This is a genomic window from Bacteroides mediterraneensis (assembly GCF_016900355.1).
Taxonomy (GTDB): Bacteria; Bacteroidota; Bacteroidia; order Bacteroidales; family Bacteroidaceae; genus Phocaeicola.
The window spans coordinates 1-49,273 of record NZ_JACJKA010000027.1; the positions used below are offsets into that span (position 1 = coordinate 1).

The 49,273-nt window shown below is 44.0% G+C and carries 33 protein-coding genes, 1 rRNA gene and 1 pseudogene; 7 read left to right on the forward strand and 28 right to left on the reverse strand.

Annotated features, from left to right (window positions below):
* On the forward strand, positions 1 to 261 hold a 261-nt coding region (locus tag H6A28_RS12650), incomplete at its 5' end, for a hypothetical protein (RefSeq protein ID WP_204480665.1).
* A 31-nt stretch (positions 262 to 292) separates the two neighbouring features.
* Here H6A28_RS12650 and H6A28_RS12655 read toward each other — a convergent pair.
* From H6A28_RS12655 to ruvA, 10 genes are all read right to left on the reverse strand, one after another.
* A complete protein-coding gene (locus tag H6A28_RS12655) occupies positions 293 to 1,177 on the reverse strand; it encodes a carbohydrate kinase family protein (RefSeq protein ID WP_204475697.1) in 885 nt (294 codons plus the stop codon).
* 12 nt (positions 1,178 to 1,189) lie between these two features.
* Positions 1,190 to 2,350, reverse strand: coding sequence for an MFS transporter (locus H6A28_RS12660; protein WP_204480666.1), 1,161 nt, complete (start codon positions 2,348 to 2,350; stop codon positions 1,190 to 1,192).
* 53 nt (positions 2,351 to 2,403) lie between these two features.
* Positions 2,404 to 4,596, reverse strand: coding sequence for an alpha-galactosidase (locus tag H6A28_RS12665; RefSeq protein WP_204480668.1), 2,193 nt, complete (start codon positions 4,594 to 4,596; stop codon positions 2,404 to 2,406).
* Between the two features lie 29 nt (positions 4,597 to 4,625).
* A complete protein-coding gene (locus H6A28_RS12670; RefSeq protein WP_204480670.1) occupies positions 4,626 to 6,503 on the reverse strand; it encodes a DUF4980 domain-containing protein in 1,878 nt (625 codons plus the stop codon).
* Positions 6,504 to 6,633: 130 nt separating this feature from the next.
* Positions 6,634 to 8,979, reverse strand: coding sequence for a TonB-dependent receptor (locus tag H6A28_RS12675; RefSeq protein ID WP_204480672.1), 2,346 nt, complete (start codon positions 8,977 to 8,979; stop codon positions 6,634 to 6,636).
* A 201-nt stretch (positions 8,980 to 9,180) separates the two neighbouring features.
* A complete protein-coding gene (locus H6A28_RS12680) occupies positions 9,181 to 10,986 on the reverse strand; it encodes a DUF4980 domain-containing protein (RefSeq protein WP_204480673.1) in 1,806 nt (601 codons plus the stop codon).
* Between the two features lie 85 nt (positions 10,987 to 11,071).
* Positions 11,072 to 12,811: a RagB/SusD family nutrient uptake outer membrane protein gene (locus H6A28_RS12685; protein WP_204480674.1), complete on the reverse strand. Its 1,740-nt coding sequence runs from the start codon at positions 12,809 to 12,811 to the stop codon at positions 11,072 to 11,074.
* Between the two features lie 15 nt (positions 12,812 to 12,826).
* A complete protein-coding gene (locus H6A28_RS12690; RefSeq protein WP_430622428.1) occupies positions 12,827 to 15,895 on the reverse strand; it encodes a SusC/RagA family TonB-linked outer membrane protein in 3,069 nt (1,022 codons plus the stop codon).
* A gap of 266 nt (positions 15,896 to 16,161) precedes the next feature.
* Positions 16,162 to 16,989: a prolipoprotein diacylglyceryl transferase gene (gene lgt / locus H6A28_RS12695; RefSeq protein ID WP_204475689.1), complete on the reverse strand. Its 828-nt coding sequence runs from the start codon at positions 16,987 to 16,989 to the stop codon at positions 16,162 to 16,164.
* Positions 16,990 to 17,062: 73 nt separating this feature from the next.
* Positions 17,063 to 17,659: a Holliday junction branch migration protein RuvA gene (gene ruvA, locus H6A28_RS12700; protein ID WP_204475688.1), complete on the reverse strand. Its 597-nt coding sequence runs from the start codon at positions 17,657 to 17,659 to the stop codon at positions 17,063 to 17,065.
* A 160-nt stretch (positions 17,660 to 17,819) separates the two neighbouring features.
* Between ruvA and H6A28_RS12705 the strand changes: the two genes are divergently transcribed.
* Positions 17,820 to 18,719 carry a diaminopimelate dehydrogenase gene (locus H6A28_RS12705; protein ID WP_204480675.1) on the forward strand — a complete coding sequence of 300 codons (900 nt, stop codon included), beginning with the start codon at positions 17,820 to 17,822 and terminating at the stop codon, positions 18,717 to 18,719.
* A gap of 72 nt (positions 18,720 to 18,791) precedes the next feature.
* On the opposite strand, the pseudogene H6A28_RS12710 reads toward H6A28_RS12705, so the two are convergent.
* The 9 genes and pseudogenes from H6A28_RS12710 to H6A28_RS12750 form a co-directional block, all read right to left on the reverse strand.
* A pseudogene (locus tag H6A28_RS12710) lies at positions 18,792 to 19,637 on the reverse strand (SDR family oxidoreductase).
* Positions 19,638 to 19,639: 2 nt separating this feature from the next.
* On the reverse strand, positions 19,640 to 20,863 hold the full coding sequence (locus tag H6A28_RS12715; RefSeq protein WP_204480676.1) for an NADH:flavin oxidoreductase: 1,224 nt from the start codon (positions 20,861 to 20,863) through the stop codon (positions 19,640 to 19,642).
* Between the two features lie 14 nt (positions 20,864 to 20,877).
* Complete coding sequence (locus H6A28_RS12720) at positions 20,878 to 21,645, reverse strand: DUF1295 domain-containing protein (protein ID WP_204480677.1); 768 nt, start codon at positions 21,643 to 21,645, stop codon at positions 20,878 to 20,880.
* Between the two features lie 85 nt (positions 21,646 to 21,730).
* Positions 21,731 to 23,287: an ATP-binding protein gene (locus tag H6A28_RS12725; RefSeq protein ID WP_204480678.1), complete on the reverse strand. Its 1,557-nt coding sequence runs from the start codon at positions 23,285 to 23,287 to the stop codon at positions 21,731 to 21,733.
* 175 nt (positions 23,288 to 23,462) lie between these two features.
* Positions 23,463 to 26,066 carry a glycoside hydrolase family 31 protein gene (locus H6A28_RS12730; RefSeq protein ID WP_239465357.1) on the reverse strand — a complete coding sequence of 868 codons (2,604 nt, stop codon included), beginning with the start codon at positions 26,064 to 26,066 and terminating at the stop codon, positions 23,463 to 23,465.
* 102 nt (positions 26,067 to 26,168) lie between these two features.
* Positions 26,169 to 27,920, reverse strand: a complete 1,752-nt coding sequence (locus H6A28_RS12735) for a RagB/SusD family nutrient uptake outer membrane protein (RefSeq protein ID WP_204480680.1) — start codon at positions 27,918 to 27,920, stop codon at positions 26,169 to 26,171.
* Between the two features lie 20 nt (positions 27,921 to 27,940).
* The gene (locus H6A28_RS12740) at positions 27,941 to 31,237 is read right to left on the reverse strand and encodes a SusC/RagA family TonB-linked outer membrane protein (RefSeq protein ID WP_345944567.1); all 3,297 of its coding nucleotides are present in this window, start codon (positions 31,235 to 31,237) and stop codon (positions 27,941 to 27,943) included.
* Between the two features lie 158 nt (positions 31,238 to 31,395).
* Positions 31,396 to 32,400, reverse strand: coding sequence for a FecR family protein (locus H6A28_RS12745; RefSeq protein WP_204480682.1), 1,005 nt, complete (start codon positions 32,398 to 32,400; stop codon positions 31,396 to 31,398).
* Between the two features lie 89 nt (positions 32,401 to 32,489).
* Positions 32,490 to 33,056: an RNA polymerase sigma factor gene (locus H6A28_RS12750; protein WP_204480684.1), complete on the reverse strand. Its 567-nt coding sequence runs from the start codon at positions 33,054 to 33,056 to the stop codon at positions 32,490 to 32,492.
* Between the two features lie 161 nt (positions 33,057 to 33,217).
* Here H6A28_RS12750 and H6A28_RS12755 point away from each other — a divergent pair, with 161 nt between their 5' ends.
* Positions 33,218 to 33,532, forward strand: coding sequence for a hypothetical protein (locus H6A28_RS12755; RefSeq protein WP_204475678.1), 315 nt, complete (start codon positions 33,218 to 33,220; stop codon positions 33,530 to 33,532).
* 1 nt (position 33,533) lies between these two features.
* Entirely contained in the window at positions 33,534 to 33,809 is a 276-nt protein-coding gene (locus H6A28_RS12760; RefSeq protein ID WP_204480685.1) for a Txe/YoeB family addiction module toxin, read from the forward strand.
* 226 nt (positions 33,810 to 34,035) lie between these two features.
* Here H6A28_RS12760 and glmS read toward each other — a convergent pair whose 3' ends face one another.
* Positions 34,036 to 35,880, reverse strand: coding sequence for a glutamine--fructose-6-phosphate transaminase (isomerizing) (gene glmS, locus H6A28_RS12765; protein WP_204480687.1), 1,845 nt, complete (start codon positions 35,878 to 35,880; stop codon positions 34,036 to 34,038).
* Between the two features lie 163 nt (positions 35,881 to 36,043).
* Here glmS and H6A28_RS12770 point away from each other — a divergent pair, with 163 nt between their 5' ends.
* Complete coding sequence (locus H6A28_RS12770; protein ID WP_204480689.1) at positions 36,044 to 36,616, forward strand: superoxide dismutase; 573 nt, start codon at positions 36,044 to 36,046, stop codon at positions 36,614 to 36,616.
* 69 nt (positions 36,617 to 36,685) lie between these two features.
* Here the strand turns inward: H6A28_RS12770 and H6A28_RS12775 are convergent, their stop codons facing one another.
* The 5 genes from H6A28_RS12775 to H6A28_RS12795 are packed head-to-tail and all read right to left on the reverse strand — an operon-like array spanning position 36,686 to position 44,750.
* On the reverse strand, positions 36,686 to 39,046 hold the full coding sequence (locus H6A28_RS12775; protein ID WP_239465358.1) for an ABC transporter permease: 2,361 nt from the start codon (positions 39,044 to 39,046) through the stop codon (positions 36,686 to 36,688).
* A 22-nt stretch (positions 39,047 to 39,068) separates the two neighbouring features.
* Positions 39,069 to 41,429, reverse strand: a complete 2,361-nt coding sequence (locus H6A28_RS12780) for an ABC transporter permease (protein WP_204480691.1) — start codon at positions 41,427 to 41,429, stop codon at positions 39,069 to 39,071.
* A gap of 35 nt (positions 41,430 to 41,464) precedes the next feature.
* Positions 41,465 to 42,091, reverse strand: a complete 627-nt coding sequence (locus H6A28_RS12785; RefSeq protein WP_204480693.1) for a GIN domain-containing protein — start codon at positions 42,089 to 42,091, stop codon at positions 41,465 to 41,467.
* 14 nt (positions 42,092 to 42,105) lie between these two features.
* Complete coding sequence (locus tag H6A28_RS12790) at positions 42,106 to 43,356, reverse strand: efflux RND transporter periplasmic adaptor subunit (RefSeq protein ID WP_204480694.1); 1,251 nt, start codon at positions 43,354 to 43,356, stop codon at positions 42,106 to 42,108.
* 17 nt (positions 43,357 to 43,373) lie between these two features.
* The gene (locus H6A28_RS12795) at positions 43,374 to 44,750 is read right to left on the reverse strand and encodes a TolC family protein (protein ID WP_204475672.1); all 1,377 of its coding nucleotides are present in this window, start codon (positions 44,748 to 44,750) and stop codon (positions 43,374 to 43,376) included.
* Between the two features lie 212 nt (positions 44,751 to 44,962).
* Here H6A28_RS12795 and H6A28_RS12800 point away from each other — a divergent pair, with 212 nt between their 5' ends.
* Both H6A28_RS12800 and H6A28_RS12805 read left to right on the forward strand, forming a co-directional pair.
* Positions 44,963 to 46,336 carry a sigma-54-dependent transcriptional regulator gene (locus H6A28_RS12800; protein WP_204480696.1) on the forward strand — a complete coding sequence of 458 codons (1,374 nt, stop codon included), beginning with the start codon at positions 44,963 to 44,965 and terminating at the stop codon, positions 46,334 to 46,336.
* Positions 46,326 to 47,630 (forward strand): sensor histidine kinase, encoded by a 1,305-nt coding sequence (locus H6A28_RS12805; protein ID WP_204480698.1) that lies wholly within the window; start codon positions 46,326 to 46,328, stop codon positions 47,628 to 47,630. The genes H6A28_RS12800 and H6A28_RS12805 overlap by 11 nt, the downstream gene beginning before the upstream one ends.
* Positions 47,631 to 47,696: 66 nt before the next feature.
* Here H6A28_RS12805 and H6A28_RS12810 read toward each other — a convergent pair whose 3' ends face one another.
* The 3 genes from H6A28_RS12810 to rrf form a co-directional block, all read right to left on the reverse strand.
* Positions 47,697 to 48,143 (reverse strand): hypothetical protein, encoded by a 447-nt coding sequence (locus H6A28_RS12810; RefSeq protein WP_204475669.1) that lies wholly within the window; start codon positions 48,141 to 48,143, stop codon positions 47,697 to 47,699.
* 166 nt (positions 48,144 to 48,309) lie between these two features.
* Positions 48,310 to 48,954 (reverse strand): MarC family protein, encoded by a 645-nt coding sequence (locus H6A28_RS12815; protein WP_204475668.1) that lies wholly within the window; start codon positions 48,952 to 48,954, stop codon positions 48,310 to 48,312.
* 207 nt (positions 48,955 to 49,161) lie between these two features.
* Positions 49,162 to 49,272: ribosomal RNA gene (gene rrf / locus H6A28_RS12820) — 5S ribosomal RNA — on the reverse strand.
* Position 49,273: the final 1 nt, after the last annotated feature.

Here is a 49,273-nt window from a genome sequence, read left to right on the forward strand (position 1 = left end):
TTTAGACTCTGGAAACATAGTGGTAATCGTTTAAATCTTATAATTCAGCACTATAAATTTAATACTTTTATCGCTATGTTTCTAATTATCACTGAAATATATTTATTACTATTTCGAACTCACGTTAAGTTAACTTTGCAAAGATATATCAAAGCAAGGAAAGCCTTTCAATCAAAAAGATTTTTTTCTTTATTATTAAGCAATAAAAATGCGGTTTCAGCTGTCACAGCCAAAACCGCATGCTTTTCAAATCTAACCTAAACTAAAAATACAAACTTATAAACCTTATTCTTTACATCTTGTCTCTCAGATATAATGGGAATTCAGGCATAGCTCCATTTTGAGTGCACACAAATGCTGAAACCTCTACGGCCAGCTCATGCGCTTCACGCACGGTCTTCCCTTTCAAGATAGAAGCGACAAATGTAGCGGTAAATGAATCGCCTGCTCCAACCGTATCTGCAACCTCCACTTTCGGAGTTTCTACAAAGGATACATTTCCTGGAGTAAATACGTAACTTCCGTTCACCCCACAAGTCAGAATCAACATCTTCAAGTTATATTTAGCCAGCAAAATCCAGCACTTATCCTGCAAATCAATACCCGGATAACCGAACATACGGCTCACTGTGACCAACTCTTCATCGTTAATTTTCAACACATTACATTTTCTAAAAGAGTTGCAAAGCACTTCTTTAGAATAGAATCCCTGACGAAGGTTGATGTCAAACACTTTCAGTGTGCCTTCCTTCGGCATAGCATCCAAGAACTTGTTGATAGTTTCACGAGAAACGACACTCCGTTGAGCCAAAGAACCAAAACAAACAGCTGTAGTCTGCTTTGCCAGTCCTTCCAATGCCACTGTATATGGAATATTATCCCAAGCCACACCTTCTTTAATATCGTAACAAGGAACTCCTTCTGCATCAAGTTCCACTTGTACCGTTCCTGTTGGATAAGGCACACGTTCAATCATACAATGCAGATTTTTCTCATAAAAGTTTTCCAGGATTTCAGTTCCCAACTTGTCCTCTCCTACTGCACTTACCGCACGTCCGTCAAGTCCGAACTGTGATACATGATACGCAAAATTTGCTGGAGCTCCACCAATTTTCTTTCCTTCAGGCAATACATCCCATAATGCTTCGCCAATGCCTACTACAATTGTATTATTCATAGTCTTGCTATTTTAATGTTTAATTTTCAATGTATAAAAAAGTAAATAAATCACACCGGCAGCCATCACTGCTACGGCTCCGTTCTGTCCGATTGTATCACTAGCAATTCCCATAAACAGCGGGAACACAGTACCACCGAAAAGTCCCATAATCATCAATCCTGACACCTCATTTTTCTTATTCGGCATCGCCAGCAAAGCCTGTGAAAAGACGATAGAGAACACATTGGAGTTACCAAAACCAATCAACGCAATGCAGATATAGATAATCGTACGTGAATCGAAAGCAAAGAGTCCGATCATGGCTAGAACCATACAAATCACACTGATCAGGAAAAAGGCCTTAGAAGAAACAACCCGTAAGATAAATGCTCCAGAAAAACAACCTAACGTACGGAAAATAAAATACAGACTCGTTGCAAATCCAGCTTCCGTCAATGTCATCCCAATGCGTTCCATCAGAATCTTCGGAGCCGTAGTGTTCGTACCCACATCAATTCCCACATGACACATAATGCCCAAGAAAGACAGCAGGATAAACGGCTTACCCAACAGTTTCAGACAATCAGCAAAGCTGGAAGCTTTATCCGGCTGTTCCTCAGTTATTGGTGTAGCCGAAAGCAAAAGAATTGCAAAGATAGCCACAATCATATAAATAGGGAACAACACTCTCCACCCTAAGCCAAACGTCGGAATGGTTTGCAAAGCTCCCCACATGGCCAGATAAGGCGCCAGGAAAGAAGCTATTGCTTTCACAAACTGACCGAAAGTCAATGTACTGGCCAATCGGTCACCAGAAATAATATTACTCAGCAACGGATTCAGAGAGGTCTGCATCAACGCATTACCAATTCCCAGCAAAGAAAAAGCACAAAGCATCAAACCGTAGCTGTCACCAAACATAGGCAGCACCAGTGACAAGAATGTCACTACCAAACTTAACAATACGGTTTTTTTACGTCCGATACGATTCATCAACATTCCTGTCGGAACAGAGAATATCAGGAACCAAAAGAACACCAAAGAAGGAAATATATTCGCCTCTGAATCACTCAGGCCTAAATCCTCCTTTACATAGTTGGATGCAATTCCAACCAAATCCACAAATCCCATGGCGAAGAAGCAAAGCATCACCGGGAAAAGTTTCGCATATTTCAATTGCGTATTAGTCATTTTCGTTTATTTTTAAACTATTTGTTTTATTTCTCTATTTCAGAGAATTTCATCTATTCGGCGGTTAACTCGATTACACGGCTCTGTCCAGGCTGAAAACGGAATACATCCAACCCCACTTTCATCAGATAGTCTCCAGAAAAAACCTTTTCGTTTTCTTTCAATGTGGAGTTAGTTCCAGGCATCAGATTGATCTCTTCTACCTTATACATCTTATTCGGATCCAGTCCTTGTAGTTTCAGTCGCATGAGTTTCTCTTGGAAACGAGGATAAATGTCATAAGCAAATACCACAGCTTTTCCACCGTCTTGACTCACATAATTCACAGCCATGTGATTGGATTCATAAGGTGAGACCAGACGGTATTGCACCCCATCCAATATCACCGGCTGCAAACGTTTCCAGTTAGCCACGGCAAGCTGGCAATATTGCAGTTCCTCCGCCTTCAGTTCTTTCAATCCAATATCAAATCCCAACTTACACATGGAAGCCATATCCGTACGGAACTTGATAGAAGCATTCTTGTTCCAGCTGGTAACATGCGCACACATTGCCTTTGCCGGGAAGAATTGAGAGAATCCCCACTGAATATAAGCTCTTTCCACCGGATCAGTATTGTCACTGCACCAGAACTCCGTGAAATATTTCAAGGCTTCATAGTCACAGCGGGCACCGCCACCGGAACAAAGCATCATCGGCACATCAGGATAATTCTCCTTTACCCGTTTCATGACATTGTAGACGCCTCTCACATGGTCAATATAAAGACGTCCCTGTCTTGTTTTCAAGTAAGAAGAATAAATATTCGTAATCGGACTGTTGCAATCCCACTTAAAGTAAGCGATACCCGGATTCTCTTTCAACAGTTTGTCTATGACACCATACACATAATCCTGTACCTGCGGATTACTCAAATCCAGCACCAGCTGATTACGGTAATAATAAGTGTCACGATTCGGATAATGAATTGCCCAATCAGGATGCTTCTCAAACAACTCGCTTTGAGGATTGACCATTTCCGGTTCAATCCAAAGGCCGAACTTCACACCTTCTTTCTGAGCAGCCTGTACCAAGGCATTGATACCACCAGGAAGCTTGTCAACCGTAGTTTCCCAGTCTCCCAGTCCTGCGGTATCCCCGCTACGCTTGTATTTGTTTCCAAACCATCCATCATCCAGCAGAAACATATCTACGCCGAGTTCTTTCGTTTCCCGAATCAAATCGACCAAGATATCCTCATTAAAATCAAATCCGGTATTTTCCCAGTTGTTCAACAAACTCAGGCGAGAACCTTTTCCGTCTTTCAACTGGTAATTACGTGCCCATTCCTGGAAATTACGGCTTCCTTCACCCGTACCTTTATAACTTAATGTAAAGATGAACTCAGGAGTGGTGAATACCTCTCCTTTTTCCAGTTCATAATTCGACGCATAAGGATTGATAGCAGGAATGACGCGCAAGTTGCCGACATTATCCACCTCGAATGTAAAACGGAAGTTACCAATCCACCCCAGTGTTCCCATCAGTACCTTACCATGGTTCTCTGAGGCAGGAGCATTCAGGCCGACCATAAAAAATGGCTGAGTATGCATAGCTGCACGACTTCCCAGCTTGGTATCTATCACTTTCTTTCCAAACTCCAGTTTCTGCGTACTCATTTGTACCTCTTTCGCCCAGTCCCCACTGAATTGAGTCAGGTAATAAGAAGGACAATTGAAATACAGCATGGCCGAAGCATAACGGAAAAGCTGTATCGGTTTTTTCTCCTGATGAGTGATTTCACTCCAGGTCTTGATGATATTCTCCTTTTCGTAAGCCACATAATGCAAGGTTACATCTACCGGATATTTGTCATCACGCAACAGAATATCGGTCTGTGTTCCTCCATCCACTTCTTTTGAAGAAGAGGACACATAATACAGCCACGTAGACGAATTCCCATCGGCATGTGTAATACCCACAGCCGGCTCAAAGAAGTCTTCATTTCCTGAGCCCGAATACACCTCCCATCCGCGAGTGGAGACACTCGCATCCGAAGCAGGATGTATCCGCCAGTCAAGGTTTTCCAATTCAGCCTCATGCAGTAATTTCTCACCCAAATAAGTTTGGTAAAGCCGTCCGTTTTCAGCTACCTGAAGCACCAAATCAGTCTGATCCGTAGAAATACGGATTATTTTCTTTTCGGCAGCTTCTGCATGCTGAAATACCAACAGCGCACCCAAAGCCGTCACAAAAAAGTTTTTCATGGTCATGTCTGTCTCTCGTTTATCGTTTATTACAACCCCAATTTATATATGTTCATATTATCCACCTTATAGTCAGCACCTTCACCATAGAAACGCAGTGTGTTGTATGGCTTGGTAGGGAATACCAGATTTGTCATGGCAATACGTCCGCCGTCTACAAAAATTTCAACAGAACATTTATCTACAAAGATATTCAAATGATAAGTTTTACCTTCACACAAGGAAAGCGGAGCCCATGTGCCCAAAGCAAAGTCATTCTTATAGTTGATTGACATGGTCTTGCGGTGGTCATCTGTTTCTTTTTCATGTACGTTTACCTCTCCGTAACGTGTCAAATCCACAATACCGCTTTCCGTACGGTCAGCCACCAACTTACCTGCCTTCATGTCTAGGTAAACTTTCATCTTCTCACCTTTGTCATTCAGCAACTCAAAGCCTGCCACCTGTGCTTTACCCGGAGTCACGTCCATTTCCAGTTCGTAAGCGCCATCCGTCTGCGGCACAATTTCGTCAATCTTATATTCACCCTTTACCGCAAAGTTATCCACCTTGCGAGTATCCTTACGCAAAGCTTCTGTTTCCTTCACCGCATTGGCAGCCATGTAAATCTGACCGTCTTTTGTGTAAAGAGACAATTCACGCGGCAATGCATTAGCACCACGATACTGGCGGATAGGAGTGGCATTGGCATACTGCCAGTTACTCATCCAAGGCACAGCAATCACGCGGTCGCCTGTATTAGAGAAGCAAACAGTAGCATAATGGTCTTTTCCATAATCCAACCATTTTGTTACTTCAGGCTTTGTGTCACATTTGAATTCCTTACCGTCAAAATCACCTACGAAATATTCTGTGGCACTACCTCCGAACATACATCCCGGGTTAATATTGACAATCATCACCCACTTCATCTTGTTCTTGTCACCATCTACCGGCAACTGAATAAAGTCAGGACATTCAAACTGATTAGGCTGTACGCCATATCCCTTTCCAAATCCACTCTGATATTCCCAGTCTTTCAAATTAGAAGAAGAATAGAAACGCATTTCCTTATCAGCAGAAACAATCATATACCATTTCTGAGCAGGTTCATACCAGAACACTTTCGGATCACGGAAATCTTTCAATCCGTCAAACGGAGTCAAAATCGGGTTTTTCTCGTATTTTGTATAAGTACGACCATTGTCATTGCTGTAAGCCATGCACTGAATCTGTCCGTGTTCATCACTGGCTGAGGTATAGAAAGCAATGATAGCGTCCTTTCCGTAGCCTGCGCTGTTATTTTTATCCACCACTGTACTTCCAGAGAAAATATGTCCCAAAGTATCACGGGCAATCGCCGGTTTCAAGTGATCCCAATGAATCAAGTCCTTGCTGACTGAGTGTCCCCAGTGCATATTTCCCCATTTAGAACCATAAGGATTGTACTGGAAGTACAAATGATACTCTCCATCTTTATATACCAAACCATTAGCATCGTTCATCCAACCATAAAGCGGGGTGTGATGATATACTGGACGGTAATAATCCGTATTAGTTGTATTAAATGTATCCGACAACTGAATATGATCCCAACAAACTGCATTGGCTGCAACCTTTCCAATTGTTACCGTAGCTTCTTTCACACCTGCAGGCAATTCGAACGGCACATAATATTCCACGCTGTCTACTGCCAGACGAATATCCATCGGTGTGTCAGCAGGACTACCTGTATCCAATTTCACCTTCCCTTCATTGGAAGATTCTTGAATAGGAAGCAACAAATATTTTGAAGGATTCTTTATATGTACAATAGTCAGAGTGTCTCCCTGATGCTCAAATACAAGGTCAGTCTTTTGTGATTGGCATGACCACATACCAGTCAAGAAAAGCGCACCCAATGTGAGGTTAACAAAATTCTTTTTCATGATACGTTGTTTTTTATTGAGATTAAAAATACAAATCATTCTTATTATTGAAATACCTAAACTGAAAACTTTTCAGACTCCGGCAGCCCGAAGGTCTGCCGGAGATATTTATTATCTAGAAAAATGAATGTCAGAATTTTACCTGTGCGGAGAATTCCACCGTGAACGGGCGGATATAACTTCCTGCCATAACCGTATTTGCATACTTTCCAGCGTCCTCTTTTGTCACCAGTTCTGCTCCGGCGATACTTCCTTTCGCACCTGTCTGGTTCAGGAAGTTAACTACCGAACATCCCAATGACAGCTTCTTATTTACTTGCCAGTTTAACCCACCGAAAGTTTCCCAACGGCCATTGAAGTAATAGGCATCGTTGATATTGGCATAAGTCTTGCTGAAGTAACGGAAACTTGTCCAGATTTTCAAGTCTTTCGTAATCATGTAGCTCGGGTCGATTTCCACAATCACCTGCGGAATTTCCGCTACGATATTACCCGTAGCATTAATCTGGCCTACATAATCGTCAGAGAATGTCACTGAAGTTTCGTATTTCTTATAAGTCGGCTTCTGATAAGTGAACAGGAAGTGCAGATCGAATCCTTTGAACGGATGTGTCACCACGTCAGTAGTCCACCCCAAGGTCTTAATGTCATAAGTCAACGGGGCAGCCAAGATTTCATTCACTCCATCCACACTGTGCTGCAGGTTCAATGTAGAGTTATTGTTGGTCTTCGAAATGTAAGAGAACAAAGAAGTCAAGCTCAACCATTCATTGTTGTAATAAATACCCACACGTCCCAGAGGCACTGAAATCTTGTCGACATTCGGAGATACAGCCGGTGCGAAATTCTCCAGTTTCGGATGCTGTGTAATATAAGTGAAGTCACCGGTAAATCCGAATTCTTTCGTCAGCTTATAGGTAGCAGCTGCACTCAACGCATAGTTGAACCAGTCATAGTCCATCGGAGTCGGTGCGATGACTGTTCCGTTAGGAGCTGTAGCCCCCAAATGATAGTCGGCGAAACGTCCTACGAAGTTACCTTCGGCATCTTTTACGGCTGCATTGTTTCCACGAAGTGCCTGATACTCCAGACGTGCACCATAGTAAAGGTTGAACTTGTCTGTCACATCCCAGTCGTGAGTGAAATATACTGCCAGTTTGTTTTCATGACCTTTATAATATTCCGATGCGTTCTTGTTAAAGTCGTAATAGTATCCGTTACCATCATACGAACGAGAAGTAGAAGTCGCATAATTCGGATTATACAGACGAACCGGATAACTTCCGTCAGTCGGTACTGACTGGTCATACATAGTGGTATTAGATGCATAATCTATGTCATAATACCATTCGTTCAATCCCAGACGCCAGGTTCCGTTCGACAACTTACGGGAAAGTTCCGTTGTAAACATAAATTCATCAATGAGTCCGCGATTCAGACATGACATACGGCTCTGCACATATTCTCCGTTGTATGCCTGCATACGGCCATCTTCCCCTTCATACTGATAATTGATGCTACTGTTCGCACGCTGTGAAAGTTCCATCGGAGTCTGGTACACACAAGAACCGGTCGCATGATCATATTTCATAATCACCTTCCATGACAGGCCGTTGTCCCAGTTATAGTTATTCATCAAGGTCACTTCACTACCCTTGTTCTGCACCGCATCATACAAGCTGGTTTTCTTCAGTTCACCTGTCCGCATGTCACGGTACACCATTTCATTGTCAACCGGCAGGTAAGAAGTTGTACCCAAAGCAAAAGCGCCCAATTCTCTCACACTACCATCACCTACATAAACAAACGGAGCCGACTGAGTGGCATACATATATACCGGATGGCTGTTGCTGTAATGATACATGGCCGTAAACTCACCGCGGTTCTGACTGTAACGCTTTGTCAAGGCAAACTTGTAGATTTGCGTACGATCCTGGAAAGGAGTCGATTTGATTTTGAATGTCCCCGGGTCAAAATCCTGGTAAATACTTCCACTATAGAACCAGTCCTTGGCAATTTCCCCATTCAAGTTCAATGAAATCTCCTGCATGCCAAAATGATTGGACTTGTAATTCAGGGTTCCGTTGAAACCTTTTTCACCCAGCTGAGTAAAAGAGTTGACTGCATAACCGATATTTCCTGTCGTAATGGCTGTTTCTGAGATTTTCAGCAACCCGACATGACTTAAACTGGCATCTGCACGCCACAAAGAGTTCACACTGTGAGGATTGGTAGCATAGGTTACTGGAATTCCATTTTCCAGCACATTCACATCCGCAGAGGGAAGACCAATCTGAATTTCACGAGGTCCATTCGCACTCGCAGCGTTCAACATGACATTACGGTTTCCTTCTTCCTTGGAACTACCGTCATTTGAGGATTTGTTTTCTTGTGCATATCCGTTCACACAAGCCAAAGCGAGCAGCAACACTGCAGCTCCCATACGATTAGAAAACTGTTTTTTTTCGGCCTTCATAGCATTTTAATTTAGCATGTTAGCATGAAAGTTGTTTTTATTTGTTTGCTGCAAAAATAGGCAATCGGCTCATATAGAAAGATAAGGAATGTTACATCCTGTGACAATATTGTTGCATGAAACAAAATTGAAACAGGATGAAACATTTTTACAAGCAAAAAAATCCTCATCCGGAAGCTGTTTCCACATGGAAACAGCCCGTTACTGCAGTTTATATACCCGCAAGGTCTTCACATTATAACCTTCTTTATCCGACTCAAACAACATCTTATGATAAGGTGCGGACGGGAACACTAGGTTTGTCATCACAAACTTTCCTTCTTCCCCAAAGGCCTCGATGCTGGAACGGTCTACAAACAGACGCAACGTCAACTCTTTTTCTGCAGTCACAGGAGCCACTGTCACTGCCGGAAAGTCACTGCTGAAATCTACTTTTCCACTTTGGCTGCGATCCATCACAAACTGCTTGCGCGGCACATCGTAGTACATGGAAACCTTGTCACCCTTGTCGTTCAACAAGCTGAAGGCAATCTTTGATGCGCCCGCATTCTGAATCACCATCTCAATCTCATAAGCTCCCTTGTTGTCTTTCAACAAGCTTGCCACTTCATGATGACCAGCGACCTTGAATGAAGGCACAGAAACCTTCTCACCACGAGCTTTCTTGATTTCCTTGGAAGGAGTACTCTTCAGATACAGTTCTCCCCCTTCACGATAAATTGTCAAATCGCGCGCAATGGTATTAGCGCTGCGGTACTGACGGGTCGGCACATTGTTGGCATATTGCCAGTTGCTCATCCATCCTAATGCCACGCAACGGCCTTCAGGGGCATTGTTCCAAGTGACAGTGGCATAATTGTCCTTACCCCAGTCCATCCATTTGGTCTGTGTCGGGAATTCGTTCACGAACTTCTTTCCATCAAATGAACCGATAAAATATTGTGCGGCGCTACCCCCGAAAGGACCACCCGGATTCAGGTTACAAATCAGCACCCATTTCTTCTCACGGGTACCTTCTACTGGAAGCTCAACCAAGTCTGGGCATTCCCATACACCTCCGTGAGCACCCTGCATGGCACCGAATTCACTTTCTTTTTTCCAGTCCTTCAGGTTAGCAGAAGAATAAATCTCCATATGCTGACCCACTGCCAGGATCATACACCAGTGTTTGCCCGGTGCATACCAGAACACTTTCGGATCACGGAAATCTTTCTCTTCAGAAGTCACGATCGGATTTCCTTCATATTTTGTAAAAGTCTTTCCATTGTCCAGACTATAAGCCATGCTCTCTGCCTGCACGTCTCCCCAAGGAGTAGACTTAGCTGAAGTATAAAAGGCCACTATGGCATCCTTACCAAAGCCTGCCGTATTCTCATGGTCTACCACACATGAACCACTGAAAATAGCTCCCCATGCATCCGGAACGATGGCACAACCTTCAAATGTCCAATGTGCCAGATCAGTACTGGTAGAATGTCCCCAGTGCATGTTTCCCCATACAGAACCGTAAGGATTGTACTGGAAATACAGATGATAAACTCCATCTTTATAGAACATACCGTTCGGGTCATTCATCCAGCCGTATGCCGGTGTGTGATGATAAACCGGACGGAAGCTTTCCTTGTTCGCCATATCGAAAGAATCAGACAGCTTCAGTTCTTTCCAACAAAGTGCATTTTCAGGAACTCCCTGTATGTCGATAGAAATGTGTTGTCCTTTATAAGCCGACAACGCAAATGGAACGTATGAGTCTACTCTTTCACGTGCCAAACGCACATTCATGAAAGTACCTTCCTGTTCATTATCCTTTACCACACAAATTTTACCTTCCGGTGCATCATCCTGTATAGGAAGAATCAGATAGTTTTCTTTCACATCCAGAGAAACAATACTCTGTTCACTTACCAGATGACGAACTGTCCACGCAGATTCCGCTTGCACAATAGGAGCCATTCCTAAGAAAAGTCCTAAAAGGGCTGCTTTCATTGTATAGGCATACTTTCTCATAAAATAAATTTGTTATTGGTCATTATAAACTAATAACTTTCCCCTCCCTCCCCTTGCAAGGGAGGAAAAGGAAAGTCAGAATTAATTATTCATATCCTTTATTCTGTGTGTACAATCCAGGAATATAGAACATCTGGTTGTAAGGCACAGGGAAGAATTCGTTCTTCTCAGGAGTGAAATGAGCGTCCTTGTAATACTGTCCATAAGTCTGACCCTCATATACGTCATTCTGCTCACTCTGGAAGTACGCATTCAAAGTCTTTGAAGCAATACCCCAACGACGCAAATCAAAGAAACGTCCGTTTTCCATGGCCATTTCCAGACGACGTTCCCAACGCAGACATTTACGGGCAATTTCCTTGTTAGAGAAATAACCTTCCGGATAGAGTGCAATTTCACACTGGTCTGCAGCATAGCTGATATGTTTGGAAACTGACTGCTTTGCACGATTACGGATATCATTCACGATGTTCTCTGCTTCGTCCAATCTGTTCAGTTCAATCAATGCTTCCGCACGCATCAGCATCACGTCCGTGTAACGGAATACATAATCATTCATTGCAAAAGCCTGCCATGAACCGTTGTAAGTTTCTCCCTCAGAACGTTGCGGTACTTCCTTCAACGAAGTATAATATCCATACGTATTCGGTGTACGTGAATTGGCGGTAGTCATGGTATATTCAGCCTCATACTTGTAAGGGAAAGTCGGCATACCTACTGTATGGAACAAACGTGGATCCCATTTCTGCTCCGTAGGCTGACCATTAATCGGATAATCAATCTCGTTATTATAGTCATCAAACATCGGCAGACCGTTTTTGGTCTTGAAGGCATTCACCAAATTCTGAGACGGCTTGTGGAAATCCCATCCGCAAGACCACATCTGCCAACAGCCATTCAGCATATTCGACCAGTTGGCACGTCCGTAAGTGGTATTGTCATCCTCATAATCAGAGCACTGCACCGCAAAGACAGATTCTTTACTATTCTTGTAGGCCGGTAAGAAAATATCTCCATAATCTTCCAAATATCCGTAATCGGAAGACACAACCTCATCCGTATAGTCTATCACCTTCTGCATGTATTCAGAGTTGATATGGCTTTCACCCGTAGTAGCTTCATATCCGTCTCCCCAAGCCAAAGTCAGATAGCATTTAGCCAGATAAGCAGCAGCTGCTACCTTATTAGCCCGGCCATCTTCACCCGGTCCTTTCACCGGCAACACGTCATAAGCTGCTTTGAAATCATCAATCACTTTCTGGAACAATTGCTCGTAATTCAATGCAGTATTGCTAACCTGTTCATACGAATTATCTTCCACTACTTGTTCGTCAATCCAAGGAACCTGACGGAACACTGTAAGCAGTTTAAAATAGAAGTGCCCACGCAAAAAACGCATTTCGGCTACCCGTTGCGTTTTCACATCTTCGCCTAATTGATCGCCATTACGTTCCAACGCAATCAATGCACGGTTGCAACGAGAGATAGCCACATACAAACGATACCAAAGTTCATCCATCTCACCCGGAGTGGTAGGGGTCAGTGTAGTCCAGATATCAAAGGCATGATAACCTGTATCCGTCGTTCCTGAACCACCTTTCAGACAGTCATCTGAACTCACGTCACCATAAGGGAACAAGTTGAACGGGTAAGTGTACCAGCAGTCGCCCAACATAGCGTAAGCCGCATTTACCATTTTCTCCGGATCTGAGAAAGCCTTATCTTCATCTACTACTGCAGTCGGAGTATAATTCAAAAAATCTTCACAGCTACTCAATGACAAACCGAGTGCACAAGCTGCCAGCAATATATATTTTTTCATCATTTCCTTTATTTTAAGTTAGAAACCAATTTGTAAACCAAATGATACAGAAGTTGCAAGCGGATAATTCCAGTTCGGGTTTTCCGGATCCGGACAAGTCAGACTCTTGCTCTTGATAGTCAGCAGGTTTTGACCAGACACGTAAACTCTGGCACTAGTCATCTTAAACTTAGACAAGAAAGTAGTGGGCACGGTGTATCCAAACTGCAATGTACGCAATTTCATATAGGATCCGTTTTCTACATAATAGCTGGAAGCTCTACCTTCATCTGCTGTATTGTTTGTAGTCAAAGCCGGAATAGTAGAACCCGTGTTATTCGTGTTCCAAGCACCCAGCAAACGGTTTCCTTTGTTAGAACCCGCATCCACAATACTCCAGAAGTCTGTCTGCGCTTTCTGGTTATTGTACACATCCTGATCGCAAACACCTTGCCAGAACATCGTCAAATCGAAGTTCTTGTAGTTCAACGCAATATTCAAACCATAAGAGAAAGCAGGTACCGGATTATAGATCCACTCCTGGTCATCCTGAGTAATGATGCCGTTTCCATCTACATCTTTATATTTCAAACCACCTACACGGGCATTGGCCTGTCCGGAAGCATCCACTTCAGCCTGGTTCTGGAACAAACCTTCCACGATATATCCTACTGAAGAACCATAAGGCATGCCTGACTCTACCAAGTTTTCTCTTGAAGTATGAGCATAAGCTCCGGTAGTAGTTGACGGCAGGTAAGTAACCTTGTTACGGAAGAAGTCTACATTGGCACTGACATCCAAGCCCAGTCCACAGGCCAGTGACTTACGGTATCCTACATTAAATTCCATACCCCAGTTACGCAAAGAAGGACCGTTCAACCAAGAATTACCACCTTCACCAATGGCACCCAGATAAGCCGGAGAAATCAACATATCACCAACATTCTTCACATATCCATCGATGGTACCATACAAACTACCGTTCAAGAGAGTAAAGTCAGTACCCACGTTATACTGTGTAGCAGATTCCCATTTCAAATTAGGATTGGCAAGCTGAGTTGCACGATATCCTGAAGGGAAGGTTCCTGAACCTTGGAGATACAAGTCGTATGCAGTTGAAGTCACACGGTCCAATCCGTAATCCACTACATACAAACCAAACTGTGCATTGTTATCAATTGCCTGGTTACCAGTTTGTCCCCAAGATAATCTCACTTTCCAGTCATCCATCCAGCTTGCTTTGATCCATTTAGATACACGCAAACCCAATGTAGCTGCTGGGAAAGTACCCCAACGGTGACCTTTACCAAAACGAGAAGAACCATCTTGACGGATTGTAAATGAAGCCAAAACCAAGTCATCAAAGTTATAATCAATCTTTCCAAAGAAAGAAGCCAGACGGTAACCGACTTTCGCACCTGTATTCTTCATGACGCCTGTCGCAGCATTCGGCCACATATAATCTACATCTTCCAAGGCATAACCTTCTGAATAAGCACCGAATTCAAGTGAACTCTGCTTTGACAATTCAGATCCAACCAAGACATTGAAATCATGTTTCTTCGCCACTTTGAAATTGTAATTGATGGTATTTGACCATGTCCAGTTCACTTCATTCTTATTTGTCAATGTCGTCTTAGCGATGTCATTGTTGACGATATCAGAATGGAAAGTATGCGTCATTGAATTAATCAGTGAGTTATACGTATCAATACCAAAGTTGGAACGGAACACAAAACCTTTAAAAGGTTTGATATCTACATATCCGTTACCAAACAAACGCCAGTAGTCCAAATGGTTGTCTTTGTTGTGATACAATTCACGCAACGGGTTCTGACGGTCGCTCATACCACCTACCGGACCCGCGAAAGTTGTTCCATCAGTTTCATATACCGGTACGGTCGGTGCCATCTTTAATGCATTTTCCATCGGTGCACAGTCTACTTGACTTGAATAAGTCACTGTAAAGTTTTCACCGATAGTGACATACCTATTTATATTATAGGATGAATTCATACGGGCTGAAATATTTTCAAAATCCGTATACTTCAAGATACCATTGTTTTTCTTATAACCCAAAGAGAACATCGTTGAATGTTTGTCATTCGCATGCGAAAGAGAAAGGTCATAATTCTGAGAGAAACCAACTCTTGAGATTTCATCCAACCAGTCTGTATCAGAATAACGCATGGTCTTCTTGCTGTTGATGAATCCGTCATACCGGCCATTGACTGTATAATTTACATATTGGTTTGTTTGCGGATTCCATACCGTAATCGGAGTTCCTGATGCCGCATTCAAGTCCAAGCCGTAGTTGTTGGCATAAGCCACCGGATCCAATCCATCATTCAATGCAGCTTGCGCCATGGCTGTAGCATATTCAGATGAATTACATACATCCATCAATGACTGAGAAGAATAGAACTGAGCAGTCAGATTAGCAGAGAAATCTACTTTCACCTTATCAGCCTTCTTACCTTTCTTAGTAGTAATGATGATCACACCATTAGAAGCTCGTGAACCATAGATAGAAGCAGAAGCCGCATCTTTCAATACCTGCATACTCTCAATATCATTGGCATTCAATGAATTCAGAGACATATTGGTAGGCACACCATCAATCACATAAAGCGGATCCTGAGAAGAGTTAAAAGAACCGATACCACGAATACGTACCGTAGCCGTACCACTCGGAGAACCATTAGTCGTAATCGTCATACCAGCCACTTTTCCTTGCAAAGCTTTCATCGGATCTGGATCCGGAGCTGTTTTCATGGCATCTGTTGAAACCACAGCAACCGAACCTGTCAAATCGGCCTTACGCTGAGTAGTATAACCTGTTACCACCACTTCCTGCAGCATTTCCGTATCTTCTACTAAGTCTACATGCAAAACTGCCGCAGCTTTCAAGGTTTGAGTTTTAAAACCCACATAAGAAATTACAATTTCTGCTCCTTGTTTTACTGATAAAGAGAATTTACCATCAAGGTCAGTAATCGTACCATTTGTTGTACCTTTTTCAAGAACGGAGGCTCCAATAATCGGCTCCCCATCAGACTTCGAAATCACAGTTCCTTCGACCTGCAAACTTTGCGCTTGCAATACCATACACACCATTGAAAATAGGAGTGTAAATAAGAATGCTCTTTTATGGCTTTTCATTTACGCATAAGATTAAGTTAAACATTAAGTTGTTTCATTCAATTAACCATTTTAAAAACGGCGATGCAAAAGTACCTTTCAGTCATTAATATATATTTAAAAAATGTTTCATCCTTGAATAATTATGTTGCATGAAACATAGTTACTCAAGGATGAAACATTCGTACGATAAGTGACTTTCTAAAGAGAAAGTTGCTTATTATCAAATATTATCAAAACGTTTCTTTTCGTTTTTTGCTTGTAACAATCAGATAAACTCCCAACAGAATCAAAGGAACGCTCAACCATTGGCCAATGTTCAAAGTCATACCTACCTCTTCAGCTACTTGTGGATTTTTCATAAATTCCAACCCAAACCGGGCCCCAAAGAATATCAACAACGACACACCGGTAATCAGGCCGACCCGTTTCTGTAAATGATACTTATGATACATCACCCATGAAACAATCAAAGCAATCAGACAATATAGCATCTCATAAATTTGAGTAGGATGACAAGCCTGGGCTACTCCATTTTGGTTATACAATTCCTGCCATTCGCGCGAACGGACAAACTCAAATCCCCAAGGCAAAGTCGTAGGATAGCCGAAAATCTCGGAATTCATCAGGTTGCCGAAACGAATACAGATACAAACCACCGCCACCGCCGGAATCAGACGGTCGAACAACCACCATACACTTTTCTTCGTGACGGTCTTGGAATACCAGATTAATCCTAATATCAAAGCAAAGACTCCCCCATGACTGGCCAGTCCTCCCTTCCATATTTTTAAGATCTCTATCGGATGTGCTCCGTAATAATCCCATTCATAAAAAAGACAATGTCCCAACCGCGCACCAATCACACTGCTGACGATGCAGTACATAAAAAGTTTGTCGGCCCAATTATCTGGACAGCCTTCTTTCTTTAACATACGGGACCCTATTTCATAGGCCAGGATAAATCCCAAGCCCCACATCAGACCGTACCACCGGATTTCGAGTGATCCCAAATGAACCAGCACCGGATCCACATCCCATACAATGCTTGCAAATGTCATTTTACTCAATCTTTAATTAATAGAACTCCACAAAGGAACAAAAAAAATAAATACGTACAAACAAAGTATCTTATTAAAGCCGTTTCAAGGCCAGTTTGATGACTTTCTCTACCGGAGCCTCCGGCTCTTCCTTGAGAATCTGGGCCGTCACCTTCTGCGAAGGAGCCTGAGCAAAGCCCAACATGGTCAAGGCAGCTACCGCTTCCTCATACACTTCCGAGTTGGCAGCCACTGCCATTGACTTCACGGTAGTAGCACTCTTTATACCCGTAGCAGCTATCTTGTCTTTCAGCTCCACTATGATTCGTTGCGCGGTTTTCAATCCGATACCTTTCACCGTCTTCAACAACTTGTCGTTACCACTACCTATCACATTACACAGTTCCGAGGGAGAAAGCGCCGACAAAATCATCCGGGCTGTATTACCTCCCACTCCCGACACACTGATGAGCAACAGAAACAGTTCCCGTTCCTGACGGGTGGCAAACCCATACAGCACGTATGCATCTTCCCGGATAGCCTCATAAATATAAAGTTTGACCTCTTTCTTTCCTTGTACGGCCGAAAATGTATTCAAAGACACATTGATACCGTATCCTATTCCATGACAGTCTATTACTACCCAAGCTGGGGTAGCTTCCACAAGTTCTCCTTTGATATATTCAATCATGTTTTTCTAACAATTTATAAAATAGCGAACAAAAATAAAGATAAGAAAGTGATAAATTATAAGTTTTACGAGTTTTTTTGGAAAATCCCCCCAATTCAGTTTGTTTGGAATGATTCTAATTCCGTATTTTTGCCCAAACAACCTAAACATTATAAGAAATATGAAGAAAATAAGAGCAGCCGTAGTGGGTTACGGGAACATCGGGAAATTTACCCTGGAAGCACTTGAAGCCGCTTCCGATTTTGAAGTAGCAGGTGTAGTACGCCGTCATGGAGCAGAAAACAAACCGGCAGAACTGGCCGACTATCCAGTTGTAAAGGATATCCGCGAACTGAAGGACGTAGATGTAGCCATCTTAGCTACCCCGACCCGCAGCGTAGAAGCCTACGCCAAAGAAATCCTGGCATTAGGCATCAACACCGTAGACAGTTTTGACATCCATACGCAGATTACCAGCCTGCGCCGCACACTGGACGAAACAGCCAAGGCACACCACGCCGTTTCTATCATCTCTGCCGGATGGGATCCGGGAAGCGACTCTGTAGTTCGCACCTTGCTGGAAGCCATCGCTCCGAAAGGTATCACTTACACCAACTTCGGTCCGGGCCGCAGCATGGGACACTCTGTAGCCGTTCGTGCCATTGAAGGCGTGAAAGATGCGTTGTCCATGACCATTCCGGTTGGTACAGGTATTCACCGCCGTATGGTATATGTGGAACTGGAAGAAGGAGCTGATTTCAAGACCGTAGAAGCAGCCATCAAGGCCGACCCGTATTTTGTAAACGATGAAACACACGTCATCCAGGTGCCTTGTGTAGACGACCTGAACGATGTAGGTCACGGCGTAAACCTTGTACGTAAAGGTGTATCCGGAAAAACTCACAACCAGCTGTTTGAGTTCGACATGAAAATCAACAACCCAGCCCTGACCGCTCAGGTACTGGTATGCGTAGCCCGTGCTTCCATGAAACAGCGGCCGGGATGCTACACCATGATTGAAATTCCGGTCATCGACCTCTTGGCTGGCGACCGCGAAGAACTGATTGCGCATCTGGTATAATACAATACATCTCTATATCGCAACGGGCCGACTCCTCTGCATGAGGTGCCGGCCCGTTGCTTTTATATCATTCTACAGCCATTTCCGGACAATCTCTTCCGTACGGTTCCACAATTCCTTCTGCTGCACATGAGGAAGATATTTCTTCGACAGCCGCACCGGATGTCCACTGGCATTCAATGTACCTGTCCGCTTCCCCGCGTCTTCGTCCAATAAAAGCCCCACTGCCGTAGCGGCCCCCTGACGGGGTGTCCGGATAAAAGGTCGGAAAAAAATATCCGTCAGCGGGTCAAACCATAAATGCATGGTAATGATATCGGTCGATACAATCCCCGGATCGGCCGCATTGACCACAATTCCCCGTTCTTTCACACGGTCGGCCAGTTCCAGCGTGAACAAGGTCAATGCCAGTTTCGTATTGCTGTACACCGGAATCCGCCAGAAACTTCCTTTCTTTCCCTGATAGAAGAAATCCGGGAAATCCAACCGACCGATGGCATACGTACACGACACCATGTTCACCACCCGGCTTCCCTCTCCCATCAACGGAAGTAATTTTCACGTCAGAAGATAAGGTCCCACGTAATTCACACTCACCGTACGTTCCAATCCGTCTTCCGTATAGTGCCGTCCGGTTTCCATTGTGCCGGCATTGTTCATCAACAGCGTCAATCTCTCTCCACGAGCGCAGATTTTTTCCGCAAAAGCGGCTACAGAAGCCAACGAAGCCAAGTCAATAAATTCCACTTCAATGTTCCGATTCCCCGTATCCTTTATCAACTGTGCTTTCTTCATCTCCGCTTTTTCCAGGTTACAGCACGCCATCACCACCCGATAACCGGCCAATGCCACGGCCCGTGTGATTTCCGTTCCCATTCCTCCGTCGGCCCCCGTAATTACTGCCAGTTTCCGTTCCATTTTCATCCTTTGCTTTCAATCCGTTCAATTTCTTTCTTCAGACAAGGAGGCAGTTCTTCCTTCAGGTGTTGATGACAAGCCATGTCCAAGGTGTACATGCGGGCAATGCAATAATTGCTGTGACGGCAGTTGCACCGTGCATCCTCTTCCCGCCGCATACGGTTCACAAAATCCGGTTCATTGAGCAGGGCACGTCCCATCTGCACTGCCTCAAACCCGTGATTCAACACTTCGTCAATTTTCTTGCGGGCCACCAGTCCTCCTACATACACCAGCGGCATATCCAGTGCCTCACGAAACTTCAAGGCATCTTCCAAGAAATAAGCCTCACGGAAAGGTACGGAAGGAATCATGTATTTTCCTACCAGCCGCACACTGTATTTCAACCACCAGCAAGTCATGTAATGCGTCATGGTACGGATGGGCATTTCCCCACGCATTACGTACATCGGCGCCTTGCTGACGAAGCCACCACTCAACACCAGTGCATGCGCCCCCAGTTCCTGCAACTTCCGCGCCACCTGCAAGGATTCATCCAGTTCCATGCCTCCCCGGAATCCGTCGCGCATGTTCATCTTGACCAGCACCGCCATATCATTCCCCGCCGCTTTCATCACTTCCTCCATCACCATTTCCATGAAGCGCATCCGATTTTCCAGCGAACCGCCGAACTCATCCTTCCGATGATTGGTAGAAGGTGAAAGGAACTGGCTGATAAGGTAACCATGACCTGCATGTATCTCTACGGCATCAAAGCCGGCTTCCCGCGCCAGACACACCGCCTGTCCGTAAGCCTTGGCCATTTCCGGCAATTCATCGGCCCGAAGTCCGCGCACAAAGGTGGGGGAATACAAATTGAACCCACTGCTTGCCCCTACCGGCAGACAACCGCAGATACTCTTATGTGACATATTCCCGCAATGGCCCAGTTGGATACTTGCTGCGGCTCCTTCGGCATGTACGGCATCCGTCAACTTGCGCAACCCCGGCACAATCTCCGGCCTCATCCACAACTGCCGGTCGAACGAAAGTCCGCTGCGGGTCACGGCAGCATACGCCACAGTGGTCATCCCTACTCCTCCGGCAGCCACCGAACGGTGATAGTCCAACAACTGCTCCGAAGGTGCATTTCCCGGACACATACTTTCAAATGCCGCCGACCGGATGGTACGGTTACGCAAAGTCAACGGTCCCAAAGTGACGGGCGTAAATAAAAGTGAATCCATCTTTCCTCCTTCTCCTAATATATATAAGGTATGATTCTTTTTCTGCTTCCTACCGCCTGCTTTCCGAACTCCTCGCAATAGCGCTTATAAATGGCATCAGCCCGAGGCACCAGATTGGCGGCCGTCCACCAGACAAACACCCAGGCTGCAGGCGAGGCGGTCAGCAAGGCAAATCCGGTCCATTCCACCAGTTCCCCGAAATAATTGGCCGAAGTCACATAGCGGTAAAAACCTTTCTCCGGCAAGTAATATCGCGTATCGCCCGGCTTACGCAGGTTCCGAATCACATGGTCTGCCTGCAGATTAATGGCCATCCCTATGAAAAAGACCACGACTCCTACCCAAGGCAAAGGATGCGACCAATAAGTCACCGGTTCATACTTTCCGGGTACGGCACAACTGAAAAAACTAACCGACAACAATAGGGCATTGATGACATTGAAAAGCACGCCCATGGCCATGATGGCCAACGGCATCCGGCTCTTTCCCTTCATCAGCAACGGGAAGACAAACGAACGTTGAAAATAATGCAGCAAAAACAAGCCCACGAACACGGCTTGCGGCGTATATAAGCTGACTCCTCCTTTCCAGGCTCCTATCCCCATCACTACAAATGCAGGAACCTCCATACATACCCAGCCTACTTTATTGGGGACCGACCATCCCCACGAGCGGGTGCGGAACATGCCATAACCGGCTTTCACAAAATACAGTGACACAAAGACGACCACTGCCAATGCAGACATGCCGTAGAGCAACAGTTGATATGTTTCGTCATTCATAGCGTACGATTTTGGCCTTGAAGATAAGGAAAATATCTGTACGAGAGAGAAAAATCCTGCTTTCTTCTTATTTATCAACCACTAATTATGAATTACTTACGGTTTTCCAGGCTTCAATTCCTCGAATCTGATTACTGAAATTGACCCCAATCTTATACAGTTTACGCGAATCAGATGCAAACGGAAGGGCATAATTCTTTTCTTCTATCTGGCGAATAGCCTCCTCAGCACTTCCCTCCAACTTGAATTCCATCACATAAATATAGTGATTAGTCTTCAACACCAAATCAATGCGTCCCTGTGAAGTATGATATTCCACCTGCGTATAGAAGCCCAACAATTTGAATACAATAAAAAGTACATTCTGATAATGCAGTTCCAAATCACGTGTCATTTCATAGGGAATATCTGCAAAGAAACTCTGCAAGCGATGCATGAAGCCCTCAATATTCCCCTCACGTACCTCTTTCACGAAACTCATCAACTCAAAAGCCGTATTCCCTGAATCCAAATGTGCGTAACAAGGAAGCAAAAACTTGGTAAAACCCTCTTCTACTTCCCTATTCGGAAATCCCAATTCATATACTTGAAACTCTCGATTATACCCTTTTATAGTCAAATACCCACTTTGATACAAATAAGGGACCGGATTATTGCTCATTGAATTTATTCCTTGCAAGGAATCAGCCATCGCTACTTCACCTGTCAGACGCTGTAAATCATATCGGCTTTCCTTTAACAGTTCGACCAAAAAAGTCGGTGTACCCGTTTCAAACCAGTAACTACCAAAGTCTTTGTTAGCAAATGTATTAAGTAAACTAAAGGGATTATAAATATCCACTCCATTGGGGGTAAAATGGTACCCGTCATACCATTCCTTCAACCTCTTGTAAGTATCTTCCAACTGTGCTCCTCCGGCTTCTGCCAAAGCCTCTACATCCGGCACAAAGTCACGATGAAGTTCCTCTTCCGAGATTCCACAGATGTTTTCATATTCACGCAACATGGAAATATCCCTCAGATTATTCAGGTCACTGAACACGCTTACTTTATTAAATTTAGTCACCCCTGTAAGCAATGCGAATTGAATGTACTGGTCACAACTTTTCAATACTCCATAAAAAGCCTTTAAGGTATTTCTATATTCAGTCTGAAGTACCTCGTTCCCTATCGTTTGCAACAAAGGCTTGTCATATTCATCCACCAAGATAACCACCTTGCATCCTGTCGACTCCGAAGCACGGCGTATCACGCCCTGAAAACGCAAAGAGGATGAAGTTTCCGAAATCTCCTTTCCATACAATTTTTCCCACCGGGTAAGAGCCACATTCAGCATATTCGCCAAATCTCGTGCAGATTCATATTTCTGGGCATTCAAATCCAGATGAAACACGGGATATTTCACCCATTGCTGCTCCAATCGCCCGATAGAAAGTCCTTTGAACAGGTCCTTCTTCCCTTGAAAATAGGCTTCCAAAGTAGAAACCAGCAGACTCTTCCCAAAACGGCGCGGACGGCTCAGAAAATAATAGTTTCCTCCCGTTACCAACCGATAAATCCATGCGGTCTTATCCACATAGACATATCCTCCTTCACGGATTTTTTCAAAACTCTGAATGCCAATCGGATAAAGTCTGCTCATAGTGTGGTTGTTTACTCATTTATGTACAAAAATAAGGATTTACTTTGATTTTTCGGTCAGGAAAAAGAAGAAAAGCTGTTTCTCGTAATAACCATACAAATATTTAATTTGATACACACCATAAAAATTTCCCCCCCCCAATAGTAGAGTTCATACTACTGGGGGAGATAAATGACTAATCTTTAAATTTTATAACTACCTTATCACCTGTGTAACAAATATCTTGTTCTTTATATGAAGTTTTAGAAATCCTTATTAAATGAAAATTACGTCTCAACTTAATATTAGGAAAGTATCCGACTCGTTGCCCGATAGTCAACTCATTCTTTTGATCATCCCAACTTAAATTAATACTTGCATATTGCCCCTTCTCATAATTATAGTTTGTTCCTTCATCTTCATATAATGTATAAGCTCCGTCTGCTCCTGCAAAAATCTTAATAATCAGATTTCCATAACGTGCCTCCTTTACTGTCTGAGGATTTCCTTCTGCTAAAGGTAAAATTCCTCCTGCTTTCACAAACACTGGTATACAATCCATTCGAGCAGGAACTATTTTCCATCCATGATTATTCACATAGATATTATTCCAAAAGTTATACCATCCACCTTTAACAGCAGGGAAATACACTTTCCAATTTTTCACATTACTTTCAACAATGGGAGCTACAAGCAAGGACGGACCAAACATATATTGGTATTTTTGAGAAACAGCCACCGTATCATTCACAAAATCCATGACTAAAGGACGCATTAAAGTTCCATTGCTAAAACTTACCTTTGCACTTTCTGAATAGATATAAGGAACTAAACGATAGCGAATAGCAAGAGCTTGACGAGCAAGCGAAGTTAAATTAGGACCATAATTCCAAAATTCCGTATTTGTGTCATATCCATGTACACGCATTAAAGGTAAAAAAACAGCAGTTTGTATCCAGCGCATCAAACATTCTTGATAAATAGAATCTGTGTATTGATTCTTAGGACGAAAAAAACCTCCAGCATCGTATGTCCACCAAGGTTGACCTGAGATAACCATTCCAAGTCCTCCCACAATCTGTCGCCTTAGAGTATTCCAATCATACCCCACATCTCCTGACCACGTTGCTGTAGCATAACGTTGCATTCCAGGAAATGCACTCCGCGTTAAAATCATAACCCTTTTATTTGGTGCATCTCGCCGTAATCCTTCATACACAGTTTTATTAACTAACAACGGATAAGCATTCCGAAACACTTCACCAGGAATTTTCTTATCAGCCACCATTCTACCCACTAAATCATCATTTTCAGGTTCTGTAGCATCCTGCCACCAAGCATCTATTCCATATTTTAAAAGTCTGCTACTAAAATTCTTCCAATAATACTTTGCTGCATCAGGATTAAAGAAATCAACCCAGGAAGTTCCAGGAATAAAAAAACCATTCTTTTCCATCCCTTCTCCGACTTGAGAAGAAGGATCAACTTTAGACCATACCGAGATCATTAACCTCATATTCATTTCATGCAATTTATTTACCATCTGCCCAGGAGCTGGATAATATCTTTCATCAAACTTCATGGCATTCCATCCATATTTTCCCCAATATTGCCAATCCTGTACAATTACATCCACAGGCAATTTAGATGAACGAAATTTTTTTGCCGTTTCTAAAAGTTCTTCCTGACTATGGAAACGTTCCCGACAATGAATATAACCCAATGCCCAATCTGGCAACATCGGTACACTTCCCGTTACATTTCTATAAGAATCTATAATTTTATCCACATCGCCACAAAAAACTGTATAATCTACACATTCAGCCACAGGAGAACGAAAAACAGTCTCTTTATCAACCATTTTGAAAAAGACTTTAGGAGAATCATTTTTCTCCAAATTAGCAACAACATCATACACACCAGCTTCTAACTCAACAATAGCTGATGTAGTAGGAGGAAGCCATGTATTGGACATGTCAAATATAGTTTTATTTCCAATACGCAAATGATACTTTCTTGCCATATTCTGTCCCACATCAAGCATTATCGAATAACGTCCAGAAACAGGCACATTCAATTTTGATGCAAAAACATAATTCTCACGAATTTCTTTTTTCCCTCCTTCTGTAGAAGTAATTTCTACTTCCTCAATCTTTCCTCCTCCTTTTATGGGAACAAGCCTTAAAGTGTCATTTGCTGGATTAAAATCTGTCAAACCATAGTTATTCCATAACACTCCATACCCTTTATCTGAAATCAGCATGGGCACAGCTATTTGTGTATTCACTTGAGTTAACCTACGTGACAAACCTTTCACATTTAAATAACCGTCCTGAAACTGGCCAAGTCCAAACTGATGTTCTTCTTCTGGAGAATAAAATCTCTGCAAAGCACAATATGTATTCACATTCTGTACCATCGAAGGAGTAAGCTGTCTTCCACGTTCTTGCAGTATTACCTTTCCTTCAGGAGAAAAGAATGTTACCAAACCATTCTTTAGATTTATCTTGGCACTGATTCCTGATAAAAGAATAGATAAAGTATCCTTTTCTTTCTCAACATGATATACCATAGGTTTTTCGTGAGTAGTATAAATCCATTCAGGTAATGAATCATTAAAAGGAGGGCGTACAAACTTTACCCTTAAAGTATTCTCTGTCAATGGATAGAAATACAACTTTCCATCTGTCAGATTTACTACAATTTTTTTCCCCTCTTCATAAAAAAAATTTTTATATTGAGCTCTTATTTCAAACCAAAAAGAGAACAAAATAGTAAATGTACAAATAAACCTCATCATAAAAAATCAAACATCTTAAATATATAAAGAAGGGAGCTGTTCCACTACAATATTTTATTCAGCGCTAAATGAAATCAGCTCCTTTCCATAGAACATAAATAATTACTTTCTATCCGGATAACCTGGATTTTGTTTTAATTCTGGATTTGCCCCTAATATTCTATACGGGAATATAAAAATATCTGTATGGTCATCCAAATCAGGTTCTTTATCCCACCATGTCCCTGAGCTATATTTATTCCATCGACAAAGATCTGTGCGCCGTCTACCCTCGTTCAAAAACTCTCTTCCCCATTCAGATAGAAGCTCAGCTTCAGTCAATGCAACAATCCCTTCCGGTTCATACAAATATTCCTGCCATCTAGTTTGCGGATAGTTACGTTTACGGACAGCATTTAATAGTTTTCCAGCTTCAGCCACATTTCCTGCACGAAAATAACATTCCGCAAGTGAATAATATATCTCCGACAAACGAATCTCTACATAGTCAGATTCCATAGCTCCTGGATCGCCATCTCGATAAACCGGATACTTTACCACACACCATCCAGAGTTCATATCACCATGTGCACAATTAGACTCCTTATCTTCAATCGTTTCACTTGGTAGTGCATCTTCAAATCGCCCTACTTGGTCTCGAATATATAAACGATAACCACCAACAGGAGAAGTGACATACTCCACTTTGCCACTACTGTTCGTATAAGGCAAATAACCATATAAAAACATTCCCTCTCGTTTACTTTCTCCTTCTAAGTTTACATATTTTTTCAAACGATAATCTTCCGGATACATTTTAAAGTTATGAATAGTTTTACCAAGTTCAAATTCATATAAATTTCCATCTACATCCAAACTAGGTTGAACCGCACGGGCAGGGTTACAATCCCCCCACTCCAAGAAGCCAAAATAATATTTCGCATTTACAGGAAATCCCCACCAATACATATCACCATCCCAATGCCAATGACTGTAACCAAATCCCGCAGTAAAAGCATATAGCACTTCATTGGAAAATTCATTATCCCAATCAAATGGCTCATACCATTGCTCAGCTAATGAATAATTACCGTATTCTCCGTTTATAATTTTCTGCGCATAACTTGCACAATCTTCATATTTAGGTATTCCAATCCATTTTTCTGCGTTCAAATATAGACGAACCAATAAAGCTGCAGCAGAAGCTTTATTCCATTGTCCTTGCAAGTTTCCGTTTCCGTTATTACCTTCTTTTATCGGTAATTTGTCAATCACATCCAATAATTCACTTTCTATAAAGGCAAATGTTTCCTCTGGCGATACCTGATAAGAAGTATTTTGCGACGGGTCATTAAAACTGACCACTCTTGGAAGATTCCGAAACAAATCAAATGCCCGTAGGTAAAACCAAGCTCTCAATGTTCGAATTTGGGCATACATGGAGTTTAATTCCTGTTCATTCACACCAAGCTGTTCACGATTCAGTCTGGCAAAATCCTCCAACACGGAATTACATTGTCCAATACCTTGAAATTGCACTTCCCATGCGTTGGCAATAACATCCGCATCGCCTCCCTCAAGCCCCCAAGTATGCTTATGAAGCCGTTCCCATTGTCCACCATCATACCACCAACCATCACGTTCCCATGTACCCATTTGGTCAGCCGTAATTTCCTGTAAACGATAAGTAGAAAGGACAGACCAATATCCATGTTCGAAAGGACGCAGAAAAGCTCGCACCACATCTTCTTTATTTTGATAATAATTATCCGAAACAATTTTATCATACACTGTTTCTGTCAAATCTGTACATGCAGAAGCTCCCACAATCAGTAAAACACTGCTTATACCATAGAATATATTTCTTAGTTTCATAGTTTCTCAATTTATAAATACTAAAAATCAACTTGTACACCAAACAAAATTTGTCTCGTAGATGGATAATAATTCTTACTACCACCAATAGTACCAGGAGTCAAACCATTTGTTGCAAAAACCGAAGGGTCCACTCCACTATACCTTGTAATTGTAAACAGATTGTTCCCCGTTGCATACAAACGTACCTTACGCAAAAACTTTTTATCTATATTCCATGTATAACCAACCGTCATCACATCTAGCTTCATATAATCCCCTTTCTCTATAAAATAATCCGTCAGCACATTAACTCCCGTAGTAATCAATTTATTGTCTCCATACGCAACTGGCAACACGTTAGCTATCTTACTAGAACTTTGAAGTCCATAATACATTTCATGCACATTGAAAATATCGAATCCAAAAGCCCCACGAAAATAAAGCGTCATATCCCAATTTTTGTAGTTAAAAGTATTTGTCAATGAAGCTGTAAACTTAGGTAGTCCATTACCCGTGATACACTTGTCGTTTTCGGTAGCCTCACTGATAGGTATTTTTTCATTTTCTTTACTCCATACCAACCAATCACCTTTATCATCTACTCCGGCATAACGATAGGTTCGAAAATTACCAATACGTTCTCCTTCACTGATACGTTGTAAATATCCAGGATTATTAGGCGAAGGCATATTACAAGTGTCCCAATATGGATTCCCATTATATGTATCATTTGAAAAACGTACAAACTTATTATTATTTGTGGCTCCTACAAAACCGATAGAATATGAAAAGTCTTTTGTTTTAACAGCATTAATATTCAATTCAATCTCTATCCCCGTATTGCGCATTGTACCTACATTCACAAAGGTGGTAGAAAACAAATAAGGGGGAACAGGTACCGTATAATTACCAAGTAAATCTTGCTGTTTTCGATGATAGTAATTAACTGTTCCTGACAACCTTCTATTAAATAAAGTAAAATCCAATCCGACATTCCAGTTTATTCCTTTCTCCCACTTCAGGTCTGGGTTTACATTCTTATCTGGTCCCCAAACCTGATAGTACACTCCGTTATAATTGGCATAACCAAAACCTTTATACGTAGCCAACGAATTATAGCTTCCAAAATTCTGATTCCCTGTCACGCCTATATCACCTCTCAATTTAAAATCATCTATCCAAGCAATATCTTTCATAAATGTTTCTTCACTCATACGCCATCCTAACGAGGCAGCAGGGAAAGTACCCCATTTATTATTATTCCCAAATTTGGAGGAACCCTCATAACGTAACGAAAAGGTCATCAAATAACGACTTAGATAGTCATACGTGATACGACCAAAAAAAGCAATCAGCTTTGAATCATTACGGTAACTTGACATTCCATTCCGACCTTCCTCCAAATTGTACGTACCATTACCTAAATTATTATAAAGAAAGACATCTGAAGAGAAATCTTTATTGTCTGCACTCAATCCATTCGACATCCAATATTGATAAGAATACCCTCCCATAAAATTTAAATTATGTCCATTAGTTTTTAAGCCATAATTTACAAGCCATTCCAAACTTTCCTGACGATCCTTTGAATACGACTGACTTGCTTCCCCTTTTCGTCCATTATTAATTTCAGTGGTAGCTGTAGAAGGAATAAACCAATAATAAGTATTATCATTTATCTGCTGAGCCAATGTTATCTGGGTTGTCAGTGAATGTGTACTTGACAGATTATCACTTAATAAAGGCAAAAGATTTAATTTAGCTGTAATATCCCAAGAAAGCCATTTTAACTCATCATAACTTTTCTCCAATAGTTGTTTCTCAACTGGATTATAATTATTTGTATAAAGGTTCTGACTATTGAAGTTATAAAATGTACGTCCAGTCGGATCTTCTGGGTCGTAAACAGGAGCCGTAGGATTAGCTGCCAAAGCTACATCAAACACTCCCCAATCCGCATTATTTTTATTAATCACACGAGGAGCTATATTACCAATGAAATTAAATAAGCCATTTTTGCTCGTGTGACTGAATGACATACGCGTCCCCCATTCCTTACGGTCTGAACGTAAATCGATTCCATGAGCTTTTCTAAAATCCAAGGAAATACGATAATTATTGCGCATATTACCCCCAGATAAGGCAAGTGTATGAGATTGTGAGAAACCTGTACGACTCACTTCATCCATCCAATCAGTATCCGACCCAAAATCAGTTCCACCTTGAGGAACCCGCAATTTCCGGTATTCTGCTGCACTCATCGATTTCAAACGGTTCTCTATAAAATTCCATCCTACATATCCCGAATAAGATGTATGAATAGACCCATCTCTTGCTCCTTTCTTTGTAGTAATCAAAATTACCCCATTGCTTCCACGAGTTCCATAAATTGCAGAAGCTGCTCCATCTTTCAGTACATCGATAGATTCAATATCATTACTATTTACACTATAAATATTTCCTCCTATGACTCCATCAATCACGACTAAAGGTCCTGTTCCAGCACTAATAGATGTAATACCACGTACCTGAATACTGGACATATTATTTGGATCGCCCACGGCAGTATTATCAATCTGTACCCCAGCAACTTTACCCTGAATCTGCAAAGCTGGATCTACAGTCCCAATACTAAGAAAATCCTTATTAGACACATGGCTGATAGCTGAAGTCACCTCCTTTTTGTCCATACTTCCATAACCTATCACAACAACCTCTTCCAACATCTCCGTATCTTCGGACAATACGACTTTCACATCATTTTGGTTTCCCACTTTAATTTCTCTCGAAGAAAATCCAATATAACTGACCTGCAACGTAGCATTTTGAGGAACCTTCAATGTAAATTTTCCGTTTACATCAGTAATTGTACCCATAGAAGGTCGTCCCTTCACTGTCACATTAGCCCCAATAATCGGCTCTCCCTTCTCATCTTTTACGCTACCAGCAATCGTTTTATCCACATCCATGGGAGTATCGGTAGATTGTAATGGCAAAATCATAATCACATTACCAGAAACTTTATACGTCAGATTTAATTTTGTCAATTCTTTAACCAATAAAATCTTCAGTTCTGTATTTTGAACAGAAATCGTCACATTTCCTTTCCCCTTGATTTCTGCATCCCGATAAGAGAATCGATAGGAGGTTTGTTTTTCAATCGCACTGAACAATTCCTTAACAGAAGCATTGCGCAGCTTCACGGTTACTGTACCCGTCTGGGCAGAAGTGCCAACAAATGCAAACATACACAAAGAAATCAAAGCAGTGCGCAGATTCAAGCGTTTTTTAGTACCTTTGTACTCTAAATCAATTGATTGTTTTGTGGTTTTCATAAATTCATAACAAATTAAGGTTTTAGTTTCTTACTATGTTCCACCATAGTTTTAATTCAGGACTAAGCCTTTTTCACGCCCTGGATAATTTGCCGATTATCCGGGGCCTTTGTTTTTCGTTTCATGTCTTCATACATTTCGGGTTTAAAGGTTAATAACTATTTTAGAGTTTGAATAAAAATCACTCCGTCTTCATTTGTATACTTGAACTTATAATGATATTTCAACACACGCATGATATTTTCTATATTTTCATCGTCAAACGTACCCGTATACACATCGTTCAACAAAGCCTCATCATCCACAGAGAAACTGACCGCAAACTTTCTGGACAAACAACGGAACACGTCACCTAACGGTTCACTACGGAATACCAGTTCCTTGTTCATCCAAGCCGTTTCCATCTTATTACTGGTCTTCTTATGCAACAAATCTCCCGTACGTTTGTTATACACCACTTTCTCATTGGGTTTCACACGAATACTCCGATAAGGCGGCTGCGCAGTGGCTACATCCACACTACCCTCAACGAGCGACATCTCCACAATATCTTTTGTTTCATACGCATATACATTAAATTTTGTACCCAATACGGTAATGTCCATATAACCTGTACCTACTGTAAACTTCTTTTCCGTATCTTTCTTTACCTCAAAAAATCCTTCTCCACTCAATGCAACCTTACGGTCATTCCGCCCAAAATCCTGACTATAGGTCAAAGAAGATTTGGCATTCAGATGCACAATGGTTCCATCGGGAAGAGTGACAAGCGACTTGCCATAATCACCCGAACGTATCACCACATTCTGTTCAGCCAACGCATTGATTTCGTTCCGCTGCATAAAAGTCAAGACTGTCAAGCTTCCAGCAATGAGCAACAACAGAGAAGCAGCAATCTGCATCCAGTAGCGTTTCAGGGTGAAACGAGACTTCACTTCTTCCGAGCGAATGTGCAATCCTTCGTAGAGCATTTCCATTTTTTCTTCCGACAAAGGAGAATAATCTTCAAACTTTTCCCAGTCTGCTTCTATAATCTGTTTCAGCTCCACATCGGATATACTATCCATACGGGTTCGCAAATCCTGAAATTCCGCCGGCGTGATGTCACCGGAACGGAACTTGTGTAACAATCCTGATACCTTATCGTTTATTTGTGCATTCATAAACTTATTTCGTTTGTTTATGGGTAATATCCAATAAGGGCAGATTTATAACATATCGAATTGTATGTTTTAAAGCATAGAATGAATTTTTACGCCAAAAACAGAAGTAACAAGGGATAATATTGGCGTAATTCCGTACGAAGTATCTTCAAAGCAACAGACAACTGATTACGTACTACCTGCTCGGTAACTGATAGTTTTTCAGAAATCTCTGCAACCGACATACCATATTCTTTATTGAATTCAAAAATTTCCCGTTGACGAGGAGAAAGATGCTGTTTGGCTTTCTCCAAAGCTTTTACAAAACGGTCAAAATCCAGTTCATCAGGAATTTCATTAGCAGGAGAAGCCAGTTTATCCCGGTATTCCACATATTCTTCCATCGACGGATTGTGAATCTGCCTCCTCAGTTCTTTCAGCAGAAAATGATAGGCTATAGTAAAAAGATAGGATTTGAAAGACTCTTCAGGCTTCAGATGTTCTCGGTTGGTCCAAATGCGAAAAAAAGTTTCCTGTACCACGTCATCAGTCGCTTCTTCCGACTTGAGATACTGAAACACGAATCGATATAGTCTGGACACCCACAGTTCATAGAGTTGCTTATAAGCACGCTCTGAGCCAGATTTCACAGCCAATATCAAATCTTCTTCTTGCATCCTCGTTTTACTTCTCCAAAGATTAGATGTGCAAAATTACATTTTTACACGAAAGATAAAAATTTTTCAGAAAAATAATCCAGACTAAATTTACAAAATATACATTGTATACATTATATATATTTTCTATCTTTGCAAAGAACCTCTAAAGAATAAAAACGATGGCTACAATTACATTACCTAAGAAGAGAAAGAATATTGATTTACCGATAGATACATTACAGAAGTTATCTATCATGGCCGCTGCGCAAGGGAAAAGTCTAAAAGCTTTTATCGAAAGCCTATTGATTTCAAAAGCTGAAACTTTAAAGATTGAAATTTCCAATCCAAGTCCAAGCGGTGACGAGTATTTTACAGATTCCGACAATTTAGCCGAAATTGAGAAACGGGCAAAAGCATATAAAGAAAGTAAAGGTAAAGATAAAATCACCTTACGTTCAGCAGAGGAAATTACTAATTTTATAAATAACCTCTGATATGGCATACACCATCCAATTGGAACGTAGAGCAGTCAAAGATATAGAAGAATTAAAGAAATCCGGGAATAAAGCAACTATTGAAAAAATAAAGAACCTACTCATTGAACTGGCAGAACACCCTACTACAGGAACAGGACAAGTGGAAGCCCTGAAAGGCAATTTATCCAGATTTTGGAGTAGAAGAATAGACAAATTCAACCGTCTTATCTATACAATTGAAGAAGAAATAGTGACTGTTATAGTGATTTCTGCAAAGGGACATTACGGGAAATAATATGCTTACAGCCCTCCTTTCCTATTCCTACTACTTATTCCTCCTTCCCTCCTTACATTTTCTTCCAAACTCACTAATATATTCTCTGTCCCACAGTTTGGGATTTGTATCCCACAGTGTGAAATATGTATCCCACACTGTGGTTTTTGTATTTCACAGTGTGGGACAGAGAATTTTCCACGGCATTTTACCTTTAATGCAAAGATTTTCAAGGAAATAGATGTGATTATTCCACCGTAACCGATTTAGCCAGATTTCGAGGCTGGTCAACATCCATTCCACGACACACAGCAATGTGATAAGCCAGCAACTGCAAAGGAATGGAAGTGATGAGCGGATCCAAACATTCCAGCGTGGCAGGCAACTCGATGCTGTAATCGGCCAGACTGCGAATCACGGTATCTCCCTCGGTCACGACAGCCACTACTCTACCCTTACGGGCCTTGATTTCTTGGATATTACTCAGCACTTTTTCGTACAAAGGCGACTGGGTGGCCACGATAACCACGGGCATCTCGGCATCAATCAGGGCAATAGGACCGTGCTTCATCTCGGCTGCCGGGTAGCCTTCGGCATGGATATAAGAAATTTCCTTCAGCTTCAAGGCACCTTCCAAAGCTACCGGAAAGGCATAGCCTCGGCCCAGATAAATGAAATTACGGGCGTAAGTAAACATTTTTGAGAAGTCAGCTATGAAGGGATTCTGCTTCAGCACTGTCCGCATCTTTTCGGGAATCGCCGACAGCTCCTTCACTACCCGATGATACTCCGCTTCCGGAAGTGTACCTTTTTCACAGCCTAAAGCCAGGGCAAGCAGGGTGAGCACCGTCACCTGTCCGGTGAAAGCTTTGGTGGAAGCCACACCGATTTCAGGGCCCACATGGATATAAGACCCGGTATCCGTGGCACGGGCGATAGAGGAACCGACTACATTACAGATGCCATAGATAAAAGCTCCTTGCGATTTAGCCAGTTCGATGGCAGCCAGTGTGTCGGCCGTCTCTCCGCTTTGGGAGATGGCCATCACCACGTCATCGGAATGGATGACCGGATTGCGGTAACGGAACTCGGAAGCGTATTCCACTTCCACCGGAATACGGCAGAAACTTTCGAGCAATTGTTTGCCGATGAGTCCCGCATGCCAGGAGGTACCACAGGCCACGATGATAAACCGGCTGGTCCGGAGCAGGCGTTCTCTGTGGTTCGTGACGGCAGAAAGCGTCACCGTACAGGTATCCGAATTCACCCGACCACGCATACAGTCGCTGATGCAGTCGGGCTGGTCAAAAATCTCTTTCAGCATGAAATGAGGGAAACCTCCTTTCTCCAGCTGACCGATGTTCATCGCTACCGTCTGTGCTTCGTGCGGACATTCCACATTGTGCAAATCGACTATTTTCAGGGGAGCATCCGCCCGCAGCACGGCAATTTCTCCGTCAGAAAGATACACCACCTGGTCGGTATAGGCCACCATGGGGGTAGCATCGGAAGCCAGGAAAAATTCGCCTTGCCCCACTCCGACTACCAAGGGACTACTTTTGCGAGCGGCAATAATCTCGTCAGGATGCTTGCAGTCGACCACGGCAATGGCGTAGGCACCGATGACTTCGCGCAAGGCCAGCTGTACGGCGGTCAACAAATCTAAATTGCCCTGCTGCTGGATGTAACCAATCAACTGCACCAGCACCTCGGTATCGGTACTGCTCTTGAAGCTGCAACCTTTAGCCTGCAACTTTTCTTTCAGCACGGCATAATTCTCGATAATTCCGTTGTGTACCAATGCCAAATCCCCGTTCTGGCTGCAATGTGGATGGGCATTCACCGTACTGGGTTCGCCGTGGGTGGCCCATCGCGTATGGGCGATTCCTACGCAGCCGGACAAATCCTGTCCTTCGGCCGTCCGCTCCAGGTCGGCCACTTTTCCCACGGATTTATACACATTCAACTGATGAGTGTAGCTCATCAAGGCCACTCCGGCACTGTCGTATCCGCGATACTCCAGACGCTTCAGGCCTTCTACCAATATCGGCCAGGCTTTCCGCCTCCCGATATAACCTACAATTCCACACATAGTAATTTAACCTAAAAATATAATAGAAATCAACCTAATCTGTTTGCGAAATTACGATTTCCCCTAAAAAAGCCGAATATTCGTCACACTTTTTCAAACTAAATCCCGATTTTTATCGTAAATTAGAGGCAGATAAATTATCCACCTTTAAATCAAAAAGACAATGAAACATTCACTTCCTGCACTTCCGTACCAACTGGATGAGCTGGCACCGAAAATGAGTAAAGAAACCTTGGAATATCATTACGGAAAGCATCTGCAAACGTACATTGACAACCTCAACAAACTGATTGCCGGTACGCCGTTTGAAGATAATAGTCTGCAACAGATTGTGCTGGAGGCAGAAGGCCCCGTATTCAACAACGCGGCCCAGACGTGGAACCACACGTTTTTCTTCGACACACTGACTCCGCATCAGCTGGAAATGCCTCAACCGCTGGCCGATGCACTGGCACGCGACTTCGGGTCAGTAGAAGCCTTCAAGGAAAAGTTCACACAGGCAGCGACCACACTGTTCGGCTCCGGATGGACCTGGCTGGCAAGCGACAAAGACGGACACTTGTCCATCGTCAGTGAATCAAATGCCGGGAATCCGCTCAAAAAAGGGCTGAAACCGTTGCTGGTTATCGATGTATGGGAACACGCCTATTACATTGACTACCGCAACCGACGGGCGGCCTACATTGAAGCCTTCTGGGGACTGGTCAACTGGGCCAAAGTCGGAGCACGGCTCTAAAAAATAAATCGGGGCTTCCGGTCACTGCCGGAGGCCCCGATAAGTTATAGACTTACACACACTGAAATATTATTCGGTCTTAATATTGTTCACCGGATTTTCCCGGACGGCTTTCCAGCTGATGAGACACACGGAACCCAAGGATATCAGGGCTACCAGCAGGAAGGCGACTCCAAACACGCCCCACATCGTCGTCGGTGAATAGTGCAGGATGCGGTCAATCTGTTGCACGCCAAACCAGGAAAGGGGAACCGCACACACCACTCCTACCAACAAGGACAACAGGGAAAAACGAAGCAAGCGTGCCCGTTCCATGCCCGCACTGGAACCGAATACTTTCCGAATGGCAATGTCGCGTTTGCGCTGGCTGATGAAATAAATACTCATGGCTGTCAGCCCCAACAACGATATCAACAAGGCGGCGCAAGTAAAAGCCACGATAAGGGTACGCAGGTGCAACAAATCCTGGTATTTCTCACGCATCTCATCGCCATACCACTTCGACTCAAAAGGTGCCCCGTCGATAATTTCTGAATACAAGGTGTCGAGCTCTTTCTTATAGGCTGGCAGATCGCCGTCGATGGTCTCGATCAGCACATTCCAAGCACCCAAGCTATCAGGATGTTCCACTAAAAGGAAAGTGGGCGACTGCGGATCGAGTACAGACCGGAACTTGAAGTCGGCATATCGTCCACCTACCATGTACGAGCGAGCGTCAATATCGTGCAAGGCAGGAGTACGGTCATAGGCCAGTTGCAGGGAATCGAATGTACTTTCAGAGAAATACATCTTAGCCTGCGACAGTTTCCGGTCGTCCAGCAAACGGATATGGAAGATGTCCAAAAAAGCGGAATCCGTACGGAATACCTGAAAACTAAGACTCTTTTGTCGGTTGTGCGCATCGTACATCTGTATCGTATTGTTGTTGCCTCCGCTCAAAGGCACCCCTTGTGTCAGACAAACCTTCTTCACAAAAGGTTTCTTCCGGGCCTCATCGCGGAAAAGACGAATCTTCTCTCTGGAGCCGGCCACCAATGCCGGATAGTCGAGCACATGTCCGTAGGTATAGCCCATCGGTTCATGCAAGATACGGTAAATCTGCACGGACAAGTAGAGGGCGCAGGTCAGCATGGCCACGGTGAGTCCACTTTGTACCACATACAAAATCCGGAGATACACGGCCTTGGTCTTCCGGCGGAAAGTGCCTTTCACCACATCCAGCGGATGATAGTGGGAAAGCAGGACGGCAGGCACCAGTCCGGCCCCCAGCGAAAGCAGGGCAATCCCCACCAGGTAAACCAGTACGGTCATCCACCCCATATCGCCAAAGAGGTCCAGCCGGGTCTGCAACACATCGCTTGCGGTCGGTTCCACCAGTTTGGCCAGTACCAAGGCCAGCAGGAAAGCGCCCACGGTAAACAGGGCCGATTCGCCCATCAAACGCCAGAAGATGCTGCGCTCCGAAGAGCCCAACAGCCGGCGGGTAGCCATTTCCTTGGCCCGATAACTCACCTGTGCCACGCACATGCTGACATAGTTGAACACTGCCATCAGCAGAATCAAGCTACCGGCTGCCAGAAAAATCCATACCCGGGTCAGGTTGTATTGCTGGAACTGCGGACTGGGGATGGAAGCAAAATGCACTTCTTTCAACGAGGTCCAAAAAGCTTCGTGAAACACATCGTGCTGATAGGGCCAGAAAAACGTAGCAAAGAAAGAACGCATGTCGGCATTCTTCCGGTTCGGGTCTGTTCCCTGCGGGAAACGTACCAAGATGGCAGTTCCTCCCACATTGTTCATTTCCGGATTGTGCTTGCTGCTCCCCCAGTTTACAAAATCCACATAGTCAAAAGGTAAAATGGCTTCCACTCCATCGGGTATCAGTGAGTTGTTGAAATTCTTCATGATACCCGTCACCGTGTACACGCCTTTTCGATCGTTCGACAAATGAATCCTCTTTCCTTCCGCAGGTTCCTCTCCAAACAATTTGCGGGCACCTGACTCGGTTAGCACGATGCTGTGTGCATCAATCAGCGCCTGGTCTGGATTTCCCGACAACAGGGAGTAACCAAAGAAACGGAAGAAATTTTCTTTCACACAATAAATCTCCAGACTGGTTTTCCGGTCGTCGACTGTCGCATAGGTCCCCGACTTATAGGCTTCGGAATTGACGGCACACCAGTCGGCCATTTCCGGATAGCGACTGGCCAACCGTTCGCCCACTAAGTAATTGCCGGCAAAGTAGCTCTCGTTCGACAGGACGTAAATGTGATCGATATCTTTTATATCGTCGCCCACGGTGACCTGTCGCACGACCATGTTGGCTATGAGCAGCACAAACATCAGGGAGATGCCCAGTCCTGCCACATTGACCAACGTAAACAGTTTGTTGCGCTGGAGATAAGTAAAATAAGTTTTCAGTCCTTTCATCGTATTTTAGGGTTTGAAGTTGTCATTCGGTCTTGATGCTCCGCACGGGGTTTTCATTGGCATTCTTCCAACACTGGAATGTCACGGTCAGTACCGTAATGAGGCTGACCAGCAGGAAGGAAGCCACAAATACCCAGGCACGGATGGGTGTCTTGTCGGAAAAGCTTTCCAGCCAGTCGTGGCCTATCCACCAGCCGAAGGGAGCTGCCAAGACGAAGCAGACCACCAGCATGACGAAATAACGCTTGGTAAACATGTAGAGGATTTCAGTGGTGGAACTTCCCATGATTTTCCGGATACCGATTTCCTTGCGGCGATATTCGCTTTCAAATAAGGTAAGCCCAAACACACCAATCATGCTGAGCACAATGGCAATCAAGGAGAACAACAGAATCTGACGGGTGAAACGCAGTTCCCGATGGTAGTTCTGGTCAATCACCTCATCCATGAAACGGAACTTGAAGTCACGGCCCGGAGCTATCTTTTCTGCGGCCTCTGTCAAGCGGTGAATCATGTCCACCTTATCTACTCCCGAAGCCACCCGGATGTTCAAGATGCTGTTCGCATCCCAGACCGCATAATCTTTCCCGTAAATAAAGAAGGCCATCGGCTCTACGGCATCGTTGTTGCGGAAGCTGCTGAAACGGATGTTCTCACAGAATCCGACCACCGGATAATCACCTTGAGTAGCGGGTTCGTCCACCTTCATCCAGGAATATTTCTTCCGGGCTGCCTCATTGAAGATATATACATCCCCGTCGCCCGACTTGAAATTACGACCTTCGGTAATCTTAATGCCAAGCACAGACAAGTAGCGGTAATCTACCGGAAAACAAGCCATCTGTATGTGATGCTCTCCTTCTCCTCTTCCCCACGACATGTAGTTATCGGCTGAACTTAATACGAACTGGGAAATCGAAATTCCTTCTATGCCCGAAATTCCGGACAATTCACTGACAATCGCTTCCCGGCGATCGAGATACTCACCAGGAATCTCTCCCACCAATACGACCTCCTTGTCATAACCATAGTCGCTCTGCTGAATATAACGGCTCTGCAGGTACATGATGCCCACGGAGATAATCAGCATGAAAGAGACGAAGAACTGGAAGCAAACCAAAAACGTACGCAGCATCTTGCCCTTCGGAGAAAGGCCGAACGAACCTTTCAACACCAATGCCGGCGGGAAAGAAGTGACGTAGTAAGAAGGATAGGCTCCGGCCAGCAAGCCCATGCACACGGCAATTCCACCCAAAGCCATCACCAGCCCCGGATGAGACATCAGAGAAAGGTTGGATGCCACCAAGGTACTCAAAGAGGTGTCTTTCAGCAAATAGAGCCAGAGCAAAGACAACAGGAAGCCACACACACAAACCCATACGGATTCTAACAGCAGATACATCCGCAAAGAGCAAGTGGAAGCGCCCAACACCTTCTGGGTATTGATGGAACGCAACCGCATGGGAGTTTCTGCCAGTGAAAAGTTCATGTAGTTGACTGCCGCCGTCAGCAAAATCAGTACCGACACACACAGCAACAGGTACACAGCGGCCTTGCTGGTAGCCGCCTTGTTGCCTACCGTAGAATAATGTACTTCGTCCAGCGGCGTAAAATGAATGAAATTCTCCCAGTCTTCCTCTCCCTCTCCGCTAATCAGTTCTCTTGGAATATTCAGCTTGCAGCTTTCGATGACCGACCGCTCCACATCAGCCAATGAAGCCGGATTATCGAGCCGGATATACAGGGTATAATTCCAGTTCGTCCAGGAATCTTTGTTCAAATCCGAACGGAAAGAAGAGAACACACAGTTGCCCAACTGGGAGTTCTCCGGCATATCCTGATAGACTCCTCCTATCACCAAGGGCTGGTTACGGGATTTACGGTCCATATAAATCGTCTTTCCAATGGCATCCGTGGTACCGAAAAAACGACGGGCCATGGACGCGGAAATCAGGACCTGACCGGGTTCATTGAGAGAAGCGGTCGTACCGCATACCATGGTAGGCTGGAATACCTCCAGGTAATCCCCAAATCCGGTAAACTCTGGCTCTGAATAAATGTGTTCGTCTACCTCAAAATCAGAGGAGTAGTTTGACAAGGAAGTCACTGAAATGGCCTGTATATGGGGAGAAGCAGCTCCCACCAACTCACAGAAGGGACGGGCCAGCCAGATTTGCCAGCCGTAATCTCCGCCGGCATTCACTTCCACCCGATAAATACGGTCGTGTGCCGGATAGGCTTTGTTGTAGTTATAGTCGTAGTCCACCTGCGTCAGGATGACGAAGCAGGCGGCAAACGCGATACTCAATCCTAACAGGTTCAATACGCTGGCCGTAAAGAAACGCCGAAAGGTATGCGAGAAATTTCTGAAAAGTGTGTTCATAAGTTGTTACGTGTTTATTATGTGATGGCAAAATTTTATTCACCGACTTTCAACCGACGGGTAGAAACACTGCCGATGCCGTCTTTGGAAATATGGGCCGACCGGGCTTTTCCGCTCAGGGTGAGACTGCCGACACCTTCCACACTGGCATCCAGCTGGTCACAATCTACCGTCAGCTCGCCACTGCCTACTCCCTCCAAATCGATTTTTACGTTTCGGGCATGCAAATCGGCTACCTTCAAGCTACCAACTCCCTGTACATCAAACTTCACATCTTTCAGGTTCAGACGGGACTTGCAGTTGAACGAGCCGACTCCTTCAAAAGTGACTTCTTGCAAATCAGGGGCACTGACATAGATAGAGAGTCCGTTCACGTTCTTGGTGGTCTTCTGTCCTTTTTCCGCCCACGTAATCAACAAGACTCCGTCTTTCACCGTACACTTTGTCTGATTTACCCATCTCTTTTCACCTTCCACACGAAGTGAATAAGTGTTCGACTGAGTGAAATACACACTGGCCACACTCTCCACTTCAATGGAATGGAAAGCACTCACACTACGGGTTTCACTGACTTTGTCTTCCGAACTGCCTTTGGCACTGATACAGGTTGCACACAAAAATATCATTATCAAACCCACGAATATACTTGCTATCTTTTTCATAATAATTTATCTTTTTAGTTTAATACCAATACTTCATTGTCTTTGTAACTCTCATATCCGGAAATGATGACCCGTTCACCTTTTTCCAGTCCCTCCAGCACTTCGTAATACTGGGGATTCTGCCGTCCGATACGGATTTTACGACGATAGGCTTTCTTTCCATCCTTGTCGACCACAAAAATCCAATTACCTCCAGTCACCTGGAAGAAGGTACCCTTCGGAATCAGCACGCTTTCGGTAGGCTCACCTAACTGCAGGTCGATGTAGTAGGTCTGTCCGCTGCGGATGTTCTCCGGACGCTTGCCCTGGAAAATGAAATCGGTTCGGAAACGTCCGTCGCGCACCTCGGGATACACCTTGCGCACTTTCAGGTTGAACGAAGAACCCTGACGTTCAAAAGTGGCTGGCAGTCCGTTGGTCACACGGTCGATGTAGTGCTCGTCAATCATAGCCTCAATCTTGTAGTCCGACAAGTCGTTAATCTGTCCCACCATCTGACCGGCATTGATATTCTGTCCCAGTTCGGCATCCAGCAGTCCCAGTTCTCCGTCAATGGTAGCCCGCACTTCCAGCTTGTCTTTCCGCTCGCGAATCAGCAAGACGTTCTTGCGCATGTTCTGCAAGTTGTCTTCCATCTGATCCATCTGCACATTACGGTAGATGGAATCCTGCGCCAGACGTTCCATAATCAGCTTGTGCTTCTTCTGAGCCACTTCATAGTCTTCCTTGGCTTGAAGATACTCCTCGCGACTGATGAGCCGTTCCTTGTACAAGCGCTGATATTGCTGGTACGTACGCTGCTTGCGGCGAGTATCAATATCGAGCTGTACCTTCTCAGTCTCGTTGTTCAGCTTGTCCTGCTGCATGGTGACCTGCGTGTTACGGAGCAGGTTCTGTTTCTCTGCCAGTTCAGATTCCGCATTCAGAATCTGCAAGTCCAAGTTGGAGTTGCTCAGACGGAGAATCACATCGCCTTTTTTCACGTGTGCTCCTTCTTCCACCACCTTTTCCTGCACGATACCTCCTTCTTCGGGGCTGAGCTGTACCACGGAAATCGGCTGCACCTGTCCGTTCACCCGGATATAATCATTAAACTTGCCATAGGTTACATCGGCAATGTTCAGCGACTTGCCGTCGACTTTCAGCGTAGAAGCATGATTGCCGAAAATAATCCAACCCAACAACAGAAGTACAACCACTCCTCCTGCGATATAAGGAAGGTGTTTCTTCTGGATTCCTTTTTTCTTTTCTAACTGTATATCCATAATCTCGTCGTTTTTTATCAATCTTTTTTAGCGGTTTCTTCCAGCCCGCGAATAATTTCTTCTCCTTTATAATAGTCTACCAAACGGCATTTCATCAGGTAGGTCAGTTTGCTCTGCAACAACTTAGTCTCACTTTCGAGCAAAGTGGCCGCGTTGTTCTGTACATCGAGCGAGGTCATCAACCCTTCTTCGTATTTCCGGCGGGTGACATGATAGGCCAGTGAATCGGAGTTGACTTTCTTCTCCATCTGGATACTTTCTTTCAAATACCCTTCCCGGTCCTGTACGGCCTGAAGCACCAGTTTCTGCAATTCTTCTTTCTTCGACTCGTACTGCTCGCAGGCAATGCGGTAATTGTTTCTTGCCTGTCGCAACCCGGTCACTCCCGAAAGACGGTTAAAGATAGGAATACTCATGCTGATACCCACATAAGAACCGAAGTTATTGTTGAACTGCGTGCGGAAATCCGGATAGGAAGTGGAATGCAATTCCTTATAATAAGAACTGGAGATACCTCCAAACAAAGTGATGGACGGAACCAAATCGGCCCAAGAAATCTTACGTCGCATATCGGCCACCTTCGCATTCAGTTCCGCCTGACGCAGCGTAGGATTGATATTCAAGGCGATGCGGAACACATCGTCCGCCTGCTCCTGAGTCAGTTGAATATAATGAAGTGTCTGTGTATCGAGTACGGCCGTATCCAATTGCAACGTATCATTTGCCGGAAAGTTCATTTTCTGCTTCAAGGTCAGCAGGGCCGTTTCGTACAGGTTCCGCTGATGTGTCAGGTTGTAGCTGTCGGTGGCTTGCTGGGCTTCCATTTGGGCCACATCGGCCAGCCCTTTCAACCCCAGTTCCTCCTGACGACGGGTCTTATACAGCAATGAATCACTTTCCACCAGTTTCTTGCGGGCCAGCCGCAGAGTACCGTAGCAATACAAGGCATCGATATACGCCTGGAAGGTTTCCAATGCGGTGTTATCCTTGGCTTCCTGCCAGGCAGCCTTTCCCATCAACCAGGCAGCCTTTGAACGGCGTACCTCGTTCACCAGTCCTCCGCCACGGAAAATCGGCATGGAAGCCTCCATGGAATAGGCATTGTTGAGCGTAGACACGGTATTATAAGTATTGGTCTCCGGGTCTACCGAACGACCGAAATTATATTGTAGACCAGTACTTGCACTCACTCCCGGCAAGAAACTGCCGATGGCTTTCATACGGTCCATCCGAGCATTGTCGGCCTCCAGTTCCCGCTGACGGACAGTACGGTTGTGCGCCACCGCATAGCTCATGCAACGGTCTACATCCCAGACCTCCTGCGCCGTAGCTTCCAGCCCCATCCAACCGGAAAGGAGGAAAAGCGTGATGTGTAATAAATTCTTTTTGTTCATATCGTAATCGTTTATCTGCCAAATTCCATTCAAATACCGTGCCAAAAATTTATTTCATTCATTTACAATAAGATACGATATTCACCTAAAATCGAAGTGTCTAATTTTTTGACAATCGGTGTCTAATTTTTTGTCACTGTCCGTATTTTTTAGACATTTTTTATGCCCTCCCCTCGAAAATTCCTATTTTTGTCATAAAATCTCAATCACAGATGGCAAAACAAGGAACTTTACTCGTAGTAGACGACAACCGTAACATTCTTACTTCACTGCAATATCTTTTGGAAGAATATTTTCAACAGGTGATTACACTGAATTCTCCGGTTACCATCCCTTCTCTCCTGCAACGGGAAGCGGTGGATGTGGTACTGCTCGACATGAACTTCTCTTCCGGCATCAACAGCGGCAATGAAGGGCTCTACTGGTTACGCGAAATCAAGCGGCTGCGCCCTCAGATTCAGGTGGTACTGTTTACGGCCTACGCCGACATCAATCTGGCGGTAACCGGATTGAAAGACGGAGCAACCGACTTCGTGGTAAAGCCTTGGGACAATGCCAAACTGGTACAGACCTTGCAAGAGGCCTACGCAAAGGGGCATGGAAATGACAAGAAAGGAAAACAAGCCGCACAACCGGATGAGAAATCCACCATGTACTGGGGTAATTCAGCCGTCATCCGCCCGTTACGGTTGCTGGTAGAGAAAGTCAGCACCACCGATGCCAACATTCTGATTACGGGAGAAAACGGAACCGGAAAAGACATGCTGGCCCGCGAAATCCATCGCCTTTCTCCCCGACGAAACGGGCCGATGGTAGTAGTCGATATGGGAGCCATCACCGAATCACTGTTTGAAAGTGAACTGTTCGGACACGTCAAAGGTTCGTTTACCGATGCCCATACCGACCGTATCGGACGTTTTGAGGCAGCCGATGGCGGTACACTGTTCCTCGATGAAATTGCCAACCTACCCTATCACCTGCAAGCCAAGTTGCTAACGGTGCTTCAGAAGCGGTATTTCATCAAGGTGGGAAGTAACACTCCGCAACCGACCAATATCCGGTTGATTTGTGCCACCAACCGCAACCTGGATGAAATGGTACACAACGGGGAGTTCCGAGAGGACTTGCTATACCGCATCAATACCATCCACCTGCACATTCCGTCACTTCGGGAACGGAAAGAGGATATTCTGCCACTGGCACAGCGCTTTTTGGAACAGTACAACCTGCAATACCAACGTACGCTGACCGGTTTCAGTGCCGATGCCGAACAACGCCTGCTGAACTATCCTTGGTACGGTAATATCCGCGAGTTGCAGCATACCATCGAAAAGGCAGTCATCCTTTCGGATGGCAAGCTACTGAAAGCGGATAACCTGCAACTGGCTGATGTTCCAGCTCCGGAACCGACAAACGTACAGGAAGAAACGAAAGAAGATACTCCGCTGCAAACCTTGGACGAGATGGAAAAGAACCTCGTCAAGAAAGCCATCGAACAATGCGACGGCAACCTGTCACAGGCAGCGGCACAACTGGGCATTACGCGGCAGACACTGTACAACAAAATGAAACGCCATGGCATCTAAATGGTTCTCTTCCCCACTGACACGGATTCTCTCCCTCACAACAGGCGTGTCCTTGCTGACCTTAGGAATAAATGAAAAAGAAAACGGATGTATCCTCATCGGAGCTTGTCTGGTTATCCTCGCCGCCTTTCTCTTTTATTCCAGTCAGAAACAATTACGGGAAAAAAGCTGGCTCATGCTGGAAGCCATCCGCAACCGTGATTATTCTTTCCGCCTGCCTACCCACGGCTTCATCGGAGGCGAACGTATCCTGCAAAATACCTTGAATGAGTTTGGGGCCATGATGGGCGAACAAAAACAACTGATGGAACAGCGGGAACGGTTTTATGAACAAGTACTCTCAGGCATCAGTTCCGGTATTATCGTACTCGACCAAAAAAACAAAATCATCCAAAGTAATCCAGCTGCGGCACGGCTGCTCAGTATTCCGGCCCTTGGCACCCTCCAGCAACTGGAGCGCTACGGAGAAGACATTCCGGAACTGTTGGGCACCTTGCCTGCCGGCGAACGTTGCAACCTGCAATATGCCACCTCCAAAGGAGAAGTGCAATTGTTAGTCCGGGCATCCGTGATGCAATTAGGAGAAAATACGGTCAAGATTCTGACCTTAAACGATATCCGGAATGAGATGGACGCCAAGGAACTTGAATCATGGGTGAAACTGACCCGGGTACTGACACACGAAATCATGAACTCCATCGCGCCGATTTCTTCATTAAGTGAAACCTTCCTACAGCGAAAAGACGTGAAAAACAGCCCTATCTACGAGGGAATCCGTGCCATTCATGAGACATCTACCGGATTGATATCCTTTGTGGATAGCTATCGGAAATTCTCTTCACTCCAGAAACCTTCTCCAGAGCCTTTCTACCTGAAAGAACTCCTGCTGCAAATAGAAAGTATCCACCTCATCCCTTCCCATATACAACTGACCCTTCAAATAGAACCTGAAGACTTGATGCTCTATGCCGATCCGAACCTGATCCGACAAGTACTCATCAACCTGATAAAAAATGCCGTACAAGCCATCGGAGAGCGCACTGGAAAAATTCATATCCGTGCTTACTCCACCAAAGAAGAACATATCCTCATCTACGTAAGCAACGATGGCCCCGCCATCCCCGAAAAGGAAGCCGAAGAGATTTTTGTCCCCTTCTTCACCACCAAAAAGGAAGGTAGTGGTATCGGACTTTCTCTCTCCCGGCAGATTATGAAGCTCTCTAACGGCAGTATCAGTCTACTGAAACCAGAAAGTAACGGTTGGAGTACGACCTTCGTATTAGAATTCTTTTAAAAATGCAGAAAGGCGCTGAATACGTTTATTCAGCGCCTCCCTCTATACCATCTTCACGAGCAATGGTTAAGCCATTGCCAAGTCAGACGAATCTGACTCATGTTTCTTCAAAAGTATCTTCAATCCTTCCAATAAATTCCGGCATCCGTCATTCATCTCTTCTTTCATGCTCCTGTAGCCAAAATCCACATCGCAGGATGGCATGTCGGCTTTCGGTTTGCGTTTGCAGATATCTGCAAACAGATGAATCTTATGCCAATTCCGATAATCCATGAAGCGGGTCAGCAAATCTTTCTGCCACGGCTCCATTACTACCACAAAGTCCGCTTCATCGCGCAAAGCCTCGTTCATGTTCCGTTCCAACTTTCTCCCTCCCGGAGAACCAAATTCCGTCATCTCAGCTGTTACCACCTCCACATCGGTCATGTCAGCTTCGGTGAGTTTCTTCTTAAAAAGAGACTCCATAGAGAACAGCTTTCCGACACGTTCCAGACCGACCAATAGCACTTTCATAAAATCAGATTTTAAAAGTTAATAAAAAGAAGGTACCGAAAATCCTTTCTCGTGGGGAATATAATCATTTAATCTGAAAATGCAAAGAAAACTACAAAATATCAGCTAAATTACACATTTATTATGATTTATCAGGCTTTAAGGGGAAATTCTGACAATCTATCGATTATAAACGACTTTCCTGAATCAGGTCAATTAAAATCGGACGCATACCTCCCACGAAGCATTCCACGGCAATCACCATCAGAATCAATCCCATCAGTCGCATCATCACATTATTGCCTGTTTCCCCTATTACCTTCACCAGTCTGGTAGACAAACGCAGGATAATATAGGTTAGGATATAAACTACGGCTATGACTGCCACCAAAGTGACTTTCAAACTCCAGGTATGGGCATCATCCATCATAATGATACCGTTTGCAATGGCTCCTGGTCCGCACAGCATTGGAATGGAAAGCGGAGTAATAGAGATATCGTCTGCATATGCCTTGATTTCCTCATCCTTGAGCTTTGTATTGGTATAACGGGCCTGCAACATATCGTATCCAATTTTCAAAATAATGATACCCGCAGCAATACGAAAACCATTGGTAGAGATACCAAAGAATTTAAACAAGAACTGGCCACAAAAAGTAAACGCGATTAATATAATAAATGAAATAATTGTCGCTCTTTTCACAATGTGCCGACGTTCTTTCTCTCCCAGTCCGTTGGTCATGGTCAGGAATACCGGCATCGTGCCCAGAGGATTTGTCAATGTGAAAAAAGAAGTGAAGCACAAAAGTGCATAGGGTAGAATTGTATCCATAAAAACATATTTAAAAACCAAAACAAAGATACAATAAAATCCATACGAAAGCCCAAGTCAAAAGGAAATATGGCATAAATTTTCCAGTAGTAGATTAGATTATCACATAGCCTGCAGAAACATCCACAAGTCTACACGCAGAGGAATAATCCCATCCTCGTCAGGGCAAAAAAGCCCAGAAGCATTGCTGCTTCGAGGCTCTATCTAAAACGGCGACTACCTACTCTCCCACTTGTACGCAGTACCATCGGCGTGGCGAAGCTTAACTTCTCTGTTCGGAATGGGAAGAGGTGGAACCTTCGCGCCATAGTCACCTTAA

Bases quoted from the DNA above. Each gene is read 5' to 3' on its own strand.
- H6A28_RS12655 (WP_204475697.1), bottom strand. From the start codon at position 1,177: ATGAATAATACAATTGTAGTAGGCATTGGCGAAGCATTATGGGATGTA.
- H6A28_RS12660 (WP_204480666.1), bottom strand. From the start codon at position 2,350: ATGACTAATACGCAATTGAAATATGCGAAACTTTTCCCGGTGATGCTT.
- H6A28_RS12665 (WP_204480668.1), bottom strand. From the start codon at position 4,596: ATGAAAAACTTTTTTGTGACGGCTTTGGGTGCGCTGTTGGTATTTCAG.
- H6A28_RS12670 (WP_204480670.1), bottom strand. From the start codon at position 6,503: ATGAAAAAGAATTTTGTTAACCTCACATTGGGTGCGCTTTTCTTGACT.
- H6A28_RS12675 (WP_204480672.1), bottom strand. From the start codon at position 8,979: ATGAAGGCCGAAAAAAAACAGTTTTCTAATCGTATGGGAGCTGCAGTG.
- H6A28_RS12680 (WP_204480673.1), bottom strand. From the start codon at position 10,986: ATGAGAAAGTATGCCTATACAATGAAAGCAGCCCTTTTAGGACTTTTC.
- H6A28_RS12685 (WP_204480674.1), bottom strand. From the start codon at position 12,811: ATGATGAAAAAATATATATTGCTGGCAGCTTGTGCACTCGGTTTGTCA.
- H6A28_RS12690 (WP_430622428.1), bottom strand. From the start codon at position 15,895: ATGGTATTGCAAGCGCAAAGTTTGCAGGTCGAAGGAACTGTGATTTCG.
- lgt (WP_204475689.1), bottom strand. From the start codon at position 16,989: ATGACATTTGCAAGCATTGTATGGGATGTGGATCCGGTGCTGGTTCAT.
- ruvA (WP_204475688.1), bottom strand. From the start codon at position 17,659: ATGATTGAATATATCAAAGGAGAACTTGTGGAAGCTACCCCAGCTTGG.
- H6A28_RS12705 (WP_204480675.1), top strand. From the start codon at position 17,820: ATGAAGAAAATAAGAGCAGCCGTAGTGGGTTACGGGAACATCGGGAAA.
- H6A28_RS12715 (WP_204480676.1), bottom strand. From the start codon at position 20,863: ATGGATTCACTTTTATTTACGCCCGTCACTTTGGGACCGTTGACTTTG.
- H6A28_RS12720 (WP_204480677.1), bottom strand. From the start codon at position 21,645: ATGAATGACGAAACATATCAACTGTTGCTCTACGGCATGTCTGCATTG.
- H6A28_RS12725 (WP_204480678.1), bottom strand. From the start codon at position 23,287: ATGAGCAGACTTTATCCGATTGGCATTCAGAGTTTTGAAAAAATCCGT.
- H6A28_RS12730 (WP_239465357.1), bottom strand. From the start codon at position 26,066: ATGATGAGGTTTATTTGTACATTTACTATTTTGTTCTCTTTTTGGTTT.
- H6A28_RS12735 (WP_204480680.1), bottom strand. From the start codon at position 27,920: ATGAAACTAAGAAATATATTCTATGGTATAAGCAGTGTTTTACTGATT.
- H6A28_RS12740 (WP_345944567.1), bottom strand. From the start codon at position 31,237: ATGAAAACCACAAAACAATCAATTGATTTAGAGTACAAAGGTACTAAA.
- H6A28_RS12745 (WP_204480682.1), bottom strand. From the start codon at position 32,400: ATGAATGCACAAATAAACGATAAGGTATCAGGATTGTTACACAAGTTC.
- H6A28_RS12750 (WP_204480684.1), bottom strand. From the start codon at position 33,056: ATGCAAGAAGAAGATTTGATATTGGCTGTGAAATCTGGCTCAGAGCGT.
- H6A28_RS12755 (WP_204475678.1), top strand. From the start codon at position 33,218: ATGGCTACAATTACATTACCTAAGAAGAGAAAGAATATTGATTTACCG.
- H6A28_RS12760 (WP_204480685.1), top strand. From the start codon at position 33,534: ATGGCATACACCATCCAATTGGAACGTAGAGCAGTCAAAGATATAGAA.
- glmS (WP_204480687.1), bottom strand. From the start codon at position 35,880: ATGTGTGGAATTGTAGGTTATATCGGGAGGCGGAAAGCCTGGCCGATA.
- H6A28_RS12770 (WP_204480689.1), top strand. From the start codon at position 36,044: ATGAAACATTCACTTCCTGCACTTCCGTACCAACTGGATGAGCTGGCA.
- H6A28_RS12775 (WP_239465358.1), bottom strand. From the start codon at position 39,046: ATGAAAGGACTGAAAACTTATTTTACTTATCTCCAGCGCAACAAACTG.
- H6A28_RS12780 (WP_204480691.1), bottom strand. From the start codon at position 41,429: ATGAACACACTTTTCAGAAATTTCTCGCATACCTTTCGGCGTTTCTTT.
- H6A28_RS12785 (WP_204480693.1), bottom strand. From the start codon at position 42,091: ATGAAAAAGATAGCAAGTATATTCGTGGGTTTGATAATGATATTTTTG.
- H6A28_RS12790 (WP_204480694.1), bottom strand. From the start codon at position 43,356: ATGGATATACAGTTAGAAAAGAAAAAAGGAATCCAGAAGAAACACCTT.
- H6A28_RS12795 (WP_204475672.1), bottom strand. From the start codon at position 44,750: ATGAACAAAAAGAATTTATTACACATCACGCTTTTCCTCCTTTCCGGT.
- H6A28_RS12800 (WP_204480696.1), top strand. From the start codon at position 44,963: ATGGCAAAACAAGGAACTTTACTCGTAGTAGACGACAACCGTAACATT.
- H6A28_RS12805 (WP_204480698.1), top strand. From the start codon at position 46,326: ATGGCATCTAAATGGTTCTCTTCCCCACTGACACGGATTCTCTCCCTC.
- H6A28_RS12810 (WP_204475669.1), bottom strand. From the start codon at position 48,143: ATGAAAGTGCTATTGGTCGGTCTGGAACGTGTCGGAAAGCTGTTCTCT.
- H6A28_RS12815 (WP_204475668.1), bottom strand. From the start codon at position 48,954: ATGGATACAATTCTACCCTATGCACTTTTGTGCTTCACTTCTTTTTTC.